The organism is uncultured Gimesia sp., assembly GCF_963976445.1.
Taxonomy (GTDB): Bacteria; Planctomycetota; Planctomycetia; order Planctomycetales; family Planctomycetaceae; genus Gimesia.
The window spans coordinates 57,672-115,342 of sequence record NZ_CAXBKP010000009.1 but is presented as its reverse complement, the minus strand read 5'-3'; the positions used below and the strand labels follow the sequence as shown (position 1 = coordinate 115,342).

Sequence of the window (57,671 nt, the reverse complement as noted above, 5' to 3'; positions counted from 1 at the left end):
AACTGCGTTTCTGTGATCAAAGATCAATCTCGTTCCCACCCTGGTTTACGATACAGAAAGCCGATTTGCTGGAGAAGCATGGAAGGTCGCGCGTTATTAAATGAGATTAATGATCAGCGTACCAGCAGAATCAGCAGATTGCAAGTTTTTGTTGAATGTACAGCGCCAAAACCGGCTGATTGCAACGATTTTCGTGTGAACGACTTATTCGCCTTCAATCCGCAAGGCGGTAATTTTGACGGGCTCTGCATCCGCCAGAAAGCTCAGATAACATTCTTTGCCCGATTGCTGTGCAGGCTGCGTACAGGTCAGCACGCGATGTCTGCCGATGCTGATCACAAATCGGTTCCCTGTACCCACAAAGCGAATCCGAACCAATTTTGACTTTGGATTCTCTTTCAGTTTCAGTTGGACACGTTTCAGTTCTTTGGTCGCGTCCTTTAACTCTGCAGACACACTGATCGAGTCATGTTGAAAGTGCACTGAACTCGTCACTAGCACGGTTTCCGGATGTGCCGGGTCTCGAGTCAACAACTGCAATTCAAACGCGGGAATCCGCTGCTCCACTTCCACGGAAAAACTGACACTGATTTTCTGATAAGGTCGCACAAAAGTCGCTGTAGAAATCTGATCCGGACTGGATTCCATTCCCTCATCGGTAAACTTCCAGCCTTTGCTTTTCCAGAGCAAACGATAAAACGGGTTTTGCCAACTCGTCGATTCTAACTCGCCTTTATTAATGGTGCCGACATCGGGTAGTAAAGCTTGCCGATTCGCCGCCTGTGTCAGCACGATCTCCGTCTGTGGCGTTGCCTGTGTCAGCGATGTATCGGGAATCTCTTGATCAGAAAGCGATTCATCAAGTTGAACACCGGAAGTAACAGATTGCGGAACTGGTGAGGCTGGTTTGTTTTCGGTCTTTGCAGATATCGTCTCTGGTATGGTCTCCGGTATGGTCTCCGGTATGGTCTCCGGGCGCGTTCGAACCGATTCCCGACTTTGAATCTTATAGATCAACAAACCAGATACCAGCGTGATAAAAATGACCAGACCGACTCCGGGTTTGATTCGTTTGAGATTGCGCGTCTTATCTTCCAGCTCATCTGGCATCATTTAAACTACCCCGTCTTACCGTGACGATTCACACAATTCCCGAAACCGAGCACCCAGTGCACGTTCCAGGTAAAACGATTCTATTCCAAACTGCCCCTTGAGTGATTCATACTGCCCGACGAGCTCGTGCAAATCACGGACGCTCAATTCCGACTGCCGTTTGACCGCCTTGATCAATAAATTCTTAGGAGTATGTTCCGTATCGATGAATTCTATAACCTGCGCGCGATATCCGCAAATTTCCAGTGCCAGTGACCGCAAGGCATCGGTTACCAAAGCCGCTGTTTTTTCTTTTAGAATCCCATGCTGCAGCAGTCCTTCCAGCGGTTTACTTGTGATCTGCTGAAAGATTTCATGCTGACAACAGGGAACCGCCATGATCACCGACGCTTCGGATTGAATCGCAGACGCCAGGGCGGCATCGGTGGCAGTATCACAGGCGTGTAGTGAAATCGAAAGATCACATTTTTGTAGAGACACATCAAACTGAGAAATATCGCCAGTCTGAAACGAAAGTCCCCGGCACTGCAACTGGTCCGCGATACTCTGACAATGCTCAACCACCGTTCGCTTCAGATCGAGTCCTGTAATCTGTACCTCGCGCTGCAACACTTCCGTAAAGAAATAGTGCGTCGCAAACGTTAGATAACTTTTACCACACCCGAAATCAACAATCTGTAATTCCCCCGTCTTAGGCAGACCGGGAACAATATCGTTAATGAATTCCAGATATCGATTGATTTGACGAAACTTACGGTACTGCGCCGATTTTACTTTGCCGGCCTCCGACATCACCCCGATCGCTTCCAGAAACGCGCAAGGAGTCCCTTCGGGAATCAGATACTGCTTGCTACGGTTATGCGACTCTGCCTGCAGAGGCTTGGCTTTGGTGGGCGCATGCGTTTTGAGACGAACGGTTCCCTGTTTTGTTTTTTGAAAATGAGAGTCGGCTACCTGCGTATAAAGGTATCCTTCCCGAAAATGATCCGCCCATAATTCTACGATGCGCTGCACAGCTTCAGCAGGCAGCAGATTCTCATGAACTTCCTGCTGCCCTTTGGAAAGGGCGATCTGAAAATGAAGGGTGTCTTTGAGGATCACAGGACGCACCATCACCTTTTTCCAGGCAGACGTACGCTTTTCAATTGGTTTACTCAAAACCAACTGAATGTAAGTCCCCTCGCTGAGTGTCTGCATGACCTCAGCAGGTAAACTGGTCTCAAGGTGTGAGGGTTGAGGTTTCATCGAGTGAGATCGGATCCTGTAAAAGGCTGAGAGTTTCTCGTTTGCGATAAATAGACTGTGCCAGACCGGTCAGTATCGGAATCGCAATGATCTGACAACCGACGATGATCAGATACAGCATGCCCGACGTCTCTCCCGGCAGAAGCGTCAAATATTTCCCCAGCAACAGTTGTAATACTAAGATGCTGGCAACAAAAGCAGAGGCCGGCAGTGGCTGATGTTCCACACTCCGGTTTCGGACGGCAATCTGAAAGCAAGCCAGACAAAACGCCGCCAGGAAGCCGACGGTCACAACCTGCTGCCATCCCAGATACAAACCAATCAGAATTAACAGGCAACTTGTTCCCGATTGAAACAGAGAGCTCGGTTTCTCTCTTTGAACCACGAGCGGCCAGCTATACAAGAAGCCCACAATCCCGCCATAAAACAATCCCCACCATAGTGTGATCAACGACGCACTCTGAAAGCCCCAGTGAAGTGAACCATGATAATGCAACTCTTTCAATATACTATCACCGGCAGACGGCTCGCTTGCCACCGCAATCATCGCAGGCACCGGATGGAGTTCCGGCAAAAAGACGCCTGCCGAAAAGCCAATCAGAAAACACCACATCAACAAGCGTAAGGGAATCTTCTGGAGATCAAAGTGAATATATGCAGCTGCCAGAATCACAACGAACAAATAATTATAGTAGAGATCAAGGGCAATCAAATCCCAGGTATTTCCCTCCAGACTCTGGTAAGCGCCCCAAAACTTATTCGGAATCCGGTAAGGCAGAAACCGACCGCCTGAATGAACGAGCGAGAAATACAATAGTAGAAAAAAACAACCGACGATCGCTTCGACAATCGGATACCGCATTGAGATCGGCGCCTGGCAGGTTCGACATTTCCCGCGAAGCAAGAGCCAACCTACAATCGGTAGATTATCACGTGTTCGAATGGGAGTCTCACAGATCGGACATCGCGACTTGGGTTTGGAAATGTTCAACCCCAGCGGCATGCGATAGATGACCACATTTAAAAAACTGCCAATTACTGATCCCATCACAAAGCACCAGACTGCAGTAAAAACCTCCAAGACCCACAAGTTGAGACTTGAGGAATACACTAACATCGGTTGCATGGTTCAGTGTCTATCTATGTGTTTTAACTGTTTCACAATACTGTGTTCTTGTTACCTGATCGACACGCCACTGCTTCACAATTGAAGAAGCGTTAGTCGGACGCGCTATTCATTAAAAACGCGCAATTCAACGCGTCATTGACTTCATCAAAAATTAAAGAATTCCAGCATTTTGCACAATTCCCCCATTCCGGAACTCTGGAAAAATGCGGAGCACAATTCAAACCAGACTAATTCGAAACATCATAATTAGATCCGAATCGAAAATACATACACCATCTTACGTAACTGGTACCCCCCTTTTCTGAAAGTGGGACGAGTTGCCGCTTTCTCCGAATCCTCGGTCAACACAATCAATTACATCTACCGATAATTTATACATATCAATATTAAGAAAATGAGGACCTCGACTCCTTCGGATACGAATCAACTCTCTCAAAATTCCATCTAATCGTATGTGAAAGAGTCTCTCAAGAAGTAAGCAGCATTCAGACTCGTCAGAGTCTGAAACTCAAACCTGATCAGATGCAGAGTTCACTCTTCATTTTGACAGGGGAGGCTTCTTACTTCCTACTGAACACAGAGAGACCATCCAGAATCTTGCCCGGAAACTCAAACGCTCACTGTCGTTTCCTGCAATAATCAATCTACAACTTGTCGATATTGGAAAGAATACAGAAATGAATTCAAGGATGATGCCCCACCTTTGGATTAAATGTTCAACATTAATCGTATTCACAACCGTCCTGCATGCTGCCTGCGATGTTCAAGCAGCACCAGGACCTCGATTGCTCGTTCCGGAAATCAGCGATCAACCGACTAAAATACGACAGGTCACCACCACTAAAACAGAAGTGGAAAAACCACTGGTTGCCCGCAAACCGGTATTGAGCATTGAAGCCCAAAAGCCGGATCTCGTCGCAGACGACGCGACTAGCAAGAAATCGAAGACAGACACCGTTCCCGAACCCAAACCGTTCCCGGGAATTGCCAAAAAAACAACGCCTTCCATGGAAAAGCCAAAAGCACCGGAAGTCCCCAAAATTGTCGATCCGCTTGACAAACTGGTTGATGAAGCCATTGAAGTGTCGCATCGCAGAATGCTGCACACCAACGTACATACTCCCTGGCAGATCGCCCATGGCATTCTGGCCCTCCGCTGGGAATACGCACTGTATCAAGACAAGAAACGGATCAGAGCCATCGACTGGGTCTCAACCGGCCCCAGCTTCCGTGGCCGCCCCTGGTTCATTACCACAGACAAAGGTGGTAAAGGACACCCCTTTACCGAACCCTATGCCTTTGAAGGACACCCTAATCAGTTCCTCGCTTTTTATGGTATGGCCGGCATCCCCCTGGATCATAAATTTAACACGGGCGAAAAAACGATCACCATCGCTGACATGATTCGTAATGCCAAAGCAGAAGTGAATACCGAAGAAGAAATTACCTGGACACTCTGGGCATTTTCACGCTATCTATCTTGGAACACAGAATGGACCAGCAACAGAAGCGAAGAGTGGAGCATTGAAAAGCTGGTTCAAGTCCAGATGCAGTCAGAGCCCACCAAGTCGGCCTGTGGCGGAACACATGGCTTGTTCGCCTTAGCGAGTGCAGTCAACAGCTATGCCAAAGATCAAAAGCAACTTCGCGGCACCTGGCTGGAAGCCAGTATGCGAGTGCGTCAATATATTGAGTCTGCCCGGTCGATGCAGAACCGTGACGGTTCTTTCTCGTCGAAGTATTTTGAAGGTCCAGAATATGCCAGCGATGTCAACAAACGGGTTTCAACAACCGGACACACTCTGGAATTCATCATGGAAGCCTTGCCTCAGAAACGTTTGAATGAGCCCTGGGTCAGAAGTGCGGTCGCTCGGATTGCCAATGACCTGATTCAATACAAGACTCAGCCTCTGGAACCAGGTGGCATGTATCATGCGATTGACTCTCTGGTCATCTACCGCGAACGCACTCGCCCGACCTATGCCGAAGAGCTGGAGGAGTTCGCAAAGCAGAAAGACTTTGATCAACCAGAACCGTCAGAACCGATTGTTGGTTACTCAAAGCGATTTCTGGAACAACAGCAAAACACAGCGCAAAATAATCAGGGACAGCCACAATATCGCAATAGTAATCAATCCAGCCAGCCTCCCACACGACAGGCACGCCGTCGCCGGTTCTCACGCTTCCGCTAAGACAGACTGACCAGATACTTATTCTGTTTCGGTCTCAGGCGAATCGACGTTCGTGTCTTTGATATTCCGAACGGAAGGCACCCAGGTCCGCTGATCATCAACCGTCTCACGGATCGACTCCAACGTCGGCGGTTGGTTATTTCCATAATCAACATGGCTGGAACGTTTTCGGGGCCGCGGCTTGTACTCGCAAGTCTCGGCTTCTTTCTTTTTCCACCAATGCCACATGCGGAGTGTCTCTTGTTGCGTTTCGGGCGGCTTATCGCGCAATAGCCACAGCACTAACAGTAGTACCGTGATCACGCCAATCGCGACGATCATGGGCCTGCCCGGTGGTTCACCACTGCTGACCACAACAAACACGCAGGCAAACAATCCCCCGACCAGTGTAAACACTGTCGCCAACCAGGCCGCCGCCTGATCTCCCGAACTATGAGGGGATCGCCCTGCTGTCATCTGTAGGCTCTCCGATGTACTACACCTGATTTGAGATATGACTTGCCGTTCTTAGAACAGCCAGGAAATGCTGAGTATCATATCAGGATAGCAAATTTTTTACGTACATCAAAATATATTTCTGTTTCGCTTACAGGAAAATATCCAGATACAACACGAAGAGCATCAACCCCAACACGAAAATCATGCCGACATAGGTAGCCGCAGCCAGAACCTGTTCGTTGGGTCGTTTTCTGGTAATTCCTTCCCAGCACAGAAATACCATATGGCCGCCATCCAATACAGGAATCGGCAGGAAGTTCAACACGGCCAGATTCACGCTGAGAAAACCGAGGAATAACAACAGTTCGGAATACCCTTGATGTGCGACCTCATATGCCACTGATGCAATTTTTACCGGACCGCTCAATTCCAGAGGAGAAACACGTCCCGTAAAGAGGCTCTTCAAAGTCAGGTAAATATCTTTCGCAGAGTTGGTCGTGTAAGCGACTCCCATTCCCAGTGCCTGTCCCATATCGCTCGCCTGCTTCGTTTCCCGCAGCAGTTCCATTTTGATTCCCCGTACGGGAAGAGACCACTGTTCTCCCGCTACCTGTTTCGGATTCACCCAGGGAATCATTTTGACCTCGCGCAACTGTCGTTTATTGCTGACAGTCAATTCCACAGGCCAGCCCGGACGCATCTGAATTTGCCAGAACGCATTGGCCCAGTTCACATTTTTGTCATCGAATTCATAGCTGACTTCAGGCATGTCTCCCCAGTCAGCAGAGGTTTGATTTTCCGGCAGCATGATCTTGATTTTTTTGATCCGCTCATCCGGCTTAATTCCCGCTTTGTCAGCTGGGCTTCCCTCTTCTACTTTGAGTACCGTTGGAATCACATGGAAGGCTATCCCCAGTGAACCTACTGATAGAGGCGTATTCGGATAAATCGGATGTTCCAGCCAGGCTGGATTGTCCAGTGGAACCACATTCAAATTGACTTCGGTCGGATTCGCCGCATCCTGTTGTCGTTTGACAACCATCGCAACGGTTTCCCCCGCTTTGTCTGCAAAATAATTTGGCAGGCGTAAAGGGTTTAATGCTTTCCCCACATCTTGAGCATCAATATGCGTAATCTTGTCGCCCACTTTCAAACCAGCGCGTGCCGCTGGTGAACCATCCTGGATCGATTCAATCTGCCCGATATCCATCCAGAGCCCCAGGCTGTGGAAGGGATTATTTCCCACTGTGATTTCCACGATTTCCGTAGCAGGCGTCCCCTTGCGATTGACCCCCGTTTTTAACGTCTGATTGCTTTTGGCAGCAAACGATCGTTGTAACTGGGCATAATTCTCGATTGGTTCGCCGTTGATGGTTCGGAATGTGTCTCCCTGCAAAAAACTTGGTTCCGCTTTGGCAGCCGCTGTTCCTTTGCTGGTGACGCTGGCGCCGGGATCCTGATACGAGGGAATCTTCAGACTGTTGGCAGGAATCAGACCAATTTGAGGCCGTGTGCCTGTGCGGTCCGGCGTGATGGAAACTTCAAATTTCTCACCATTCAGATGAGTTCCTTCCATCGTGATATCACCCTCACTGAAAGCACTGCTGCGGATGATATCCATATAAGAAGTGGCTTCTTCGCCATCAATTTTTTCGATCACATCACCAGGTTGAATTCCCGCCTGCCAGGCTGGCATTCCCGGAATTGCTGCCCCGACCACACTGGGCATTGAAGCCACTCCCATGCGGAACGCAAGCGCAAAGAACAACATCCCCGTGATGATATTCATAATCACACCCGCCGAAATAATACCCATTCGCTGATACACGGGCTTCGCGGAATACGAACGGGGATCGAGGGCAATTTCTTCACTGGTCAGCTGGCTGGGATCGACATCATCCTGCCCCAGCATTTTGACGTATCCACCAAAGGGGATGATCGACAATGCATACTCGGTCTCGCCGTATTTGAAGCTGTAAATAATTGGCCCGAAACCAATACTAAACCGTTCGACTTTAACATTGCACCACTTGGCAACGGCAAAATGCCCTAGTTCGTGAAAGAAAATGACCAGCCCCAGCCCTAATGCTACCAGGGCGATGTTGGTAATTTTGCCAACGAGGGTTCCTAACAATAAACCGGACAACACTACTTCCACTTTTTTATCTCCTTGCGAGCCCAGCCATCCAGAAGAAACAGTTCTTCCAGATCAGGGTCAGGATCGAATTGATGTGATTCTAATACTTGTTGACAGGATGTCGCGATATCGCAAAAACGAAATTCACCCGCCAAAAATCGCTCAACAGCAGCTTCATTCGCCGCATTCAACACCGCACCGCACGTTCCCCCTTTTTCTGCAACTTCAAATCCGAGTCGCAACGCAGGGAACGCTTCCAGGTCAGGTGGTTCAAAGGTTAGTCCAAAAGCCTGGCTCCAGTCCATCGGAGTATTCAGGCCCGCTTTTCTATCAGGATACGTAAGTGCGTACTGAATGGGAAGCCTCATATCGGGAGGCGAGAGCTGTGCCACCACCGATCCATCCACAAATTCCACCATCGAATGCACGATTGACTGCGGATGGACGACCACCGAAATTTGTTCAGCAGACAAATTAAACAGCCATTTGGCTTCAATAATTTCCAACGCTTTATTCATCATCGTGGCAGAATCGATGGTAATTTTCGGCCCCATCTCCCAGGTAGGGTGGGCCAGGGCACTTTCTGGGGTGACATGTTCCAGTTCTGAAAGTGTCGCACCGCGAAATGGTCCCCCACTGGCGGTCAAAATCACACGTTTCACTTCCTGAGGTCGTCCTGCCTGCAATGCCTGAAATATTGCATTATGTTCACTATCCACAGGCAATAAGGTCGCATTATTACGTGCCGCCAGGTCCATAATGAGTGGCCCTGCAACGACTAACGTCTCTTTGTTGGCAATGCCGACCGTTTTACCAGCTTCAATCGCAGCCCAGGCTCCTTTCAAGCCGGCAGCTCCGACAATCCCACAAATCACGATATCCACCTCATCGGACGACGCCACACGTTCGATCTGGTCCTCTCCAAACAGGAGTTCCGTGGAATCGGAAAAAGCATCAGTACTCACGGTCGACTTCAACGCCGCATTACTCAGCACAGACCAGCGAGGCTGAAACTGCTGAGACTGCTGCGCAAGTAGATCCCAGCTGTTATGTGCGGTAATCGCAGTGAGCTGCATTTCCTCGGGATGGGCGGCAATCACATCAAGTGTACTGGTACCAATCGAACCCGTAGACCCGAGAACGGCTATTCGCTTCATTCGACCCTGTTTTCTCATCCTCAGTCGGTATAATTGACTGTGTTATCGATACTTTAAGAGCGGAAAAAAGACATGTCTCGGTTCAGTTTTTTGCCCTAACCACCAACGAATCCGCATTTTAGGCGTAATAATTAAACATGGCAAGAGGCATTCCCGCTACAGCAGGTCCTTTTCCAGGCAGGTTTTATTCAGAACAGGGATTTCTCTAGAAACCTTTGATTGACCCCTTTGCTGAAACGACATACATTAACAATAAAGCTAAGGTGCATTCTGTGTTTAGATTCTCAGACACGGTTTTTATCAACAACCCAATCATATGAACCTATGACCCCCGGCCATTTCAAACGAATTGGTCAACATAGCGTATTCCTCTGAAAAGATTATTCCACATGCCGAACACGGATCCGAATCAGCCAAATCAAAAAGAACGTCCGACACCACCTGAGAAGTCTCCCAAAGGTGATGGTCGCCGCGCTGAACCCAAGGGGCCCAAGAGCAATGCGCTCTGGTACCTGATTGTAGGCGGGTTAGTTCTGGTTATCACGCTTTCGATTTTCTCGAACAATACGCGTGGTGACAAAATCAAATTCGGAGACTTCATCAAAGGCCTCAATGACGGGAAATTTAACAAGACCAACGTTCACGAACTGAAATTCGGCACCGACTACATCGTCTTCCAAGATCAGCCCAAACCGGAAACACCGGAAAAAAGCACGCTGCCAGAAACAACCAAGAAATATTACATCCCGGTCTGGGGGATTCCCTCAGAAACCCGCGCGCAGCTGCAATCGAAACTGGAATCGAAAGATATCGTCGTTGATTCAGAAAGCCGCCCTTCCGAATGGGAATCACTAATAGCCGTTTTGTTCTTCCCGATTGTGCTGTTGATTTTTGTGATTTATCTGTTTCGCCGAATGGGTGGCGCAGGTTCGCCGATGTCATTCGGTCGCAGTCGAGGGAAGATGTATGCTCAGGAAGATATCGAGGTCACCTTTAATGATGTGGCAGGCATCGATGAAGCAGTCGAAGAGTTACGTGAAATCGTTGAATTTTTGAAAACACCTGCGAAATATCAGGCACTCGGCGGTCGAATCCCCAAAGGGGTTTTGCTCGTCGGTCCTCCGGGAACCGGTAAAACCATGCTCGCCAAAGCGGTTGCCGGCGAAGCGGGAGTCCCCTTTTACGGACTGTCTGGTTCTGACTTTGTGGAAATGTTTGTCGGCGTGGGTGCCGCCCGTGTACGAGATATGTTCCAGCAGGCCGCCCAGAAATCGCCAGCGATTATCTTCATCGACGAACTGGATGCACTCGGAAAAACGCGTGGCAGCGGCATGCCCGGCGGACACGATGAACGCGAACAGACACTCAACGCTTTACTGGTGGAAATGGACGGATTCGGTTCCGATCAGAGTGTCATTGTGATGGGCGCCACGAACCGTCCGGAGACATTAGACCCAGCGTTAATGCGTCCCGGCCGATTCGACCGTCACGTCCTCGTCGACCGACCCGATGTCCGTGGCCGCGAAGCCATTCTCAAGGTACACAGCGCCAAAGTAAAAATGGATGAAACGGTCAACCTGCAACACATCGCCAAGATCACACCCGGCTTCGTGGGCGCCGATCTGGCCAATCTGATCAATGAAGCGGCTCTGCTCGCCGCGCGAAATAATAAAGACGCCGTCTCTATGCACGAATGCGAAGAGGGCGTCGAACGTGTCGTCGCGGGTCTGGAAAAATCAACCCGTCTGATTCATGAAGATGAAAAAAGCCGCGTCGCCTATCACGAATGTGGTCACGCCCTGGTGGCTTGTTCGTTACCCAACGTTGACCCCGTTCATAAAATCTCCATCGTCCCCCGCGGTCTGGGCGCACTTGGTTACACGCTACAGCGTCCTGAAGAAGAAAAACAACTGGTCACACAAAGCGAGCTGGAAAGCCGGATCTGTGTGCTACTGGGTGGTATCGCTGCGGAAGACATCATTTACCAGGAAACATCAACCGGTGCCCAGAACGATTTACAGCGGGCCACTGATCTGGCACGGCGCATGGTCACTGAGTTCGGGATGAGCGAGAAATTAGGCCGCGTGCATTACAGCGAAACCAGACGCTCCCCATTCCTGGGTGACTCCCAAACTTCGGGAGAAGGCGTTCATAGCGAAAATACGCTGCGGGAAATTGACTTGGAAATCAGACGCATCATTGATCAATGCTCAAAAACCGCTTACGAAATTCTGGATGAACGCCGCGAACTGCTGGAGCATCTCACACGAGATTTACTCGAATGCGAAGTCATGGACATGCATCAGTTACAGGCTATATTGAAAGAGCATCAACGGGGCCCACAGATCAAACCGGGTACTTATAAAGAAAACACTCCCGAAAGCAAAACCGGTGATCAGGAAAAAGAAAAACCCGCGTCCGAAAATGATCAGCCAGCCGATGGAACGGGCGCATGAGCACACTCAAGAGTATCTGCGTCTTTTGTGGTTCAAAATCGGGAAGTGACCAGCAGTACCAGCAGGCTGCCATTGAACTTGGTCGCCTGATGGCACAACGTAGTATCACACTCGTGTATGGTGGTGGCAGCGTCGGTTTGATGGGCGTCATTGCCGACGCCGTACTCGAATCCGGGGGGCAGGTCATCGGCGTCATTCCCAGACAGTTGGCAACCCGGGAACTGATTCATCCCGGCGTCAAAGAAATGCATATCGTCGAAGATATGCACACCCGCAAAGCAAAAATGTCTGAATGCTCAGACGCCTTCATCGCCATGCCGGGCGGCTTCGGCACACTCGAAGAACTGTTTGAAGTCGTCTCCTGGGTGCAGTTGGGAATTTATTCCAAACCGATCGGCCTGCTGAATACAACCGGCTTTTATGATCCGCTCTTGAATATGGTCGAACATTGCATTGAGTCGGAGTTTATCAAACCCAAATACCGGGACTTGATTATCGCCGACGACAACCCATCTACATTGATTGAACATCTCGAGCGTCACAAATTGCCAACCATCGAAAAAGTTCTGGACCCCGAACAGATTTAATCAGCGAATTCCTGAGTCAGACTTATCTGGCATTTCCCAAGGCAATCGCGGTCGCCGTCGCAAATTCGCGGCTATGGGAAATTGTAATCAGAATTTCCTCAATGCCCATTTCTCCGGCATGCAGTTCGACTCCACCAGAAATCACAATCGTTGGCTTGCCGCTTTTTAAATTGATGACTTCGATATCTTTCCAGCCAATCCCCTTAATGAAGCCCGTGCCCAACGTCTTCATCACCGCTTCTTTGGCAGCCCAGCGACCGGCATAATGCTGCTCTTTATTTTTCTTGGTGCCGCAATACTCGTTTTCAGTCTCGGTAAACACCCGATTCAGAAACGTATCCCCATGCCGCTCAATCATTTGACCGATCCGTGAGATTTCGATGATATCTGTTCCCAATCCGACTATCACTGATATTTACCTTGTCTCTGATCGCATGTATAATGAATGTGATTTGAAATCTTTCTCTGATTTCTGAAACAGAATCATTTCCAGCGGGGTATTTACCTCTAGAGCGGCTTGAACAAAACCAGTTCAACTCCAGTTGTTCTGTGACGAGATCAAATCGCTCTTAAAAACGCTACATTGAACCCGATTTCGGGTTTAATACGAAAATGGTGTTTTAAACAAAATCAGCGCCCATCATTAAATATGAGTTGAGAGGGGAGTTCAAGGTCGAATGCAACGCTTCTATTATCTAATCGCGGGATTCCTGTCCGTCTGCCTGTTTACGTCTTCGGTATTCGCCGAATCGACAGATGACCTGATCGGAAAAAAAGTAGACAATTTCAGCCTCAAAGATTTTCGAGGCAAAACCGTTCAACTGCATGACCAGCAAGACAAAACATTGACCGTCATCGCCTTTCTGGGAACCGAATGCCCGCTGGCCAAACTGTACGGCGATCGTTTACAGAAACTGTCCGATGCATATGCTAAGCAAGGCGTCGCCTTTTATGCCGTCATGTCCAACCAGCAGGACTCGCTGACTGAAATCGCCGCTTATGCACGCAAACACGGAATCCAATTCCCGGTTCTCAAAGACGCCGGCAACCATCTCGCCGATCAAATGGGTGCGAAACGAACCCCCGAAGTGTTTGTCCTTGATCAGGAACAAATAATCCGCTATCACGGTCGCGTCGATGACCAGTATGGCGTTGGTTATCTTAGAGATGAACCTAACCGGGAAGATCTGAAAGTCGCCATTACCGAGCTACTCGCAAAGAAACCTGTCAGCGTTGCTTCCACAAAACCGGTCGGCTGTTTCATCGGTCGCATCCGCAAGCCCGATACCAATAGCACGGTCACCTATTCCAATCAGATCTCCCGCCTGCTTCAGAAGCATTGTGTCGAATGTCATCGTAAAGGTGAAATTGCCCCGTTCGAATTAGCAGAATATCAGGAAGTCGCTGGCTGGGCCGAAACCATCGCTGAAGTCGTCCGCGATCAACGCATGCCTCCCTGGCATGCCAACCCGGCTCACGGCAAATTTGCGAATGACCGCAGTCTGACCAAAGCAGAAAAAGAACTCATCTATCAGTGGGTGGAAAACGGGGCTCCTGAAGGAGACCCCAAAGACCTGCCCGCACAGCAAACGTATGTCACCGGTTGGAAGCTACCCCAGAAACCAGATGCTGTTTTTTATATGGATGACAAACCCTTCACCGTTCCCGCGCAAGCTGGAAAACGGGGTGTCAAATATCAATATTTCACAGTCGACCCTGGCTTTACAGAAGACAAATGGATCACCGGCGCTGAAGCGCTGCCCGGCAACCGGGCCGTCGTGCACCATATTCTGATTTTCGCCCGCCCGCCTCAAGGAAAAAAAGTCCGTGTATTCGGCGAAGGCGATCAATTCCTGGTCGGTTACGTTCCCGGCTCACGCGAAGTCATGATGCATCCGGGGATGGCCAAAAAAATTCCCGCCGGTTCCAAGCTGGTATTTCAGATACATTACACCCCCATCGGCACTGAGCAACAGGACCGCAGTAAAGTCGGCCTGGTCTTCACCGAAGAATCGAAAGTCACTCATCAAGTCGTAACGGCACAGGTCATCAATGAAGACTTTGTCCGCCGTCGGTTTAAGATCGCTGCCAATGATGACAATTTCAAGATTGAAGCAACTTCCCCCCCCAATGATCGCAAGGCGCTGCTGTTGAGCTATATGCCCCACATGCACCTGCGAGGGAAATCGTTCCGTTATGAACTGAGAAAAACTCCGGATCAGCCAGGGGAAATCTTAATTGACATCCCTGCCTTCGATTTCAACTGGCAGACTGCCTACGGCATCGAAAAACCGATCCCCATCGAAATCGGCGACTACATTCACTGTGTCGCACACTACGATAACTCCGACAGCAACCTTTCAAATCCCAATCCGAATGAATCTGTCCCCTGGGGCGATCAGACCTGGCACGAAATGATGATCGGTTATTTCAACGTCGCCATCCCCAAAGAAGAAGCAACGGCAGAAAACCAGTTCAAAACCGTCGCCTTCCGACTCGTCCGCCGACGCGATAAAAATTCGAACGGCAAACTGGAACAGGCCGAAGTCCCACTTACGGAACTTCCCCTCTTCTTCCAGGCCGACCAGAATAAGGACGCCATCGTCACCGTCGACGAACTTGCCACCCTGATCGAAAAAAATCGTGGCAAGAAAAAAGAGTAGCGGCTCCTTTCACCTGCTCGTTTCAAGACAAAGCCACTGTCAGTGCGTCTCAGCAAGCTGACAGTGGCTTTCATTATATCTACGGTTAACCCCTTTTCTGACAGGGTTTGCCATGATTCCTCTGGTTCAGCGAACCACAGCTGCTCCTGCGCTAACCTGAAACAAATGGATAATTACATAAATACAATTTGACCATCCATTTGGACAGGCGTATCATTGTAAATGAGAGCGTCCGGACCGCGTTTTCCGCATCATCAGAGTCTACAAAAGACTTTTCTCCCTACCTGAAATCATCGACAAATCGAGCTATGACAAAGTTTGACCCTTATCAAAGATGGCTTGGAATTCCACCTCAAGATCAACCTCCGCATTTTTACCGACTGTTGGGACTGGAGCTGTTTGAAGAAAATCCCGAAGTGATCAAGGCAGCCGCCGATAATGCCACTGCGTTCATCCAGCAAAATGCCTTTGGTGAAGAATTACAGCAGTCGCAAAGGCTGCTGAAAGATATCAAGAAAGTCGCCGCCTATTTATTGTCTCCCCCTCACAAAGCCAAGTATGACACAAAGCTGAAAGCGAAACTGGGAATCGCGCTTCCCGAAACATCCTCATCAGAAACAGACACACAACACATTAAAAGTAAACAGAGTCCAAAGCCAACACCGTCTACACCGTCTACACCTCTCTCGACAATCCAGACTGAATCACCGTCTGTTATCTCCTCACTAGAACAACCCCAGCAGGTATCCAAATTAAAACTGGCAGGATTCGAGATCAGCTATCCGTGGGCCGCTGTAGGAACCGTTGGTTTCTTAGCAGTCGCAATCCTGCTCGGTACGCAATTTATGAGAGGCGACTCTCAGGAGCAAGCCAGCGTCGCTTCACCGTCTCCAACACCTGACCTGTCAGCAAAGAGCCAGCCCCCGAAACACCAGGCCACACACAATCAGGCACTGGCAGCCAAAGCGAACAAGTCTGTTCCGAACAATGCAAAACAGCCAGAACAACCCAAGCCGATTCCGGTGAAACCTAAACCAGCTCTACCTCCACCAGCTAAAGAATTTGTCGGACAGTTCACAGTACGCGCAGATGCCTTCAACAAAAACCCGGGGAAACAACTTGCGAACGTGACAGTCGATGTGCTCTATCAACCGGGCCTCAAAAAAGAGGGACGGATTAAACTGGGAACATTCAAAACGAATGCCACCGGCCAGGGAGAATTAAAAGTCAATCTGACACCGAAGCAGCAAACCGGAAAATTTCTAGTCAAGCTGACCAGAGAAAACAAATCCTGGGAACGGAATCTGGATAACTTCCCGAATGAACTGACTCAGAGTCTACAAATTTCGGTTAAAGCTGAACCAGAATACTTAAACCCGAAATGGATGGAGCAACGTCTTACTGAAGTCAGTATCAATGATCTAATCGCCGAGTATCGAAAAGTAAATGACCCGGTCATTCAAACCATGGCTTCCGCATTGGATTTGTCCCAGCATATTCTAGAAGATCACCCCGAAGCCCTGCGCGAGCAGTTACAGTTACGGCTCTTTAATACTCAGGACCCCGCGCTGGCGGGTTTTCAGATCCTACCAAATCAGAAAATACAGTTCCGATCCGAATGGCCCACATTTTATCAGGCAGGTGGGCCATTGATCCGAACGATCAGCAATGCAACAGGATTCTATAATTGTCTGGCATTAACCCCTGACGGGAAATACGCTGTCACAGGGAAAAATGACCGATTATTAAGAATCTGGGATCTCTCAACCGGCAATTTAATACGGAGACTCAAGGGACATACCAAGAACCCAACTTGCGTTGCGGTCACTCCTGATGGAAAACGCGTTGTGTCCGGTTCGTCTGATAAAACACTCAAAGTCTGGGATTTCGAAACAGGAAAATTAATTCAAACTCTCAAGGGACACCCTGCGACGGTTTCTTGCCTGGCAGTGTCTCCCGATGGAAAACGCGTTATTTCAGGAGATTCTGACAAGAGCTTAAATCTCTGGGACCTGGAAACAGGAGAACTCATTCGAACCACCAGTAGACACAAACGGGGCGTCTCTTCTGTCGCGATTTCACCAGACGGGAAGATCATTTTTTCTTCATCATCTGGAAGGCTCATACTGAGCGACTATGACACCGGAAAAGTAATTCGAGAGCTTAAATCTAGCAATGGTGTATTCCATGATTTTGCAGTGACACCTGATGGAAAACTTCTCATTACAGGCGGTAGTCAACCTAAAGTATGGGACCTTAAGACCGGTAGGCCGATTCTGAATCTGGAATGTAAAAAATTAGAAAGTCTTGCCTGCCTTGCAGTTTCTCCAAATCGAACGCAGCTCATTGCCGGAATGTACCCCCAGACCCTGATGGTGTACGACATGGCAACGGGGAAACAAATCCGAAAATTCAAAGGACATGCCGATAGAATCAACAGTATTACTTTTTTACCTGATGGGAATCATTTCGTTTCAAGCTCGCTAGACACGACTCTGAAATTATGGAACCTGGAAAAAAGTAATCCAGTCCCATTCCCTGAATTTCACAGCAGTCAAGTCAATCGTGTCGCCATCTCACCCAACGGGAAACAGGCCCTTTCAGGCTCAAGTAACGACTTAATAAAGGTGTGGGATCTACAGAGTGGTAAATTGCAAAGAAAGATCGAAGAAACTTTTCATCACAATAATTGGATTTCTTATTTACCAGATGAACGATTTGCGATCTCAGGCTCTGGCTCTCTTTTCATGGGCTGGGATCTAACGACGGGAACAATGACCCAAAAATTTGACACTGAGCAACCTTTTTCTAACTTAACTGTCTCACCTGATGGATCGCGTGGAATTACCGAAACGAAAGATAAGCGGACGAATTGGCATAAAATCTATGTCTGGGATCTTACCAACCGCAAACGACTCCACCTCCTGGAAGGCCATGAAAAACGAATTACCTGCATGGCTGTGTCAGCAGATGGCAGTCAGCTCTTCTCAGGAAGTGACAATGAATTAAAGGTCTGGGATCTGGATCGAGGACGATTACTCCACACCTATCAAGACCAGATCGGCGCGATACGTTGTCTTGCATTATCACTCGACGGGAAATACGCCTTGACCAGCGCCTATGGTGACAAACAATGTGCGATTCAAGTCTGGAATCTGAAGAATCAAAAACGAGTTCACTTACTCAAGGGCCATACTCACGGAATCCAATGCCTGGCAGTGTCACCCGATGGTACTTTGGTAGCCTCATATGCACCAGATCACACAATCCGACTTTGGGATCTAATTAAAGGCGAACTGCTTGCGACCTATCATATCGACGATACTGCCACGGATCTTGCCATTGGTCCCGACAACAGAACCGTACTTGTCGGCAGCGCTTCAGGCTCCATTCATAAACTCAAAATCAAAATGCCGGGAGAAACCCCTGAATTGCAACAAGCCATTCCACTTTTGGCAAATCAAACGACCAATACTTCGAAATCGCAAGCACAACAGGCATCCTTAGCAAAAGCACTGGATAAGAAAATCAAAATCACGAATTCCCTGGAGATGCACTTCGCCTTGATCCCTGCAGGGAAATTCATGATGGGTAGCGGCAAATCCGCAGCAAAAATCGCCCAACAGTTCGACACCAATCCATCCTATTTCGAAAAGGAGCACCCTCAGCACGAAGTCCAAATCGAGAAACCTTTTTATATGGGAATGCATGAGGTCACAATCGATGATTTTAAACAATTCGTAAAAATGACCGGCTATAAAACAGAACTGGAACGCAGTGGAAGAGGTGGTGCAGGCTGGGATGAAGTACCACAAAAATTCAGGACCGGGATTATAGAATTCAACTGGGTAAAAACCGGCTGGTTGAAAAATGACTTCCATCCGGTCGTCAACGTCAGCTGGAACGATGCCGTCAGTTTTTGCGAATGGCTCAGCCGAAGAGAGAAAGCAAAATATCGCTTACCAACGGAAGCAGAATGGGAATACGCCTGTCGTGCCGGGACCACGAGTCTGTTTCACTATGGCAATGCCCCGGAAGCGATGACAGAGTTTGGGAATATCTGGGATGGATCCGCTAATCAGCAATTCCAAGAGAACTATGGTGATCTAAAGGGAATCTCAGCGGAGGATGGTTTTGCATTTACCTCTCCGGTAGGCAGTTTCAAAGCGAATCCCTGGTCCCTGTATGATATGCATGGTAATGTGAGAGAATGGTGTAGCGATTGGCTCGATGATGACTACTATCAGACCTTCAAAGGCGAAATCGCCACCGATCCCCAAGGCCCCAATGCCGGTTCCGCGCGCGTTTTACGCAGTGGCTGTTGGTCTTTCTTCCCTCAGCACGCACGGGCGGCATCCCGCTCCAAACTCACCCCCTCAAACTACGCGCATAATGTCGGGTTTCGTGTGGTTCTCGAAATTGAATAACAAAGCCACCCACTTGCTCGCAGCCTAGTTCACAGACTAGTTCGCAGCCTTAACCTTCTTTTTCTGTTTACCACTGCCCCGCTGTTTCTTTTTCTGCTTGCGGCCTGGAGATTGATCATGTGGCGCATCAGGAGCATTTTTCTCAGGGAACCACCGTGCAAGCTGCTGTTTCACAGTCTTGTAATTCGGATCGTCCGCCAGATTTTTCCATTCCATCGGATCCTGCGAATGGTCATACAGCTCTTCGCTGCCATCTTTATAGCGAATCAAACGATACTGATTGCTGCGGATCGCATGATTCATTCGGCCATGCGTCGTTAGCGCCGGTCGTTCCCATGTCTTCGTGGGTTCCTTCAACAAAGGCACCAGACTGACGCCATCCAGATGTTTTCCGATCGGCAGCACACACAGTTCACACAGCGTCGGGTAGATGTTCATAAAATCAACCGCTTGCTTACAATGGGAACCCGCTTTCGTGACGCCGGGTACAACCATCATCAACGGTGCACGCGTCGCTTCTTCCCAAAGCGAAAACTTGCGCCAATGATGTTTCTCACCCAGATGCCAGCCATGATCGCCCCACAAAACCACGATTGTATTGTCTGCATACGGGCTGGCATCCAAAGCATCCAGTACACGCCCCACCTGCACATCCGCAAAAGCAATGCTGGCCAGATATCCCTGCACTGAATGACGCCAGTTATCCGTTTTGAGAATCTTTGCGTGATCTCCTTCCGGCTTCGCCATTCGCACGCCGGCCTTGGGAATATCATCCAGATCATTTTCCAGCACCTTGGGTAACTGAATTTTGTCGAGCGGATACATGTCATAATACTTGCGAGGCACCTGCCAGGGCATATGCGGTCGATAAATACCACACGCCAGGAAAAACGGTTTCGCATGTTTCTTGCCGAGATAATTAATGGCGTAGTTGGCCATCTTATAATCGCTCATCTCCCGGTCTTCCACATCCAGTACGCCCCAGATGATCGAGCCTGCGCGGCTATGGGGATCTTTCAATACAGCGGGCGTCGGCTTGGGATCGCCTGTCTGCTTCAGATAATCGTCCCACGAATCAGGATCGTTATAGCGACCGTGAAAGATCTTTCCGGATCCCACTGACTGATAACCATGTCTGCTAAAATGCTGAGGCAGCGTCACCACATCCGGCATCACCGGTCGCCAGGGTTGTGGATTCAAATAGACGCCGGAATTCGAAGGGCGAATCCCGGTCATCAAAGCAGCCCGCGAAGGATTGCAAGCCGGCGCAGCACAATGGGCGTTCGTAAACAACACGCCCCGCGATGCCAATCGATCAATATTCGGCGTCTTACAATCAGGGTGCCCGCCCAGACAACTGATCCAGTCATTCAAATCATCGACGGCAATAAACAACACATTCGGCTGCTTCGTCTCCGCGGCAAATGTGCTTGCCACATCAGCAAATACGATGAACGCCAACAACAAGATCGAAACGAGCGAGCGACTCATAAAGGTTCCCCTGTAATCGTGGTAGAGGTTTGACTTCAGAACAGGCGATTATACCCGTTCAAAGCAGCCACACGATAAGCTTCTGCCATCGTGGGATAATTGAACGTCGTATTGATGAAATACAATAGCGTATTCGCCGAGCCGGGCTGAGACATGATTGCCTGACCAATGTGAATAATTTCTGAAGCGTTTGGCCCAAAGCAATGAATCCCCAGAATTTCCAGAGTCTCGCGATGAAATAACAACTTCAGCATCCCCGTTGGGCAATTCATAATCTGCGCGCGAGCCAGATGCTTAAACATCGAATGGCCGACTTCGTAGGGAATTTTCGCTTCCGTTAATTCGCGTTCGGTCTTGCCCAGAGAACTGATTTCAGGGCTGGTATAAATGCCCGTTGGAATATCACGAATTAAAGCCCGCTCGCATTCCCCATTATCCAGATGACTGGCGGCATAGCGTCCCTGCACGTAAGCAGCACTTGCCAGTGATGGAAAACCGATGATATCTCCTACAGCATAGATATGCGGTTGCGAGGTCTGGAAATCGTCATTCACTTCGAGCTGACCACGAGAATCGGGCTGAATCTCTAACGTTTCCAGACCCAGGTTTTCTGAGTTTCCAGATCGCCCCGCTGCAAACAGCAGGATATCGGTTTTCAACTTCTTACCGGATTTAAGAGAGATGATCACACCGTCATCAGTTCCCTCGATCGATTCATAATATTCACAATGCCTCAGTAAAACACCACTTTCGCGCATATGATAACTTAACGCATCACTGATTTCATCATCCAGAAAGTCGAGCAGGGAATTGCGGGTATTGACCAGGTTTACCTTCATACCCATCGTTCGCAGCATGGATGCGTATTCACAGCCAATGACCCCAGCACCATAAACGCTGATCGATCGCGGCGTGAAATCCAGATCCAGAATCGTATCGCTGCAGAAAATACGGGGATGATCGAAATCAATATCAGCGGGACGATAAGGACGCGACCCAGTGGCAATCACCGCGTGGTCAAACGTGACTTCTTCTGTCAGACCATTGGGTGTGTCGATGTGTATTCGATGCGGGTCTAAAAACCGAGCCTCTCCTTCAACGAGTTCAACGCCATTTCGCTCATAAAAGGTACGTCGCATTCCCACCTGCTTCTGAATCACGGAAGCAGCGGTCTTCCGCAATTCAGGAAATTCCAGATCCAAAATCATTCCAGAACGCCCCATTTGGCGCAAGTGGGAATTGATTTCGGACATCCGCAAAATCGAATACCGCAGCGCTTTACTGGGAATGGTCCCTTTGTGCGTGCAACTACCGCCGATCTCGTAGAACTTCTCGATGGAAATCACCGATTTGCCCTGCTTAATGGCTTGCATCGCTGCCCCTTCTCCACCAGGGCCGGTCCCAATCACAGCCACATTAAAATGTGATCCTGACATCCTTGAAATTTCCTTGATAACTTGCACGACATACCGCTGAAATGAGCAACCACTTTTCAGCAATGATACGATGAGCAGAATGGTGTCTATAATAATTGAGGAATCGAGTGTTAACTTACCACCAATCGGGTGGCGCAAACAAGTCTTTTACTTTCATCGTAAAATCAGGCAGCACGTCACCACCAACGATTTTTCCATTAATGTCGATTACCTGACTCCCGGTCCCAGGCAGATATTCGAGTACTTCGCGTGTCTCTGGGTCAATCACCCAAATCAGTTCGACGCCCCAACTCACATACTCGGTGACATGCTCTTTCATCAACTGACGTCGGCCTTTGGTCGATGCGACTTCGATAATCGCAGCAGGTTTTCGTTCGGTGATCGCTTTATCGGTCTCTTCAAACCGCTTACCTGTTTTGAAGAGACTGACTGCAGGAAAACGGATCGTATCCGGGTTCCGTTTCACGATCAGCCCCAGCTCAAAACAGGCGTATCCCTGATCGACTTTGTGAAAATAGACGGATAGCATCTTCGAAACATTCAACACAATCGTGCCATGTTCGACATCGAGCTCATCGAGTGCAATGACTTTCCCCTCGCTCAGTTCCATCCAGCGGCCCCCTTCCGGCAGATCAATCCGGGCATCCAAAAACTGTTCCGCAGTATAAGTTTGCGATTCTGACATCCATTTTTCCCATCAGGTTGCGCTTATGTTTATTGAGAATTTCGCCCCGTCGCAGGTTTCACACGCTCACCTTTCAATTTTCCTTTAAACATCATAGCATACAGGCGGCTCTCTCGTCAGTCTTACCTGAAGTTTCACAACAATCCCATACGATTTACCGTCATGAAAATTCGTCCCTTTCAACCGCCGGATTTGAACACTCTAAAAGACATCACTGTCGAAGCCTTTCAGGGCGTTTCCATTGATGAAGGCATCGAACGCGAATTTGGCATCATCAACGGACACGACTGGAAATGGCGCAAAGCCGGCCATCTGGAAGCCGATGCCAAACGCGAACCAGAGGGGATTTTTATTGCAGAAGTCGAAGACAAAATCGTAGGCTATATCTCGACCTGGCACGACCCGGAAGCGGGCATCGGCTATATTCCCAACATGGCGTTTATTCCCGAATGCCGGGGGCAGGGCATGGGCCGCAAATTGCTGGAATATGCACTTGACCACTTTCGTCGGCTCAATCTTTCCCTTGCGAAAATCGAAACGCTCGAACAAAATGCGATTGGCAATCACCTTTACACTTCACTGGGGTTCAAAGAAATTGTGAAACAGGTGCATTTCGTCGCACCTCTGAAACCATCAGCCACGGATGAGGGACAGTAATTCCACAGATCTTTTGAACCATCAAAGAGAACGCGATGCAAATCACCATTATTGGCGCACAAGGACAACTGGGACAGGACCTGATGTCAAGTCTCGCTGCAGACGGACATCAACTCACCGGCCTGACCCATCAGCAGGTTTCCATTGAAGACGCCACCAGCATCGCAGCGGCCCTTGATCAAAGTTCTCCCGAACTGGTCATCAATACTGCAGCCTATAACAAAGTCGATCAGGCTGAATCAGAACCAGAAATCGCGTTCGTAATCAATGCACTGGGACCGCGCTTACTGGCTCAGTATTGTCATCAGCACAACCGCCGCCTGCTACATGTGAGTACCGACTACGTGTTTGGCCTGGAAGGTCTCCGCGAGCCCGCCTACAAAGAAACTGACGCGCCAGGCCCGATCAGCGTCTACGGACAGAGCAAACTGGCGGGAGAATATTTCGTCCGGTCGATCTGCCCTCAACACTATGTCGTGCGCACATGTGGCCTGTATGGAAAAGCCGGCAAAACTCGCAATGGGAACTTTGTCGAAACCATGTTGCGCCTCGGCAAGGAACGTGATGAACTCTCCCTGATCAACGATCAGCATTGCACGCCAACATCCACACGTGATTTGTCGACCGCCATCTCGCGGCTGATCACCACAGACCAGTTCGGCCTGTATCATGCCACTAGTTCGGGGCAGACGACCTGGTGTGAATTCGCACAAACCATCTTTGAATTAACGGGGATCAATGTGCAAACAAAACCCATCCCAACGGAAGAATATCAGGCGGCTGCCGAACGGCCCCGGTATAGTCTGCTTGACTGCTCAAAACTGGAAAAAGTCACCGGCTATGCATTCCCTCACTGGAAACAGGCTTTATCAACGTATCTGGAATCGACCGAATGAAATATCAATAAGCCAACTACTTAAAACAACTTATGTCGATTTACGTCCCCGGGAAATGTGCTGCCCCTACACTACCGGATCTAGCGATTTTCACTGCGATACCAGTTTTTTGCCCTTCGCTGGCTGGCTTTCACACTTCAGGCGGATGAAACCATTGCAGCACCGATTTTGGTTTGATACACTCCCTCTTCGCTGTTGTGTCGATTTACCGAAGTCTCGACAGATTCAAGGCTTCAATCGTTGACATTCAACACAAAAAACAGCATAAAGAGTGCTTATCGCTCCCGTTACATCAACGGTCGATAAAGCCAGGAGAGATGGCAGAGAGGCCGAATGCGCCGGTTTGCTAAACCGGTGAGCCGTGTAAACGGTTCCACGGGTTCGAATCCCGTTCTCTCCGTTTTCAGTCGTTGTAATCGTTTCCCATCAGGGCGGTTGCAACGACTTTTTTTATGGGCACCGTCCACCCAGACCAGAAACAGGCCTACGCAACAAATCTGCACCGCAGACTGATCAAATTCAACTTGACGCCAACCCGACGTTCGCCATGATTCACCCCGTTGTGTGTCGCGCGCGTGGGCACTACTGGTTCAGTTGAAGAACCGGAACCACTGAAAAAATCAGCATTATAAAAGGCCCTCGTTTCAGCCACATTTGAAGTAAACCAGCCTCGAAAAGTGATGCGGGTCGACACACACCACCACACAGCCGCCCCCCTGCCAACCAAGCCCACCACAACACCAACACACATCTGCACTCCCTCGCCAAACAAATCGTTTTGCTTTCCCTTGACCGACCCACGCACATCCTGAAAATAGTCAACAATCAATCGGACAGTTGAATGCGCCCAATAATACAAACCAACGGGTAGGCCCGAAACCAATTCAGGCCGCGCGCAGCGAGCAGGAAAATGAGAGATCGACCAACCAAACCAGTTCACAATTTCACTCCAGAAAAAAGTAGGGTGCGGCCCTATGTGGCCGCCCGCCTGGCGACGTTCCCTTTAAAACAAAAGTGCGAAGGGAACGACATCAAACTGAGCATGCGCCTCACTCATGACGGGCCGAACACAGCCAGCAGGAATTCTCAGAGAAAACAAACAAACCAGCATCAGATCATCCCTAAAAATAACATTCTCTGTGGCACTGTTAGCTTGCCAACAGTGATCGAGCAATCGAAAACCCACCCCACCATGAGCGGCACGTCGCCAGCCGCCGTTTCAAAACCAGTAGGTATTCCAAAGCCCCAAAGCCAGACAAATCCTACCAGATATCACCCGCACTACCCCAGATGAACACACCGCACCACGTGTGATTCAATCTCACCCGAATCAAAAACCTTCATCGAAAATCATTCTGTTACTTCACCGATCTCTTTTATAAAATAGAAGAATGCCGTGATCTGATTTCCTTCGGGCTCTGACCACTTTATTGAGTTCTTTTCTCCCATTGCTTATGCACATAAGCAATGGGAGAATGATAGTCGAAGCGGATGGTACTTTTATTACAGTCATCGGGAAAACGTCAAATGCCTGGTATCAGAAAGCGGTGAAACCATGATAGCGATCCATAATTTCAAAAAGCTGATTGGCAAGAAGGTTAGTCGTTTTCTAATTGTTGTTTGGCCACCATTCGGGGAGGCCAAAATGTTAGATGTTGACATATCGATTGGCTTGATCGTTGATGAGCATGAAGGTGTATTTCACATTCAAATCGACAAAGATGACTGCTGGACACCGATCGTTTCCGAAACATGTTTTGACGAAATCTTCGAATGGTGCAAATTTCAGCAACGCATTGATGATTGGATGAAATGTCAGATTGATGGCCCTCTGCAAAACGAAGTTTTTGATGCGACTCATGAAAGCATTTTTGGCAACATTGTATCCGAGGAAATTTTGGATATTGAATGTATTACTCTGAAGTCAAAGTTTAATCCATTTGCCATTAAAATTTGTTTTCGAGATGACTCTATTCTTGTGTCACCTATAAGTGATGGGACTACAATCGAGACTTCTTTGTTCAACAAAACAAATAGTTTGGGAGTGTTTCGCAGCCTGGGTGATATTGAGTTTATTCCACTGAAGGACGCAGAGAAACGTATTTAGTACTCCATTGCTGCCCAGCTAAAGCCCTTCACACCGCTGTTGGTGTTCTCTCAGCCATTGGTGAAACATCTTTATGCTGGAATTCTTTAAGGCTCAGGAACCTATAATTTCAAATTTCCCGGCCATCTCATAGCACCATTATTCATCAACCGCTTCCTGATCCGAATCACTCTTTTTATTGTTTCCGCGGGGGCGATGTAATCCGTAGAGGGCTCTCTGGAAAACGGGGGTCAAGAACGCACCAATGACGGCAGCAAATAGGATCACTCCTAAAATCGCGTAGAGTGTCACAAACAGTTTTCCCCCGGTGGTGACCGGACGATCGACGGGGCCGTTTCCGGTGACGACCAGAGAGGCGTTCAGGCAGGCATCCATCCAGTCCAGCTCTTCCAGGTAATGAAAGCCGACGGCTCCCGCGCCCAGTGCAATGCCGTCAACCAGCACAGCACCGCCCAGAAAGAGTGCTATCCGATAGAGAAAACGGAGACGCGGCGAATGAATGTGGCGGGGCGATTTCAACATTGTTTCCTACTTCCATGCATTTGATGTGGTTCGTCGTCTTGAAACGGATTCAAACGTCCGGACAATCAGTGGTGCAACTGATCTACTCTCACCGTTTCTTGATCGATGTTTTCCAACTCAGTATCGAATTGCACAGCTATGATTTCAGTTTTTCCTACTTCTGGCAAGAGCAGAGACCTCGGATCAATGTAAAAGCGGGAAACCTGATTTTTCACAGGCTTCCAGGTGCGGCCATTTTCGGGAATTGATATACTAACCAGCAACCCGCTCTACTCCCCCAGTCTATGAAGCCAATAACCAAGATGGAAAACTCGGCACAAAATCAAGATGACGATTCCCCAGTGAATCCCCCGCAGCAGCCCGGAATTCGCGCAGATCTCGATGAATGTCTCAACTACGCCTCCTGGCAGAACTCAGTCCCGTTCCTGAAATCGCTGGAAGTTCACAATCGCTCGGCGGAAACGCTCACCGACCTCGTGCTCAGCATGCACACCGAACCCGAATTTGCCCGTCCGAAACAATGGCGATTCGAACGTATTAAGCCTGGTACCAGCATCAAGGTCAACGACCTGCTGGTCGATCTCGATCCGTCCTATTTGAATGGTCTGAATGAAGCAGAACGCGGGCAGGTCTGTTTTTCTCTACATCAAGGCGATACAAAGCTCGAAGAACGAATCGATGATGTCCGCATTTTAGCCCGCGATGAATGGGGGGGATTCAACGCGATGGCAGACTTATTGGCTGCTTTCGTGATGCCGAATGACCCGGCGATCGCCCGAATTCTCAAAGCAGCCAGCGAGATCCTGGTCCAACACGGGCATGCTTCAGCGCTTGATGGATATCAACAACAGGATCCCGCCCGTGCTTTCATGCAGGGAGCAGCGATCTGGTCGGCAGTTGCCGCGGAAGGGCTCACCTATACCAATCCTCCGAAAAGTTTCGAAACAGTCGGACAAAAAACCCGCAGACCTTCCCTAATTTTAAAAGACGGATTGGCGACCTGTCTCGACTCCAGCCTGCTGTTTGCAGCGGCTCTCGAGGCGATCGGCCTGAATCCGGTGCTGATTCTGGTCGACGGTCACTGCTTTGCCGGCTTCTGGGTCATCGAACACACGTTCAATAATCTAATTGAGACGGACTCCGCGGAAGTACGTAAAGGGCTGGCAGCCAGAGAACTGATCACGTTTGAAACAACGCTGATTACAAATCGTCCGCCATCCCCCTTTGAAGCTGCAATGGCAGCAGCAAAGCTGAGAACGCTGGAATCGGCCGCAGACGAGTTTATCGCAGCCATTGATATCAATCGCGCCCGCATGGCACAGATCAGGCCTCTCGCATCGCACGCAGATTCTCAGTTGAAAGAAGTCCCCCCATCCGCAGGTCACTTCGCGATTCCCCTGCCGAGCATGCCCGCACCAGGCGCACTCGCAATTGATCCCCCTGAAGAAAAACCAAAAACACCGGAGGGTCGAATCGAACGCTGGCAACGAAAGCTGCTCGACCTTTCGCTGCGAAATCGACTGTTGAACTTTCGCTCAACCAAGCAGACGGTCCCGTTCTTTTGTCCGAATGTGCCTTTACTTGAAGACCGTATCGCAAATCAGTCTTCGATCCGCGTGATTTCTCTACCCGAACAAAACCCGTTGGGTGAGCGAGATGCCAAACTACACTTCCAGAAAACAGGTCAGGATATCCACACCGAGTTTGCACTCACTGCGTTAGAACGAAATGAGATTACTTCACCACTGACCAGGCTCGAACTCGATACCCGTTTGACCAATCTGTATCGCACTGCAAAGAACGATCTTGCAGAAGGGGGAACTAACACACTGTTTCTGGCGGTCGGTTTCCTCAAATGGAAACGGTTACCGGAAGATACACGCTCGTATCGTGCTCCGTTGTTGTTGATTCCCATTAAGCTCACACGCAAAAGCGTTTTGTCACAGTTCCATCTGCGTCATCACGAAGATGATGTCCGCTTCAATGCCACATTGATTCAACTGCTCAAGAAAGACTTTGATCGCGATATTTCTCAGTTCGAAACGGATCTTCCCCAGGATGAGAGCGGCGTTGATGTCCCTCTGGTTCTAGACCAGATGCGCAGAGCGGTCCGCGATATACCCGGTTTTGAAGTGATTGATGAAATCGCTTTGTCAACGTTTTCGTTCTCGAAATACCTGATGTGGAAGGATCTGGTCGATCGCACGGAACTTCTGGAAGAAAACCGGGTTGTGCATCATTTAATCCGGGATCCTGATAAGCCTTTCGAATCCAACACCACGACAGCAATTCCTGCGGCGCAGGACATTGATCGTAATTACGTTCCCGCACAACTGATTCACCCGCTCGCGGCAGACTCATCCCAGTTAGCAGCCATTATGGCCGCCGCCGAAGGGCACGATTTTGTGCTGATCGGTCCGCCGGGAACGGGGAAAAGCCAAACCATCTCGAACATGATCGCGCAATGTCTGGCAAACGGAAAGACGGTCCTGTTTGTCGCTGAAAAGACAGCAGCCCTCGATGTCGTCTATCGGCGTCTCTGCCAGAATGGTCTCGGCGATGTTTGCCTCGAGTTACACTCCCATAGTGCAGAGCGGAGTCAGTTTTATTCGCAGTTGCAGAAATCCTGGAAGTCGACTGAAAAAACCGATGCGCGTGAGTGGATCAAGGTGAATGAGCGCCTGAAAATCAAGCGTGATGAACTGAATCAATATGTCGTCGCCTTGCACGCAGTTGACTCCACAGGCTGGTCAGTCTTTCGAGGCATGGGCGTCGCTGTTAAGTATTACAATCTGGATGCACCGCTCCTGGATTGGGACGATGCCATTCAAATTGACGAACAGAAATTTGAAACGCTCGAAAACCTCATCGATGAAATTGAACTCACGTTTCGTGCCATTACCCCTAACCCGGCTCTGAAATCCATTACCACAACAAGCTGGTCTGCCTCGTGGGAATCAAATCTGCTGCGTACCGTCGAATCAGTGATTCCCACCGTGTCGGCTCTGGAAGCGCCACTCCGAAATTTTGTCAACGGAATCGGCTTGGAAGAGACAGACGATTATTCTCTAAAAATGTATAAACACTTGCGAATCCTCGCAGGCACGCTGCAAGAAGCAGCCCGGGAAAAACTGCGGATCATTTTTGACAAAGACTTTTCCAGTCTGGCTGATCAGGTAAGCAGGCTGAAGAAAGAAATCACCGCGTATCAAGTTGCACAGTCAGCAATCAACGCAACCTATGAGTCGGAATCGATCAATCGAATCCCCGTCGATGATCTCGATTTTCAGTGGCGGCAGGCGGCAGCTTCGTTCTGGCCAATCTCATTCTTTGCAAAACGCAAAGTACAGAAATTGTTACAAAGCTATGCTGTGTCGGGAGTGTCTGATCCGGAAAAAGATCTGCCACAAATTCGGCTGATGCAAAAATATCTCACCAACATCGCAAATAATCCGCTCGCCAACCGCACTCCGCACTGGAACGGCTTGCAAACCGATGTCGGGGAATTGACGTCATTTCTGCAGCGGGCCGAACAGATCCGAAAAACGATTGTCGAATTTGGCCAAGTAACCAACTCACTCAAAGTGGTTTCCTCGAAACTGGCGCCGGTGATCATCGACGATTCCACAGACCACCCGCTACTGGCTGATGCCCAGGCCTTTTTAGCCGCCAATGATGCGTTTATTCAAGCATGTACCGAGTTCCGTGAAATTGCAGGAGGCAACCTGTTCAATAATGAGGAACCCCGTCTCATCAGTTCGACACTGGCGACTCTGGAATCGATCAAGGCGAATCGAACGGAACTGAAACGCTGGGTGTCCTGGTCGGCAATCAAGCAACAAGCCTTTGGTAATGGCTTAGGTCTGTTCGTGGAAGCATTAGAGGCACAGCAGATCAAACCAGAGGGACTGCGAACGACTTTCGAAGTCTCTTTTGTTCGCTGGTGGTTGCCTAAAGCCATTGACCGGAACGATACACTGCGGCAGTTCCAACGCTTTAAACATGAAGATACCATCGAAGATTTCTGCAGACTGGATCAACTGGCGCGGACCGAGTCGGCCACTCAGGTGCGCAATCAGGTCGCTCATGATTTGCCGAAACCCGATCAAGTGCCGCGAAAATCCGAACTGGGACTGCTACGACACCAAATGGGTCTCAAACGCCCCAGCAAAGCAATCCGTGAAGTCATCTCGGGCATGCCGGAAACATTCGCCAAACTGGCGCCCTGTTTATTGATGTCCCCCTTATCCATCGCGCAATATCTACCCCCCGAACAGGCTCTGTTTGATGTGGTCATTTTTGACGAAGCATCACAGATCACAACCTGGGACGCGATCGGCGCCATCGCACGCGGGCGGCAGACCATCATCGTGGGTGACCCCAAGCAGTTACCGCCTACCAATTTCTTCGGCAGAGCCGATGGCGACGAAGAAAACGAGGAACTGGAAGACTACGACCGCGACCTGGAAAGCATTCTCGATGAAGCAACCGCATCTGGCTTGCCACTCCTGCAGTTAAACTGGCATTACCGCAGCCAACATGAGTCACTCATCTCATTCTCAAACTGGAATTACTACGAAAACAAACTGATCACCTTTCCTTCCGCAGTCACTGAAGACCGTGCCGTTTCGCTCAAACACCTGCCGGAAGCGATTTATGACCGGGGCAAAAGTCGCACCAATCAAATTGAGGCAGAAACACTCGTTGCCGATGCAGTCGAAAGAATGAAATCCTGGCTCACGCTTGCCGAAGACGACCGTCCGACTTTGGGAGTCATTACTTTCAACAGTCAGCAACAGACATTGATTCAGGATTTATTCGACCAGTCTTTGCGGGAAGCCCCCGAGCTGGAATGGTTTTTTGATGATGCGCGAATCGAACCCACGGTTGTCAAAAATCTGGAGAACGTTCAAGGGGACGAACGCGATGTCATGCTGTTCTCGATCACCAATGGCCCTGATGAAGCCCGTCGTGCGATCGGGCATGTGTCACTCAATTTTGGCGCCTTGAATCGCCAGGGAGGCGAACGGCGTCTGAATGTCGCCGTCACCCGCGCCAGACAGGAATTGATCGTGTATGTTTCGTTTCTGCCGGATCAACTTAAAGCAGAACGCACCACGTATCAAGGTGTGCGCGACCTCAAAGCATTTTTAGAATACGCGCAAAAAGGAAAGTCTGTTCGCGGCACAAACCCCGTCGAAGCGGAACATGAATTTGAGTCTCCCTTTGAAGAGGCGGTTGCATCCGCTTTGATGGCGAAAGGCTGGCAAATTGTTCCCCAGGTCGGCGTATCGGCGTTTCGAGTTGATCTGGGAATCGTCCATCCCGACAAACCAGGATCGTTTCTGGCGGGAATCGAATGCGACGGGGCCGCCTATCATCGCGTTGCCACTGCCCGCGATCGCGATAAAATCCGCGAGCAGGTTCTCCGTAAACTCGACTGGGAAATTCTGCGCGTCTGGTCTCCGGACTGGTGGTACGATTCACAAGGCGCACTCGAAACAATCGATCTCATACTGCAGGAATTTCTGGAGAACAGTCGTCGTGAACAGGCCGCGCTGGTTGATCATGAACCAGCGATATTGATTGATGAACCAGACAACGCGGAATCGGTATCAGACAATCCGGAAACGAATCCGTGAATACGTCTGCTTCCCAGAAACAGCCGCCAAGCGAATTGTTTTCAAGAGATAATTACGCCGGATGTGCGCCGGGAGTACCTGCTTCCACAACAAATGCGGCACGTGGTGTCACATGACCACCTGGCTTCGTCACATCATCAACCACCATGTACTCACTCGTCCATTTCTCGGGAGTTAAGGTGCAGCGTACATAACCACGCTCAGAATTCTGGAACTGCACACCGGGGTTATTCGATAGCAATTCGGCATGCCCTTTTCGCTTCTGCTGACCATTCCCACCGCTGGAAATGGATGTCCCGACAAATTCCGTCGCGATCACAGGCGTCTCCGTCTTCCGATCATCCACACGCAGATGATTCACCCAGTTCGAGTGAATGTCACCTGTCAACACCACCGGATTGGGAACGCGGCGATCCGCCAGAAACTGCATCAGCCCCATGCGTTCATAAGCACAGCCCGGCCACTGGTCCATTGAATACGCTAACGGGCCCTCTTTCTGAGGAAAGCCGACCATCCCCATCATCACCTGTTGCGCCAGAACATTCCAAGTGCTGTCGGAATCAATCATCTTCGACTGCAGCCAATGACGCTGACGATTCCCTAACAGTGAATTTTTATTCGACAGTGCCGCATCGTTGATCGGTGACTTCTTATCCCCATTCGGCTGATCGGTACGGTACTGCCGGGTATCCAGCACGAAGAAATCTGCCAATCGACCAAAAGCAGCCTGACGATAGATTTGCATATGCGGCCCGCGTGGCAATGAACGTGGGCGGAGCGGCATCATTTCGTAATACACCTGATACGCATTCGCACGACGCAGCAGATACGCGACCGGATCCACGTGCGACTCTTCGGAAATATCTCCCGCACAGTTGTTATCAAATTCATGATCGTCCCATGTCAGAAACCACGGACATTTTGCATGCATTTGATGTAATAAAGGATCGGAACGGTACTGAGAATAACGCACGCGATAATCGCCCAACGATTCAATCTCGGGACCCAGATGTGTCCGAACTTTTCCATTGCGCCCGGACGCATATTCGTAAATGTAATCCCCTAAGTGGAATACAAGATCGACATCGTCGCGGGCCATCTGCTCATACGCCGTGAATAATCCCTGTTCAAAGTTCTGACAGGAAGCAAACGCAAACTTCAGCTGTTCGGGCATCGCTGATGCAACAGGCATGGTTCGGGTACGCCCCACGGGGCTCACAGCATCGCCCGCCTGAAAACGATACCAGTACCAGCGGTCAGGCTGCAGTCCGGGCACTTCCACGTGCACGGTATGCCCTAACTGTGGTGTGGCCTGCACGGTTCCAGAAGCAACTGGTTTTTGAAAACCTTCGTCGTCTGCGACTTCCCAGCGGACTTCAACCGCCTGCGGCCCCATTCCGCCGTTGGGATTCAGAGGCTCCGGAGCCAGTCGCGTCCATAAAATCACACTGCTCGAATCTGGATCGCCCGACGCGACGCCCAGCGTAAACGGATCACTCTTAAAGACAGGCGAACGATCAGCCCATGCTGCCCGCGTTAGAAATGGCAGAGACGATAACGCTGCCCCATAGGACAGAAATAACCGCCGACTGACGCCATTTTCTGATTTGATTGCCGCTTGAAGTTGCTTGTAATTGAACATTGTTGCTCTACCTGTTCTGAATAAGATCGGCGGGAAGGATCATTCGGGAATGTATGTGGGTTTGTGCTGCACGAATCGTATGTCGGCGGATGCATACAGGACAGCTTGATTAATTCTAAAGTACCAGTAGACCACAGGCAACGAAAGATAAATTCAAAAGGGCCTGCTTTGTTGACTTTTAACGCGAACTTCATGAACCGGTGGTCGCGCCAAGAGTCATGCCGCCCTTATTTGACTTCCGCACTCTCCAGCCCTGCATTTAATTCCAGCACTTTTCCAATGATCCGTTCTTCCACATCAGGCTTATAAGGACGGCTCGCTTCATAGCCCCCTTCCAGCAGGACCCGCTTACTGGGAATGTAACCAGAATAAACATTCGAATAACCGGCGACCCAAATCGCAGGCCCTTCCTGCTCAAACAGTTCCTGCTTGATACGGAGTGCATAATCGACAACGACTTCTGTTCCCAGCGCGACAATCGTCAGGTCATTCCCGAATTGAATCACCTGCACGGGATAATCCCAGGGTTCCCGTTTCTTTTCTGGCAGATATTCGAGTTCAACCGTGCCATAAGCCGTCTTGAGCGGTCCATGCAAAACATGCTGATGCAATAACGTGCGTTGATTGACTTCCAGAGCGGCTTCTATCGCCGTCGCCAGTGCGCGGCCGTGCTTGTGTGCATAATGCAGTTCACTCCGCGGATATGGATTCTGATCGCCGCCACACCCCATCATGAACAGCGCCGTCACGCCAGGATGATCCTTTTCAAAATACTCTTGCGCAAACCCGGCATAGTCGCCCAGCCACTTGCGAAAGCCCATCGTAGTATTATGGCAGGCATAACCAAACATGACCGCTTTCAATTCTCCCTTAGGGTCGTCCACGCGAAGCACAGGTACCTGATGATCCACCCGCCCGTTGGGATTCGGATGATTACGATATCCGGTCGCAGTCGGCGTACGACGATTCATGGCAACCGAACAGCGAGCCGCCGACCAGCTCAGATTTGCGGGTTGCATTTCTTCAATGGCCTCACCGATTGTCTTGACTAGCGTCGGCACCAGCGTGTCATAATATTCTTTTGCATCATCACGACCATACGCGGGGCCACAATGTGTATGCGAGGCATTCATCAATAACGCCTGCGGAGGCAAATTGTATTTTTCCTGAACCTGTTTTGAAACGTCGGCTCGCAGCCGGTCAATCACGCCGATCAAATCGAGAGTCACAAATACAACCCGGTTGCCCTCTTGATCTTCGATCGCCAGTGCTTTGCCATACAGATCTTGCTCGGTCCCTTCCGCCGGCTCCTTGCGGCCTGCATAGCCAGCCATCCGCAGAGGTTTCGCAGGCGTGATCTTCGCCGACGCGACCCCCGCTTTCCATTCGACAGACTCCGCCTTGGCAGTTTCGGCTGCTTCTGTGTGAAAAGTGAGACTGAAAATAAACAGCAGACAAAGCGAGAATCGAATCATGCGGGTGGACCTTTTTGATTACAGGAATGTAATGGTGCAATCAGAATCGAGTCTAATCGCGGAGAGACTCAGCACCTTGATCGTACCCGGCCCAAACGCAGTGATCAACAGTTTTCCCCAATATCAGCCCCTGAAGGGGTGAACACGACCACATCGGACTACAACTGGCCCGTGAATCCCGCTATTATAATTCCTGAAGATCAGCTTTCCTCATCTGGAAATCACAAACGCAGTCATACCGGAGACCACAACAATGAAACATATTTTTCTGGCCGTTTTTTTACTGTTATCACTGGCCGCAGCGCCGATCAAAACACCCGAACCCGACCAGCGGCTCGCTGTCTGGCCTGATCGCCCCCTGTTGGACAAAAGTGATGATGAAGTCTCCTACAGTAACATTATCCGCATTACCAAAGTCAAACGGCCCGCCATCGAATTCTACAAATCCAAAAACGCCAAACCGAATGCCCCCGCGGTCGTGATTTTCCCAGGCGGCGGCTATAACGTGTTGGCCTATGATCTGGAAGGCACCGAAATTGCCGAGTGGTTGAACTCCATTGGCATTCACGCTGTCGTTGTCAAATATACGGTTCCCGGCAATCAGCGCGAGGAAGCCCTCAAAGATGCGCAACGTGCCCTGGGCCTTGTCCGCAGTAAAGCCAAAGACTGGGGCATCAATCCCGAACAGATTGGGGTCCTCGGTTTCTCCGCCGGCGGTCACCTGGCAGCAAATCTCTCGACCAACTATCAGAAACGGAATTACGAATCCATCGACGACGCCGACAAACTAAGCTGTCGTCCCGATTTCACCGTGCTGATTTATCCCGCCTATATCTACCAGAAAGAAGACAAACGACAGTCGGCTCCCGAAATCAAAGTCAACGCCCAAACGCCGCCCGCCTTCATCGTGCAGACGCTGGATGACCGGCGTCTCGTTGACAGCGCGTTCAACTACACGCGTGATTTGAAAGACGCGAAAGTCGACGGCGAGCTTCATCTCTACGCAAAAGGAGGACACGGCTACGGAATGCGTCCTTCTGACAACCCGATTTCCGGCTGGCCGAAATTATGCGGAGACTGGCTGAAACGAACCACCGGAAAGTAACATCACATTCGCTTCGATTTTCTCGCCTGATTCTGATTGAATCGAAGCGCAGTCGGCTGCACAATAGAAACGGTATCTTCTATTCCCGCTAAAAATACAGGAGCCATCATGCATACCGCTGCTCTCCACCAACGACGTCATTTTTTGAACACCGTTTTTCAAGGCTGCGTAGCAGGTTCACTGTTTCCCTCTGTTGCTGCGGTACTCGCCGAGGAACGACCACAGTCTTCCCGCAGCATTCCCGCTGTTCCCGGTAAGCTCTCCATCCACCTGAGAAAACGGACCGCCGAAGCGCCTGGGAAAGCAATCAACGAAGCAACAGAATGGAACGCATCCGAAACCGCCATTATCATCTGCGACATGTGGGCCGACCATCCCTGCAAACTGGCGGCTCAGCGGGTAGATCGGATGGCACCGAAGATGAATCAGGTGATCTCAAAGGCCCGTGATCAGGGCGTCGCCATCATCCATGCTCCCAGTGGCGGAATCGAATTGTACGAAGACACGCCGTTTCGCAAACGCATCAAAGAGGCCAAGCCGTCCAAGCCCCCCGCACCAATTCAAGGCTGGTGTTATCTGAACCCCGAAAAAGAGCCACCTCTTCCTGTCGACGATACCGTACAACGTTCCACAGAATCCACTCTGCGAGGCTGTGATGACCCGATCGCGGATTACAAAAAGAATACCGACCGCCACGAACATCCGGCGATTAAGATGGTCGGCTACGATGTCGTTAGTGCCAACGGACAGGAGATCTATAACTTTCTGGAGCAGGAACAGCGCAAGAACATTGTACTGATGGGCGTGCATACCAACATGTGCGTTCTGGGCCGCCCGTTTGGAATTCGTCAGATGACCTATCTGGGAAAGAACGTGGTCCTGTGCCGAGACTTGACCGACGCGCTCTACGATCCCCGTGATCGTCCCTTTGTCAGTCATACCCGGGGCACCGAAATGATCATCGAACACATCGAACGCTACTGGTGTCCTTCGATTCTCGGCCGTGATCTCACCAAAATCATTCCGGGAACGAATAATCCTGTGACGTAGATCAAAGGGTGTCTCTCAGCTGCTTGACCTGAGAGACACCACCAAAGATCACTTCACCAGATCAAAATTCACCTTGTTTTCCTCATTGACTTTGATGATGGCTTTCAGGCCAGATTTTTTGACATCGTTGTATCTGACGGGAATCAGTGAGATCGTTCCCATCCCGGATGCATCTTTGGGATCCGGCTTTGTCGCAAAGATGGTCACTTTATTCTCACCCACCGGGGCACCATCGCCTTGAATTGTCGTGGTGACTTCCACAATCTCTCCCCCTTTGATGGTTCCTGAAGCGGAACGACCTGAGGTTGGATGAAACACGATCGTCCCTTCATCTAACGGTTTTCCATTCCATATCACAGACCCGTTTACAGAAGCCACTTTGGGTGCATCGTCGATGCCTCCTCCACAACCGCAGATCAACAAACTCAACATCAGAAATACGACATTCTTTATCTCGCGCGAATACACTGACATGTTGCTCCTCTCAAATTTCATACTGGATCTCATTCAGACATCTTACAGCAAACCGTTTAACCGCCGAATCCGTCCACCGGATTCCCGTCAGCTTTGTCTCCCAGATTCCGGTAAAGATTACCATCGATGTTTTCACTCAGAAAATGCACACTGCCATCTGCCAATGTGAAGAAGGCGCCCCCTTCATGTCGGCTGCGAAAACCGATCGTAGCATTCGCATCACCTCGACTGAGTGTGCCAGCAATCAATTCCTCATTCCGGTAATTGATCGGATGCGCCATCGTGCCCCAGCTTTGATAACCCCAGTCCTGCCAAATACAAAGAGGACCTACCACTTCACCGATCATAATCGTATTCGTCGTCCCGTCAGTCACATGGCTGATTCTGGCAGAGTAACCGCTGCGGCTGAACATGCCTCGTACATCCCTTACTTTAGGAACACTACCGAATTGACCATAACTCGCACCAGAAGTTCCGGGTGTGGTCGCGGTACTGTTGGGGTGGCCGCCAGCTGAGATCGCATAATCCGTCTGACCACGCTGCTCACCACCCGCATCGTCAGCCCCCGTATCGGTATCCTGAATCATGGGGTCGGAGGGACACTCAACAACTTTGAGCCGTTCCTTTTTAAGTGCGAGATTCGTTCCATGCATGCCGTCGGTACTGAAATTCATTTGATTGTAAAGCGGGGCCTGATCAACATAAGGCAGGATGCGTACGGTCCAGCTGTGTCGAATCCGCCAGGTCTGCGGGGCGGGGGTGCCACTGTCCCCAGCAGCACAACAGGTCTGCTGCAGTGGAAATTGACTGAACGTTTCGTGATAATTATGAAAGGCTAAACCGAGCTGCTTCATATTATTCTTACAAGAACTCTTCCGGGCTGCTTCCCGTGCCTGCTGAACGGCGGGCAGTAGCAGAGCAATCAGAATCGCAATAATGGCAATCACCACCAATAACTCAATTAATGTAAAACCACGTTTCCGTGAGCGCTGTTTAACCATGATCCCGATCCTTTGAAAAAATGAAGAAGAATTTCTATCGATAACAAAACTTTTTAAGTTGAGAGAAACACCCTCACGCGAGTATTTCATTGAGAATTCACATTTGATTGCAAGAATGGAAAACGACGATTCACACTAAGAATTCAGTGATAAATCCGATCTGATCACTGTGGAAGCCTGCGCCAACGGATACGTTAGTCTATTAATATACATAAGATTAATTAAAAGTTTACTGATATGTTCGCGAAATTGTCAAATGTTTTCTGATTCGAATTGAAAACTGGGGCAATTCCGCCTGATTGGAGCAAGGAATCAATGCAGACACTCGACCCTTTTTTCGATCAACAGTGGTCTGAAGCCCTGGAATCCAGCCTTGGAACGATCGACGAAGTCAGAGAAATCCAGTCCGAGAACCGTCCCGCAATCAAAGTGTTCTACTTTGAAGATCTCCCTGAAACGGGAACACTGACCGCAGTGACTTGTGGTCTCTCCTGTGCTTCTCACCCCGACTGGAAACACGGCAAGCCCGAACTAATCGTTTCGCTGGATACGACAGACAGAAGCTGGGGAATGGCGGTCGGCTATTTTGCGTCCGCGTTCTTCAATGAGAAACGCTTTTCCTACGGCGACCTGTTTCAACTGGACGATCCCTTTTCCAGTGAAAGTGAAATGAACGCCTTTTTTGTTTTCGCGCCTTCATTTCTGGATCAGGAGCAGGCCACATTTCAGCTACCTGACCGCACGATTCATCTGACGGGCATGTATCCCCTCTATAATGCAGAGATCGAACTTTACCAGCGAATCGGCTTAAAAGAATTCTGGCACGCAGACGGGTTTGAGCTCTATAACCCCAACAGGATGAAAATCAGAGTTGACTGAGAAGCTCTTGCAATGCGCAAATTAATTGCTCAAAGTATGAATCAAAGGTTCCTGACACCTTTTTCTATCCCAGGTGTAATATTTAGGATTGATGACTCACGTTATACTGGTCTCTCAATTAAAGCTGACAAAATGGCAGCAGCAATTGGGTATCCACCAGAGCCGAATGCTTCAGAAGGAGCGCATCAAAGGTATGAAATAAAAAGACTAAAATATTTAAAAGCTTATAATGCACTACTCTTCATTCGATTGATGCAGGTTCAAGATGCACTACCCGGACGTGGTCCTAAAGGAAGTGGGGCTGGGGTACGTGCTAGGCCCGCTCGGCGGAGGGGTTTAAGCATCCCGAGAAGGCATTCATACCCCACCAAGATCACAGATAACAAGGTCATAGATAGCTTTCGTAATAGGAAAGCTCACCGATCGATTGTTGCAAGAGCAACGTGGACAAACCATGACAACAAACACCTCAAGGCTAGGACATTAGAAGAGGCACGAGACTTCAGTATGGGACCTCGTGGCGCAGCTCAATATTTACCTAATGTGAATAATAAAGCATTAGAAAAGTTGGCAACAATTAAAGGTCATGTGAAAGTGCAAGAGGGTAATACGATATATTTCTACTACAAATTTCAAAAAAATATCGGATATGATGGTGGGGTTGCAACGAAATGGATTCGAGCAGAGATTTCTTCAGGGACTCTCCACGGTCATCCAATGCGTTATGAAAGATTACCAAAGGAAGTACGGGACTCGTACAGAGGCATAGATTTATGAAAGGGTTACTTAATGGATAGAAGTGAATTACAAAAGTGTGAAATACCATCGAATGATAAGTGGGTGGTGACACAGAATCATATTTTGACGATTACTGCTGAGGAAGCGAGACATGTAACGGGTTTTGATGAAGGCTTTAAAATCTGGGATTTATATTTTTTACAAGACATGTTTCACGCCGTTTCTACAGATGAAATGTATGTGATTGATGTTGGTTGGTATCCAGAGGGTTCACCTGAGGGACATTATTCTTTAGTTTTAATTGAAAGAAACCCGAAGGAAAATATTTATAATTGGGATAAACCACTTGTTGAATTTGATACCCGGTCTCTTGATCAACTACTCTCAAAAATAAGAGACCTGATGTCTGACGAACAGAAAATAGGGGCAGGAATAAATGGCACTTTATAATTCGGACAGAAAAAGACAGAAAAAGGTGTCAGGAACCTTTTTGTTGACTTTCCAGTTCCATCGTGTTAAAATCAGTGATTATGGGTAGACCAAAACGCGCGGCTCAAGCTGGATTCATTTATCATGTTCTCAATCGGGCGAATGCTCGGATGACGATTTTCGAGAGCGATGAAGACTATGCCGCATTTGAGCGCATCTTGTCTGAAGCGGTCGAACGATTTGAAATACGATTGCTCAGCTATTGTATCATGCCCAACCATTGGCATCTGGTCGTCTATCCCAGTGAAGACGGTCAACTATCGCGTTTTACAGGCTGGCTCACTCTAACACATACCCAACGCTGGCACGCACATCGGCAGAGCACCGGCTCTGGTCATGTCTATCAGGGTCGTTTTAAATCGTTTCCGATCCAGAACGATGAACACTTCCATACTGTGTGCCGTTATGTCGAGCGAAATGCGTTAACGGCCAATCTGGTCAAGCGGGCCGAAGACTGGCGATGGGGCAGCCTCTACCACTGGAAACAGGGCACGACCGAACCACAGCCTCTGTTGTCTCCGTGGCCACAGAGGCGGAAACCGGGCTGGGCCGCACATGTCAACCAGCGGCTGACCGACCGCGAACTAAAAGCGCTGACACGCAGTATCCAGCGCGGCGCTCCGTTTGGCAACGACGCCTGGACCACTCAAACCGTCAAACAACTCGACCTGGAAAGCACAATCAAACCAAGAGGCAGGCCCCGAAAACCAGAATAAGGTTCCTGACAATTTTTTTCTGTTCCTGCCCCCTGATTACCCACTTAGAAACAACAGGCAAGTAATAGCAGATATAGATGCTGTTACTTCTTTTCGACCAGTTTCGGAGAAACTTTGATCACGCCCAGGTCATTTTTACCAGGCTTGATCTTGATTTTAATGCTGCCTCGTTTCCATTCTTCCTTTGCCTCAACATACCCAATCGATTCATGCCATATCCGAAACTCACAATCACCCACGGGCAAATTCTTAATCGTAAAGGCCCCGGTTTCGTCTGTTGAAGTGAAGTAAGGGTGAGCGAGGACCATCAGATATGCTGTTTCCCAGGGATGCATATCGCATTTGATTTGGAATGGCAATCTTTCATGGGTTTGGAAACGAAACGTTCTCTGGTTGTTTATTTCTTTTGGCAGCTTATCAGGAAAATAATTTTTGAATGGGAAGAGGTGAATGCGATGCGCATGGGGGTCTTTATTAATGCAGATGAGCTGCTGGCGTTCGTACCAGAGTCCTGATACATGCGGCTCATAAGTCGAATTTTGATGAGAAAGAAAGACTGTTTTCGGCAATTCGTCATAACTGGAATGAATTTTAAAGTTCTGTGATTTTTCCTCTCGCAAAAAGATACAGATATTTTTGATTCCGCCATTTTCCCCAATGACGAAAGACTGGTCTTTCAAGCGTTTCAGTTTTTGGGAGTCAGGCGGTTTTCCGGTGTAGATAAATTGCCCCGATAGATCCCCCCACTCAGTGGCCTCTAGTGGCTGCACTAGGAACAAAAGCAGGCCGAATAGAGATAGGTACTTTGTGAATTGTTTTTTATAGCCATTCAAAGTGATGCTCTCCCTGTGTGATTCACTTTTCACTTCAGAATCAAATGACCTGACGTACTCGTGCATACAACGGTAACTACCAACTGCTCTCGACGAAAGCAGTCAATGAAATCGCGATTCATTATATACTACTTGCTGAATCGTGTCGAATATTTAGTTTGAGTTGCTCGTGGAAACAATAAAGGGGCCAGGTCGACGTGGGTTTCGAAAATCAAAAACGGGGCATTGTGCTGGTAGAAGTTGATGGTAAGATCGATGGCGTCGAAGTGTCAGCGTTTGATCTAAGTCTCAAGTGGTCAGTCCCTTTTTCCACTCATCTCTGTATCAGCATTTGCCCCCAATAGCTCTCCCACTAACCGGCCGCTGGTAATTGCCCAGGCGATGTGCAGGCCGTGTCCCCACAGAACTTGCCCTCCCATACCGTTACAGCCGATCGCGTACAGTCCGGGAATCGGGCTTCCATTTTCATTCAAAGCCTGCAGACTCTCATTGATGGCCACGCCCCCCTCAGTGGTTGTGAAATATGCTTTTGCCGGGCCCAGTAATACCCAACGTTTACCGGTCAGTGTATTGGTATCTGCCGTACGGCCGAACGGATCAGTTTGATGACCGGCGGCATACTCGTTGAATTGCGCCACGGCTTCGCGCAGATCGGCGACATTCAGATTACGCTGTTGCGCGATTTCTTCCAGTGTGCCTGCTATGCTGACATCAGGCCGCAGCTTGAGATAATCATCCACATAAGCGTACGCAATCTTGGGTGCCGTCGAAATAAAATGCGGCCACGCGCTGTAATGAGCGGCGATCCGTTCATCCAATAAAATATAAGCGGCTTTCCCCGGCTGTTCCGAAATCGCAATTTCTCGCTCGGGGGAATCTGTTTCGTTACAGAACCGTTGGCCTTCTGTGTTAATCAATATCGCCCCGTCGTCAAACAGGGAATTTTCCGGATGCTGCCAGGTCAGTAACAACCGCTTGATGCGACAGTTAATCAACGCTTGTGGGAGCAAGGGAACCAATCGCCCCATCACTTTTGCCAGGAACCCACTCGTCGGCAGAAACTGTTCAAAGGGATCGCCGGGAGGCGGCACAAACCGCAGTTCGGGGCCATAGGTGATGTCCATATTCAACAATTGCGCACCAACGTTTTCCGCCAGCAGATGACCGTCGCCGCACGCTTTGGGATTCACGCCTTCAATCGATGTAAACTGATCGCCTTTAAACCGCCCGATAATTTCCGGCGCGTTGGCGTAATCTCCCGCCGCCAGTACAACGCCCCGCTTCGCATTGATCGTTTTCCGTTCGCCCTCGATCTGTGCAACTACGCCTGTCACTCGTTGCCCCTCAGACACCAGTTCCACCACGGGCGCATCACAGACAATCGTTCCCTTGTATTTCAATATTTGAGATTGAAATGCAGCGATATACGCTTTTGCGTTGGGCACAATATTATGCATCCGCGGCACTCGGTTGGGTGGCTCGGGATTCGGGCCATGAAAATAAAGACTCATGCCACGCAGCCATTCCAGTGTCTCGGCAGTCTGTCCCAGAAAAAAACGGCGGAGTTCATTGTTGCTATGTGATTCAATCTCCGGCGTTGCAAACTGGCCCGCATCTGTTTCATGATCGTCGGCGTTGTCACTGATTCCGGCTGCCTGCTGCAGGCTCGTCCCATTCGCCGTAAAGGAACCAATGGCCATTCCTGTCGTGCCCCCCAGTTGAGGCTGTTTTTCCAGAACCAACACGCGCGCCCCAAACTCCAGCGCCCGCGCCGCCGCTGCCAGTCCACTCCCGCCGCCGCCGACAATAATCACGTCATACTCAGATAACACACTGTTCACTCTCTGTTGAAGATCAGTACGGATCAAATCAAGCGACCATGGTAGCAGAACCACGGGTCACATCAATCGGGCAAACTGGAGTGATTAACACTATTCAAGCTATACACAGTAAAAAGGTGGTGTCTGCCGCTTCCAGGTGCCGAAAGATTGTTAAGATTGTTGACTTAAACGTATCAACCAAGTATGATCTATTCTTGTTCACTAAACCTTGCCTGAACGCGTACGACTACTCCTGCCAAATAGAATTTGTCGGCCATGCGTAATAAAATCACCCTGACTTTTGCTGCTTGTTGGTTTCTCGCGATCTCGTTCTACCCATTGGAACCAGCCTGGAGCGCAAAGAAACCGGCGAGAAAGTCAGCTCAGACCAAGATGGATCCGAAGCAGCGGGCATTTTTTGAAAATAAAATTCGCCCTGTGCTCGTCAAAAAATGTTATTCCTGCCACTCCTCTAAATCAGAGGAACTGGGGGGCAAACTGCGGATGGATACTCGCGATGGCATGCGCGTCGGTGGCGAATCAGGCCCGGCCTTTGTTGAAGGTCGACCTAATGAAAGCCTGTTGATTCAAGCCTTACGTTATGATGATCTGGAAATGCCGCCTGATGAACCACTGCCCGAAGCGGTCATCACTGACTTTGTAACGTGGGTCAAAATGGGCGTGCCCGATCCACGCATGGATCATCCGCTGATTGCCATAAAACCAACTGAAGAAGGGGCGACTTCGAAACCGGAACTCTGGTCGTTTCAACCGGTCAGAAATCCGGAACTTCCCGCCGTTCAAGATCAAAGCTGGAGTTATGATCCCCTCGATCGCTTTATTCTCTCACGGATCGAAGCGGCTGAGTTAGCGCCCACACATGATGCCTCGCCGGCCAGACTGGTGCGACGTTTGTATCATGATCTGATTGGCCTTCCTCCGACAGCAGAACAGGTCGAAGCATTTCTGTCCGACTATCAACGCCGTCAACAACAGGCGGTCACTCATCTGGTCGATGAATTACTGGCGTCTCCTCATTTCGGCGAACGCTGGGGACGGCACTGGCTGGATGTCGCACGCTACGGCGAATCAAACGGCAACGATGGTCTGGGCCGCAATCCAACCTTCCCCCATGCCTGGCGGTATCGTGATTATGTCATTCAGGCATTAAATAATGACGTTCCCTACGATCGTTTTCTCACCGAACAGATTGCCGGCGATCTATTAGCCGCAGATGCTCCCGAAGAACGAGATCGTCTTCTGGTCGCAACCGGATTCCTGGCCATCGGCTCGAAACCGGCGAAAGCGATGAACGTGAATTTCGATATGGATGTCGTCAACGATCAGATCAATGTCGTCAGTACCACTGTCATGGGGCTGAGTGTCGCCTGTGCCCGTTGTCACGATCACAAGCACGATCCCATTCCCACCGCAGATTATTATGCAATGGCTGGAATATTCCTGAGTACGGAAACGATGTGGGGTTACGCCGCCAATCAACCATTGACAGCGCCGGAAACGCCCCTGCATATTCTGAAATCAAAGCACCACTACGTTCCGTCGCTAGACAGCGGCGCGAAGCCGAATGTCGATAAACATACTCTCTCCAGAAAAAAGAAACCGAAAAACATCTACCCTGCTGGTACTCCACTGGCGATGGGGGTCCGTGAAAAGAAAAAACTGGTCGACTGCAAAATTAATATCAAAGGGGAATCCAAGAAACTGGGCCCCAGCGTCCCCCGCGGTTTCTTGTCGGCCTGTAACATCTCGCAAACACCAAAGATCGATGCCAAACAAAGTGGCCGTCTGCAACTGGCACAGTGGCTGATCTCTGCAGATCACCCGCAGACCTCTCGCGTGATGGTCAACCGGATCTGGATGCATCTGTTTGGCCAGGCACTGGTCCGCACCCCCGACGATTTTGGCGTCTACGGCGAACGCCCCACTCATCCAGAATTACTCGATCACCTGGCCACGCACTTCCGTACCGAAGGCTGGTCAATGAAACAATTGATTCGCAAGATTGTGCTCAGCCACACGTATCAACTCAGCAGTTTCTGCGACGAACTGATCTTGGATGCGGACCCGGAAAACAAGCTCCTCTGTCGACATAACCGTCGACGACTGGATGCCGAATCGTTGCGAGACAGCATCCTCGCCGCCAATGGTCAACTTAACAGAGAACCCGGCCTGGGTTCGTCAATCGCGAATGTGGATGAGATGGTCAATAAAGCAGGCAACCTGCATCTTCCCCATCAGCACCGTAGCATTTACCTGTGCCTGCTACGTCATTCTGAACCGCCGGAACTGTCTGCCTTTGACCTGCCCGATTCTACGAAACCGGTTGGCAAGCGGAATGAAACCACGCTGCCCACACAAAGTCTGTTTCTCATTAACAGTGATTTCCTAGTTGAACAGTCACAGTTATTTGCAAAGGACATTTTGTCGAATCCGAAATTGGATGACACAGGACGCGTCCATTTGGTTTATCGGCGGGCTTTGAATCGCGCACCGGAGTCATCCGAACTGGAGCGTGCTCTGGCGTTGATTCAAGATGTCGACAATGCACTGAAAACAGAAATTTCCCAGGACGAAATTCGTCGTATCACAGTCTGGGCCACGCTCTGCCAGGCGCTGTTGAACACCAATGAGTTTAGGTACGTTGATTAACGACCAGATTTAGAAATAAAGAATCTCCCAAAGGAACACGCTCATGCTCGGAATGTCGCGACGGGAAATGTTAAAATCAGCCTCTTGTGGCTTCGGCTACCTGGCCATGTCCGCCTTGTGCGGCAAGAACACTCTCGCTGGCGGTTCCTCTGCGATTCACGATCTGAATGCCCGGTCTCCTCAACTGCCGGCCCGCGCCAAACGCGTCATCTTCCTCTGCATGAGCGGCGGTCCCGCCCAACTCGACACCTTCGATTTTAAACCGCAAACCGGTAAGAAGAAACACGCCGGTTCTGCTTTCAAGTTCGCGCAACACGGCGAAAGTGGTCTCTGGATCTCAGAGCTGCTCCCCGAAACCGCAAAACACGCAGACAAACTCTGCGTACTGAATGGCATGCATGCGGACATCACCAACCACGCGCAATCATTCCTGCAACTGCATACCGGCGACCGCCTGCGTCCCCGACCCAGTCTGGGTTCCTGGGTCCTTTACGGTTTGGGTACGGAAAACCAGAATGTCCCCGGGTTCATCAGTCTCTATCCCTCGAAGCCGTCCGTCTATTCCAGTGCCTTACTCCCCCCCGTTTATGAGGGGACACCAATTGGCCTCAATACCACCAACATGTCAACCGCAACGATCAACAACGTCAAAAGTGATCACATACCCGCTGCAGTCAAACGACGACAACTCGATTTCGTGCAGGCAATGAACCGCGAACACGCCATCCGCCGCCCCGATGATGTCCGTCTGGATGCCGTCATTCAATCGATGGAACTTGGTTTCCGCATGCAGATGGCGGCTCCCGAACTGCTCGACCTCAACCAGGAAACAAAATCGACTCTCGAACGCTATCGCGTAGGTCAGGGTAAAACCGTCGGCACTTGTAAAAATTCCGACTTCGGACGCCAATGCCTGCTAGCCCGCCGCTTTGCCGAAGCGGGCGTACGGTTCATTGAAGTCAATCATGGCAGCTGGGATCAGCACAGTAATCACCGTGCCGACCTGACAGCGAACTGTGAATCGACAGACGCCCCGATCGCTGCCCTGCTGGAAGATCTGGAACAACGCGGCTTGCTCGATGAAACACTGGTCGTCTGGGGGGGCGAATTCGGTCGTCCTGGTCTCGTGCCAGAAGCCAAGAAAGACGGTACCGGCCATAACGCCCGCGGCTTCACCTTCTGGATGGCGGGGGGCGGAATCAAACGCGGTCTGGCTTACGGAAAAACCGATCCCACCGGTGCCCGCGCGATCGAAGGCAAAGTACATTTCCGCGATTTGCACGCAACGATTCTGCACCAACTGGGCCTGCAGCATGACAAGCTCACGTTCCATCAAGGTGAACGAGAATTCCGCCTGACCGGCACCGAAGGCGGCAAGGTTGTACACGACATCATTGCCTGATCAAGGCGTTTCGTACACAATGGTGAGTTGTTCGTTCATGGATCACATTGATTGATCCGGGATTCCACTGATTGATTCAACTCACGTTGGCTAAAATATGATGTTACACAATCCCAGACGCTGGTTACTGCTCTTCGTTCTGTTTCTGTTCGTCCCACTCACTCATTCAGAGGCGGCGGAACGACCGAACTTCCTGATCATTTTTACTGACGATCAGGGCATCAACGACGTCGGCTGTTATGGAAGTGAAATTCCGACGCCGCATATTGATCAACTGGCAAAAGAAGGGCTGCTGTTTCGGCAATACTATTCGGCCTCCGCAATCTGTACGCCATCTCGCTTTGGGATCTTAACAGGTCGCAATCCGAGTCGCTCGCAGGACCAGCTGCTGGGCGCGTTGATGTTTATGAGCGAGGTGGATCGAACTCGGGGCATTCAACCGGGCGAAACGACCATCGCTGAAGTTCTCAACCGGAACGGATACCAGACGGCATTGATCGGAAAATGGCACTTGGGTCACGGTGCGAAATCATTCTTGCCGACCTCCCACGGCTTCGATCTATTCCGAGGACACACGGGAGGCTGCATTGATTACTTCACGATGACGTATGGCAATCTTCCGGACTGGTATCACAACCAGCAGTATGTTTCCGAAAATGGGTATGCGACCGATTTAATTACCGAAGAAGCAGAACATTTTCTGAAAGATCAACGGACAGCAAATAAACCGTTCTTTCTATTCCTGTCATATAATGCTCCACATTTTGGTAAGGGCTGGTCTCCCGGAAATCAGAGTCCAGTCAATATCATGCAGGCACGAGGATCTGATTTGAAGCGGGTAGGGGACATCAAAGACAAAGTCCGCCGTGAGTTCGCTGCCATGACCGTCGCGTTGGATGATGGCATCGGACGCGTCATGTCGACTCTCAAGAATAACGGACTGGATAAGAATACGCTGGTCATTTTCATGACGGACCACGGCGGCACCTACGTGTACGGTGGTAGTAATCACCCATTTCGCGGCGCCAAAGCGACTCTGTTTGAAGGCGGGATTCGTGTTCCTTGCATCATGCGCTGGCCTGGAAAAATCAAAGCAGCGACGGAAACGAGTGAAGTCACTTGGGCTCTTGATCTGTTCCCAACGATCTGTCAATTTGCTAATGTCGAAACCAGCGGGCTGACTCTGGATGGACAGGATATTTCCGGCTTGCTCACCAGACAAACGCCTGTCGAAAACAGAGAACTGTTCTGGCAATTGGGGCCGCACAAAGAATTAAAACGGGGCCGCTGGACTGCGTTGCGTCAAGGAGACTGGAAATATATCCAGAACGAAGCAGGCGAAGAATTTCTCTTCGACCTCAAGACCGATCCTTATGAGAAGCAGAACCAGATGCAGCACAAAACAGAAAAACTGGCAGAACTTCAGAAACGTCGGGATGAGATCGCGGATCATTTATCACCTTAGACTTCTGTAGAAAAACAACCTACGCGACAATTTCAACTTAGAGCAAAGATAATCCCCTTATGTCTCAGCACGTCAAAAAGAGTTTCGGTTTCCTGAAAACAACCGCCATCGGGGGGCTAATCTTTCTGCTCCCCTTAATTGTCATCGGTGCTCTGGTTGGACAGGTTGTACCCATCGTCCTGACCGTGGCGGAAGTGCTCTCTGATTCGGAAGTGCTCTCTGATTATATATCCGATAACACTCCGGCTAGCATCGGGCTGCTGATTGCGCTCTCGATTGGCATCGTCCTCCTAATGTGCTTTGCCGCCGGTTTGATCGCCCGCTGGTCGATTGGCAAAAAACTATCGCGATTTATTGAGAAAAATCTGATTCTGCTGTTTCCCCGTTTCGCGATTTATCGGGAGCAACTCAAAGGCAGCATCGGCGGCGATCATAACAAACCGGAAATGATTCCGGTCCTCGTCCGTTTTGATGATGTCACCCGCATCGCTTTTCAAGCAGAACAAACCAATGGTCCCCTGATCTCGATTTACCTGCCCGGCTCTCCCGATCCCTGGTCAGGTTGTGTGATTTTCATGACTCCTGATCGAGTCAATGTTTTAAACATCCCTTTTTCTGAAGCGCTCGGCATCTGCGAACGCATGGGCCGCGAATCGCTGCATTTTCTGGATCAGCAACCACCGCTTACACAAAAATAATCGAAGTTTCGGTTTCGCCGGGTCACCACGTCGTGTAGGATAAAACCATCGAAATCCCGAATATTCCCGCCTGATAAAATCCATCATGGAGACCCAGCCATGCCCGTGCATCTGCCCGCTCAGAACCGTCGTCAGTTCCTGTTCACATTAGGCGCAGGTTTCATCACCTATAGTACGGGCGCGTTTGCCAGTGAAAACCAGTCTGACGATCTTGTCTATCTGTTAAACGACACGCACATCGGCGAAAAGCATCCCACAAATTCCCCCATCCCCAGCCATTTGCGACAGGTCGTCAGCGAACTGGTCAACCTCGAACAGAAGCCAGCCTGTGTGTTGATTAATGGTGACCTGGCTTTGAAAGACGGACAGGCCGGCGATTACCGCCACTTCGCCAAACTAATTCGCCCGCTGCGTGAAGCCAAGATCGACACACACCTGACGCTGGGCAATCATGACGAGCGCGATGTCTTTTACAGCGTGATGCAGGAAGAACAACCAGAAACGCCGCCGGTTAAATCGAAGCACATCTCTGTGATACAGACAAAACACGCGAATTTCTTTCTGCTCGATTCGCTGCACAAAACGATGGTCACACAAGGAACGCTGGGCAAAGAACAGCGTACCTGGCTGACCAATGCACTCGACGCACACGCTGATAAGCCTGCGATTATTGTCACGCATCACAATCCGCGACTGGGCGGCGATCCGAATCATTTTCCGGGTGGCTTAACCGACTCGATTGAACTGTGGGAGATCCTGGCTCCGCGTAAACAGGTCAAAGCCTATATTCACGGTCATATCCATGATCGCGGCAACGCCGAACACAAAGGCATTCATATTCTCAACATGCCGGCCACGTCTTATGTGGCAAACCCCAAATTCTCCACGACCGGCTGGACTGTCGCGAAGCTCGGCCCCGATAGTATGACTCTGACGACGCGTACCACGAATGCTGACCATGCCTGGAATCAGCAAACGAAAACACTGACCTGGCGCTAACTTCAATCGGACTATTTCTGCCGTGGGAGTTTTAATTGCATTTGCTGCTTGCCTCGGACCACCGTCACTTGAGTGGCTTGTCCGGGCTGCAGTGCATTCACCCCATAAGCCAGCAAGTCCGTCTCGCGGGCCAGATCGGTTTTTCCATCAAACCCGATAATGATATCGCCAATTTGAAAACCGGAACGTCGGGCCGTCGCGTGCAATCCGTATTTGCCCAAGCCCCGAATATGCAGCGCCATCGGTGCGTCTTCCGCTAAACTCGCCTGCTTACGTTGTTCGGCGGTCGCCGGTTCCAAAACGGCGCCGCCGAGCACCATCCGACGCAACGGCCAACTGCTCACCCGCCAGGAAAGATCATCATTCCGCTTCCAGCCTTGAGGCAACAAGACCGTCAGATCAAGCCGTTTTCCATTCCGTTCGACATTTGCTGTCAGTTTGTCCTGTTCCCCTGCGTGATGCAACACCCACTGCACATCGGCAATCGAGAGCAAAGGCTGTCCAGACAAAGACAAAATTTGATCCCCCGGCTGAAAACCGGCCCGGGAAGCAATGGAATTCTCCTGGATTTCTTTCACCGTTGCTTTCTGCGTCGGGTCCAGAATCAGCCCCAGAATTTTCGGATGCGGATACTGAAACAGAATTCGTTCCGGCAGTGGTTTCTGCTGACGGAGATAAAAATCACGCTGTGCATCGCCGACCTGATGACAGTGAATACAACTTTTGACGATCTCTTTTTTCTCGTTGATCTTCGAACGGTATTTTCCTGCCAGCAGAGGATACTTTTCCGGTGAGGCTACATCGGGCTGCTTGCCCTGTTTATTTTTCAGTGATGCTTTGACAGCATTATAGTTGGCATGTAATTCCAAAGAACCCTGCATCGCCTGCGCCAGCCCTTCGATTGAAACATCTTCTGACCAGAGCGTATGATGCGAACGTGTGCCGAAACGACCATAGACTGTGCGGTCTGCATTCAGCATGAAAACCGCGAACGATTGATCGTAATCATACTGAAATAGAGACAGGTCCAGTCCGTTGGTCGAAATCAGTCGCACACGCACAAACTGATCCATCAGCGGCTTAAGCTGCTGATCCTTCTCCATCAGTTCTTCGTCCAGCTTCACACACTCTTCGCAGGGAATACAGCGTAATACAACCAATAGCGGTTGCTTTGTTTTCTCAGCCTGGGCAAACCCTTTCTGCAGATCGTTGTAAATCCAATACCCGCCCGCTTCGACTTTCTCGCGATCCTGCCGAACTTTTTCTTCACGTGTTTGTGCTAAGGAAATCGAGGTCGTCGTCAGTAAAACTAAAATACAGACACAAATACAGACACAAACGTTCTTCAGCATCGCTCCGTCTCCTGTCACCGGCGGGTTAAAGGGAATAAGTCACGTCTACTTTCGGCATTATTCATTTACTGCAACTGGTTCGTGCCACCATTTTCTTTTTGATGAATGACAACCGGCCAACCCGGGAACTCGTTGGAAGCTTTGCCATCGGTCGGATCAATCAGGAAACGATAGGAATGCAGCGTATAGGTTTTCTCTTTGGGATCCACCAAGACCAGACCAAAGCCGCTCCCTTTCTGATGTGCTAAATCGTAGCGGTTCTTTTCCGTACCTGGCTCCGGATTTCCAACGGCATAGACATAAACTTTGTTGCCAAAGCCATCCAGATATTCTCCCGTGTTGGGCAAACCATGCTGCGGACGATTTTTGTGAGGCATACCGACTTCATCAGGTCGCCACCAGCGGGGATAACCGGCTGAAATCGCTGGCGTGCAGAAAGACCAGCTCCCGTCACGCTGTGCGTCGGCACCATATTGTGAAAGTGTCGTCAGATGTTGATCGCCATTGATATGCAGAGGCATCCCTTTGCGGAGAATGCGAACCGTTCGATTGCGGGCCGTCTGAGGCCAGCCCCCAGCGTCGAGGTCTGCTTTCAGATAACCATTATAGCCGCCATGATGTGTGGCAACTCCGGAAAAAACGGTTTGACTGAGTAAGACCTTGATACTGTGTCCCCGCCAGTCGTCACACCAGTGTTCGAGGAATTTTTCCTGACGCGCACCCAGTAAGTCGAGGCCCGGTTTATCCAGTTTGGATGCATCAAAGTTGGGATCTGTCACGTGGTCTGCTCTGCCGCTCCCCGTATCAACGTGTTCCGGTCCACTCTTAAACTGCCGGTCTCCCAGAATCGCAAAGCCCACGTCTCCGTAAACCATATCGCCATAATACACACTGATGTCCTGCTTAGAGGGAGCAGGGTCATAAAAATCAGGATGGTGGGCGGCACACGTTTTGTGAACGACATTCACCATCCGCGCCGGTTCTCGATAACCGCCTGTCGATGAAGTCGTTCCCTCTTTCATCTTCATGCCACCCTCTCCCCAGATATTTCCCTGGAAGACATCGTGGTCATCGGGAATACAGACCGTAGGTCGATCGCGCATCGCTTCCCCGAACGCCCAGCCATGCATGTAGAATTTACGGAGGTAATTCAAAATCGCAGGTTCAGCAGGATCACGAATCAAACCGAAGCCGCCATGATCTTCGTATAATTGATCGCCGGAGAAATACAGTAGATCGGGATCCACTTTGAGAAGATTATTCGCCACCGGTTCATAAGGAAATCCATAATCTTTCTGACAGGTCAACGCCCCCAACTTCAACGGACGTCCTGATGGATTAGAACGAATGATGCCCGTTCTCTCATTCGTGGTTTCTGTCCCATCGGTATGTTTTTCTTTGTAGACCAGCTTGAACGGGGTAGTCTCCTTTTCGTTCCAGTTCGGAACCCGAAACGTCGCGGTCCAGGCATCGGTGTCGAGTGCCGCGGTACCCAGCGATTTCCAGGCGTCCCCCTGCTGAATCAGCAGTTCAACGTCTTTGTTATCTTGCTCGCCCAGCGGTCCAGTCAGCGCGCTGATTTTCATCACGAACCCTTCATCGCTGCGGGAATCACTGAGGGTATACTGGGACCACAAAATCGGACCGAACTTATGCTCCGGCGATACCTTGAATGCCGCGCCGTCAACCGACCAGTCACTGAAGCGATACCGTGCCCCGATTTTGCGTTTGAATCGAGGATCGAAGTTGCTGACCAGTGCCACATTTCCCAACACCGCCTGCGGAGGGAACTTTTGAGTCAATGTTCCCAGAGGTTTATCAGATTCCGATTGAGTCACGAGCAAGGTGAGAGAATATTTTTCGCCATCCGGTCTGCCGACGACCGTCAGAACACAGTCTTGCATGTCCACTGGCTGTTTAAGTTTCTGTTCTTTATTTCCCAGTACCAGTTTATCGTTCACAATGCCAGCTTTGATACCGCTTTTGGCAAAACAGTTACTGCGGTATTCGTTGAGATCACTTTTGACTCCCACACGAAAACCGACGCCGCCATCCTGCTGTTTGACTTCGACCTGACTCACACGTACCGACATTGTAAAAGGCGCATTCACATTAGTCAGTTGATGTGTGACAAGTTGAATATTGCGGCTACCTGCGGTGGACTGACATTCGGCGGCGCCATCAACGATCCGCCAGTCTTCCATCGGATTGGCCCAGAATTCTTCGCCCAGCCAGACCCGATCATGGGTTTTATTCCAATGACCGATGACGGGAGAGTGACTCTTCTGCTCTGTCGCCTGAAGCGTCTCCGTTTTTTTCAGGCCGAAGAACGTGGTTCCCAGGGCAAACAGTTTCAAAGCCATCCGGCGGGTAAGCGATTGCATTTGATATTCTCCGATTGAACACAGACAGCCGAAAGCATCGGCGGTGTCAGCATGATAGAAATAAGACCAGAACAGCCATTATTAAGGGCGCAGTGGGCTTTGTCCAGCGTGGTTCGCTGAATGGAACCGCTGTTTAAAGTTGTTTAGAAACCTGAACTCTGCTCAGGGTGCTTTCACTGTCAGTTCTTCAGTCACACTCGCAGGCTGTGTGACTTTCACTTTTGTATCCCCGGCCAGTTTGATCAGTTCTGGCAAATCATACACTTTTAATGCCCCATGCACCGTGTTGATCAACTGGTTCTGTGTTTCCGGCGTTTTCACTACTTCGCCCCAGGAGGGAATCATCTGGCTCAGGTTGACCTTTGAAAACAGATCCGGCTCCAGCGCCGCCGCATGCAGCGCGGGAATCGCCGTTTCACCAATCGCCGTCAGCACAACTGGTTCTGGTTTGGCCTTCGATTGAGTTTCCGAAAGAAATCTTGTCGCCAGCAGAATGTCTTCCGCCCGCAGTTTGACCATCGAATCTCCCAGCAGATACGCCAGCGCCCATTCATGATAATTGGGACCGAGCAAACCGTGCGACCAGCCGATCTTCCGATTGTTCTTGCGCGAGGTTTCACCGATGCAGCGGATATCAATCGCCAACACCACGTCTCCCTGTTTGACCCGCTGTTCGATGGCAGCTCCTTCTCCCGCATCAACCTGTTTCCCACCGCCGTGCAGATACAGGACCAGTTCTCCCGTCCGTTGTTCCGGCTGAAACAACAGAGCCGGCAGAGGCACGCCATGACCGGGCGTGATGATTAGTTTCGTGATCTGATAACCGGGGCGTTGAAGGGTGACTACCTCCTTAAATTCCGGCCGCAATAACTCAGCAAGTTTTTTGACTCCGCTGACTTCCCGTACCTGATCACGCAGCGTTTTCAGGTCTCCACTATTCCACAACTCAGCCCGTTCTTTCGCCAGTTGTTGATTCAGACCATCATTGATTTCAAACAGCGAACGCTCGCCGGCGTCGAGTAGAATCTGTCCCGATTGAGAACACTGTAGTTCTTCATCCGTAAAGACCGGTAGATCGCCTTCCACAATCGCATTTTCTTTGTGGAGCAGCCAACGGTTCATCCAGCGAGCCGAACCTTCACGCAACTGAATCGTGAATCCATGAGGTGCGTCGGCTTCAATGATATCGACCCGCTCGGCGTATCCCATGCGTGTATAAAAGCGTTTGGCTTCGCGGAACAGTTCCCACGTCCCATCGATTTTGAACGTGCTATCATGTGTACCAGCACAAATCAGCGTCGGCTTGGGTGCCCGCATCAATGTGTAATCGGCAATGTCCATCCCATAAGCCAGCTGACCGAAAATAACCTGCTCGCCATCCTGAGGCCCGTTAAAGTCGACTAGATAACGATACATGGTCGAATAACAAACGGGCGCCGCACTCTGCACCCGATCATCAAGCGCCATGATATAGCTGGTCAGTGTTCCGCCACCCGAGT

Annotated in this window: 41 protein-coding genes and 1 tRNA gene (1 of these 42 only partly in view); 21 read left to right on the top strand and 21 right to left on the bottom strand. The window is 50.0% G+C overall.

Annotated elements, in window-relative coordinates; translation table 11 throughout:
- Window positions 1-204: 204 nt before the first annotated feature.
- From AAC022_RS12205 to AAC022_RS12195, 3 genes are read right to left on the bottom strand one after another with little or no spacing between them, the layout of a single operon-like run.
- A complete protein-coding gene (locus tag AAC022_RS12205; protein ID WP_339731240.1) occupies window positions 205-1,113 on the bottom strand; it encodes a hypothetical protein in 909 nt (302 codons plus the stop codon).
- Between the two features lie 15 nt (window positions 1,114-1,128).
- A complete protein-coding gene (locus tag AAC022_RS12200) occupies window positions 1,129-2,358 on the bottom strand; it encodes an SAM-dependent methyltransferase (protein WP_339731238.1) in 1,230 nt (409 codons plus the stop codon).
- Window positions 2,333-3,406 carry a prepilin peptidase gene (locus AAC022_RS12195; RefSeq protein ID WP_339731236.1) on the bottom strand — a complete coding sequence of 358 codons (1,074 nt, stop codon included), beginning with the start codon at window positions 3,404-3,406 and terminating at the stop codon, window positions 2,333-2,335. Before AAC022_RS12195 ends, AAC022_RS12200 begins: the two co-directional genes overlap by 26 nt.
- A gap of 770 nt (window positions 3,407-4,176) precedes the next feature.
- On the opposite strand from AAC022_RS12195, the gene AAC022_RS12190 reads away from it, so the two are divergent.
- Entirely contained in the window at window positions 4,177-5,679 is a 1,503-nt protein-coding gene (locus AAC022_RS12190) for a hypothetical protein (RefSeq protein WP_339731235.1), read from the top strand.
- Window positions 5,680-5,697: 18 nt separating this feature from the next.
- Here AAC022_RS12190 and AAC022_RS12185 read toward each other — a convergent pair whose 3' ends face one another.
- From AAC022_RS12185 to AAC022_RS12175, 3 genes are all read right to left on the bottom strand, one after another.
- On the bottom strand, window positions 5,698-6,135 hold the full coding sequence (locus AAC022_RS12185) for a hypothetical protein (protein WP_339731234.1): 438 nt from the start codon (window positions 6,133-6,135) through the stop codon (window positions 5,698-5,700).
- 130 nt (window positions 6,136-6,265) lie between these two features.
- A complete protein-coding gene (locus tag AAC022_RS12180; RefSeq protein WP_339731232.1) occupies window positions 6,266-8,275 on the bottom strand; it encodes a site-2 protease family protein in 2,010 nt (669 codons plus the stop codon).
- Window positions 8,266-9,411: a 1-deoxy-D-xylulose-5-phosphate reductoisomerase gene (locus AAC022_RS12175; protein ID WP_339731231.1), complete on the bottom strand. Its 1,146-nt coding sequence runs from the start codon at window positions 9,409-9,411 to the stop codon at window positions 8,266-8,268. The genes AAC022_RS12180 and AAC022_RS12175 overlap by 10 nt, the downstream gene beginning before the upstream one ends.
- Window positions 9,412-9,800: 389 nt before the next feature.
- Between AAC022_RS12175 and ftsH the strand changes: the two genes are divergently transcribed.
- Both ftsH and AAC022_RS12165 read left to right on the top strand, forming a co-directional pair.
- The gene (ftsH, locus tag AAC022_RS12170) at window positions 9,801-11,867 is read left to right on the top strand and encodes an ATP-dependent zinc metalloprotease FtsH (protein ID WP_339731228.1); all 2,067 of its coding nucleotides are present in this window, start codon (window positions 9,801-9,803) and stop codon (window positions 11,865-11,867) included.
- Window positions 11,864-12,454, top strand: a complete 591-nt coding sequence (locus tag AAC022_RS12165) for a TIGR00730 family Rossman fold protein (RefSeq protein ID WP_339731226.1) — start codon at window positions 11,864-11,866, stop codon at window positions 12,452-12,454. The genes ftsH and AAC022_RS12165 overlap by 4 nt, the downstream gene beginning before the upstream one ends.
- Window positions 12,455-12,476: 22 nt before the next feature.
- Here AAC022_RS12165 and acpS read toward each other — a convergent pair whose 3' ends face one another.
- Window positions 12,477-12,863, bottom strand: coding sequence for a holo-ACP synthase (gene acpS, locus AAC022_RS12160; protein ID WP_339731223.1), 387 nt, complete (start codon window positions 12,861-12,863; stop codon window positions 12,477-12,479).
- Window positions 12,864-13,131: 268 nt separating this feature from the next.
- On the opposite strand from acpS, the gene AAC022_RS12155 reads away from it, so the two are divergent.
- Together AAC022_RS12155 and AAC022_RS12150 are read left to right on the top strand one after the other, a co-directional pair.
- On the top strand, window positions 13,132-15,117 hold the full coding sequence (locus AAC022_RS12155) for a thioredoxin family protein (protein ID WP_339731220.1): 1,986 nt from the start codon (window positions 13,132-13,134) through the stop codon (window positions 15,115-15,117).
- Window positions 15,118-15,425: 308 nt separating this feature from the next.
- Window positions 15,426-19,544: an SUMF1/EgtB/PvdO family nonheme iron enzyme gene (locus AAC022_RS12150; protein ID WP_339731219.1), complete on the top strand. Its 4,119-nt coding sequence runs from the start codon at window positions 15,426-15,428 to the stop codon at window positions 19,542-19,544.
- 36 nt (window positions 19,545-19,580) lie between these two features.
- On the opposite strand, the gene AAC022_RS12145 is transcribed toward AAC022_RS12150, so the two are convergent.
- The 3 genes from AAC022_RS12145 to AAC022_RS12135 form a co-directional block, all read right to left on the bottom strand.
- On the bottom strand, window positions 19,581-21,035 hold the full coding sequence (locus tag AAC022_RS12145; protein WP_339731218.1) for a sulfatase: 1,455 nt from the start codon (window positions 21,033-21,035) through the stop codon (window positions 19,581-19,583).
- Window positions 21,036-21,070: 35 nt separating this feature from the next.
- Window positions 21,071-22,471 (bottom strand): Si-specific NAD(P)(+) transhydrogenase, encoded by a 1,401-nt coding sequence (sthA, locus tag AAC022_RS12140; protein WP_339731217.1) that lies wholly within the window; start codon window positions 22,469-22,471, stop codon window positions 21,071-21,073.
- A 115-nt stretch (window positions 22,472-22,586) separates the two neighbouring features.
- A complete protein-coding gene (locus AAC022_RS12135; protein WP_339731215.1) occupies window positions 22,587-23,156 on the bottom strand; it encodes a Uma2 family endonuclease in 570 nt (189 codons plus the stop codon).
- A 162-nt stretch (window positions 23,157-23,318) separates the two neighbouring features.
- Here AAC022_RS12135 and AAC022_RS12130 point away from each other — a divergent pair, with 162 nt between their 5' ends.
- From AAC022_RS12130 to AAC022_RS12120, 3 genes are all read left to right on the top strand, one after another.
- On the top strand, window positions 23,319-23,813 hold the full coding sequence (locus tag AAC022_RS12130; RefSeq protein ID WP_339731213.1) for a GNAT family N-acetyltransferase: 495 nt from the start codon (window positions 23,319-23,321) through the stop codon (window positions 23,811-23,813).
- 35 nt (window positions 23,814-23,848) lie between these two features.
- Window positions 23,849-24,709, top strand: a complete 861-nt coding sequence (rfbD, locus tag AAC022_RS12125) for a dTDP-4-dehydrorhamnose reductase (protein ID WP_339731212.1) — start codon at window positions 23,849-23,851, stop codon at window positions 24,707-24,709.
- Between the two features lie 311 nt (window positions 24,710-25,020).
- A tRNA-Ser gene (locus AAC022_RS12120) sits at window positions 25,021-25,109 on the top strand.
- Between the two features lie 84 nt (window positions 25,110-25,193).
- Here AAC022_RS12120 and AAC022_RS12115 read toward each other — a convergent pair.
- On the bottom strand, window positions 25,194-25,649 hold the full coding sequence (locus AAC022_RS12115) for a hypothetical protein (protein ID WP_339731211.1): 456 nt from the start codon (window positions 25,647-25,649) through the stop codon (window positions 25,194-25,196).
- Between the two features lie 615 nt (window positions 25,650-26,264).
- Between AAC022_RS12115 and AAC022_RS12110 the strand changes: the two genes are divergently transcribed.
- A complete protein-coding gene (locus tag AAC022_RS12110) occupies window positions 26,265-26,816 on the top strand; it encodes a hypothetical protein (protein ID WP_339731209.1) in 552 nt (183 codons plus the stop codon).
- Window positions 26,817-26,954: 138 nt separating this feature from the next.
- Here AAC022_RS12110 and AAC022_RS12105 read toward each other — a convergent pair whose 3' ends face one another.
- Window positions 26,955-27,338, bottom strand: a complete 384-nt coding sequence (locus AAC022_RS12105) for a potassium channel family protein (protein ID WP_339731208.1) — start codon at window positions 27,336-27,338, stop codon at window positions 26,955-26,957.
- Window positions 27,339-27,640: 302 nt separating this feature from the next.
- On the opposite strand from AAC022_RS12105, the gene AAC022_RS12100 reads away from it, so the two are divergent.
- On the top strand, window positions 27,641-32,980 hold the full coding sequence (locus tag AAC022_RS12100; protein ID WP_339731206.1) for a DUF4011 domain-containing protein: 5,340 nt from the start codon (window positions 27,641-27,643) through the stop codon (window positions 32,978-32,980).
- Between the two features lie 52 nt (window positions 32,981-33,032).
- On the opposite strand, the gene AAC022_RS12095 is transcribed toward AAC022_RS12100, so the two are convergent.
- Together AAC022_RS12095 and AAC022_RS12090 are read right to left on the bottom strand one after the other, a co-directional pair.
- Complete coding sequence (locus tag AAC022_RS12095; RefSeq protein ID WP_339731205.1) at window positions 33,033-34,622, bottom strand: alkaline phosphatase D family protein; 1,590 nt, start codon at window positions 34,620-34,622, stop codon at window positions 33,033-33,035.
- A 227-nt stretch (window positions 34,623-34,849) separates the two neighbouring features.
- Window positions 34,850-36,097 (bottom strand): neutral/alkaline non-lysosomal ceramidase N-terminal domain-containing protein, encoded by a 1,248-nt coding sequence (locus AAC022_RS12090; RefSeq protein ID WP_339731204.1) that lies wholly within the window; start codon window positions 36,095-36,097, stop codon window positions 34,850-34,852.
- Between the two features lie 253 nt (window positions 36,098-36,350).
- On the opposite strand from AAC022_RS12090, the gene AAC022_RS12085 reads away from it, so the two are divergent.
- Both AAC022_RS12085 and AAC022_RS12080 read left to right on the top strand, forming a co-directional pair.
- Complete coding sequence (locus tag AAC022_RS12085) at window positions 36,351-37,202, top strand: alpha/beta hydrolase (RefSeq protein WP_339731203.1); 852 nt, start codon at window positions 36,351-36,353, stop codon at window positions 37,200-37,202.
- A gap of 108 nt (window positions 37,203-37,310) precedes the next feature.
- Entirely contained in the window at window positions 37,311-38,252 is a 942-nt protein-coding gene (locus AAC022_RS12080; protein WP_339731202.1) for an isochorismatase family protein, read from the top strand.
- Window positions 38,253-38,300: 48 nt separating this feature from the next.
- Here the strand turns inward: AAC022_RS12080 and AAC022_RS12075 are convergent, their stop codons facing one another.
- Together AAC022_RS12075 and AAC022_RS12070 are read right to left on the bottom strand one after the other, a co-directional pair.
- Entirely contained in the window at window positions 38,301-38,726 is a 426-nt protein-coding gene (locus tag AAC022_RS12075; RefSeq protein ID WP_339731200.1) for a hypothetical protein, read from the bottom strand.
- A gap of 56 nt (window positions 38,727-38,782) precedes the next feature.
- Window positions 38,783-39,727, bottom strand: coding sequence for a DUF1559 domain-containing protein (locus tag AAC022_RS12070; RefSeq protein WP_339731198.1), 945 nt, complete (start codon window positions 39,725-39,727; stop codon window positions 38,783-38,785).
- Between the two features lie 315 nt (window positions 39,728-40,042).
- On the opposite strand from AAC022_RS12070, the gene AAC022_RS12065 reads away from it, so the two are divergent.
- From AAC022_RS12065 to AAC022_RS12050, 4 genes are all read left to right on the top strand, one after another.
- Window positions 40,043-40,606, top strand: a complete 564-nt coding sequence (locus AAC022_RS12065) for a suppressor of fused domain protein (RefSeq protein WP_339731197.1) — start codon at window positions 40,043-40,045, stop codon at window positions 40,604-40,606.
- Between the two features lie 12 nt (window positions 40,607-40,618).
- A complete protein-coding gene (locus AAC022_RS12060; protein WP_339731195.1) occupies window positions 40,619-41,383 on the top strand; it encodes a hypothetical protein in 765 nt (254 codons plus the stop codon).
- Window positions 41,384-41,395: 12 nt separating this feature from the next.
- Window positions 41,396-41,794: a hypothetical protein gene (locus AAC022_RS12055; RefSeq protein ID WP_339731194.1), complete on the top strand. Its 399-nt coding sequence runs from the start codon at window positions 41,396-41,398 to the stop codon at window positions 41,792-41,794.
- 80 nt (window positions 41,795-41,874) lie between these two features.
- On the top strand, window positions 41,875-42,549 hold the full coding sequence (locus AAC022_RS12050) for a transposase (protein WP_339731192.1): 675 nt from the start codon (window positions 41,875-41,877) through the stop codon (window positions 42,547-42,549).
- Window positions 42,550-42,632: 83 nt separating this feature from the next.
- Here AAC022_RS12050 and AAC022_RS12045 read toward each other — a convergent pair whose 3' ends face one another.
- Both AAC022_RS12045 and AAC022_RS12040 read right to left on the bottom strand, forming a co-directional pair.
- Window positions 42,633-43,382 (bottom strand): hypothetical protein, encoded by a 750-nt coding sequence (locus AAC022_RS12045; RefSeq protein WP_339731190.1) that lies wholly within the window; start codon window positions 43,380-43,382, stop codon window positions 42,633-42,635.
- A 296-nt stretch (window positions 43,383-43,678) separates the two neighbouring features.
- Entirely contained in the window at window positions 43,679-45,214 is a 1,536-nt protein-coding gene (locus AAC022_RS12040) for an FAD-dependent oxidoreductase (protein ID WP_339731189.1), read from the bottom strand.
- A gap of 264 nt (window positions 45,215-45,478) precedes the next feature.
- On the opposite strand from AAC022_RS12040, the gene AAC022_RS12035 reads away from it, so the two are divergent.
- The 5 genes from AAC022_RS12035 (at window position 45,479) to AAC022_RS12015 (ending at window position 52,436) form a co-directional block, all read left to right on the top strand.
- Entirely contained in the window at window positions 45,479-47,872 is a 2,394-nt protein-coding gene (locus tag AAC022_RS12035) for a PSD1 and planctomycete cytochrome C domain-containing protein (protein WP_339731187.1), read from the top strand.
- A gap of 43 nt (window positions 47,873-47,915) precedes the next feature.
- Window positions 47,916-49,274, top strand: coding sequence for a DUF1501 domain-containing protein (locus tag AAC022_RS12030; protein WP_339731186.1), 1,359 nt, complete (start codon window positions 47,916-47,918; stop codon window positions 49,272-49,274).
- Between the two features lie 97 nt (window positions 49,275-49,371).
- Window positions 49,372-50,739 (top strand): sulfatase-like hydrolase/transferase, encoded by a 1,368-nt coding sequence (locus tag AAC022_RS12025; protein ID WP_339731185.1) that lies wholly within the window; start codon window positions 49,372-49,374, stop codon window positions 50,737-50,739.
- A 59-nt stretch (window positions 50,740-50,798) separates the two neighbouring features.
- Window positions 50,799-51,437: a DUF502 domain-containing protein gene (locus tag AAC022_RS12020; RefSeq protein ID WP_339731184.1), complete on the top strand. Its 639-nt coding sequence runs from the start codon at window positions 50,799-50,801 to the stop codon at window positions 51,435-51,437.
- 99 nt (window positions 51,438-51,536) lie between these two features.
- Window positions 51,537-52,436, top strand: coding sequence for a metallophosphoesterase (locus AAC022_RS12015; protein WP_339731183.1), 900 nt, complete (start codon window positions 51,537-51,539; stop codon window positions 52,434-52,436).
- An 11-nt stretch (window positions 52,437-52,447) separates the two neighbouring features.
- Here AAC022_RS12015 and AAC022_RS12010 read toward each other — a convergent pair whose 3' ends face one another.
- From AAC022_RS12010 to AAC022_RS12000, 3 genes are all read right to left on the bottom strand, one after another.
- Complete coding sequence (locus tag AAC022_RS12010) at window positions 52,448-53,788, bottom strand: Trx7/PDZ domain-containing (seleno)protein (protein WP_339731182.1); 1,341 nt, start codon at window positions 53,786-53,788, stop codon at window positions 52,448-52,450.
- Window positions 53,789-53,853: 65 nt separating this feature from the next.
- Window positions 53,854-56,172 (bottom strand): alkaline phosphatase D family protein, encoded by a 2,319-nt coding sequence (locus AAC022_RS12005; RefSeq protein WP_339731180.1) that lies wholly within the window; start codon window positions 56,170-56,172, stop codon window positions 53,854-53,856.
- A gap of 162 nt (window positions 56,173-56,334) precedes the next feature.
- Window positions 56,335-57,671, bottom strand: the 3' portion of a protein-coding gene (locus AAC022_RS12000; protein WP_339731179.1) for a prolyl oligopeptidase family serine peptidase. Its footprint extends 769 nt past the window's final position; 1,337 of the gene's 2,106 nt are visible here — the last part of the coding sequence; its start codon lies off the right edge, out of view; it ends in the stop codon at window positions 56,335-56,337.

Bases quoted from the DNA above. Each gene is read 5' to 3' on its own strand.
- AAC022_RS12025 (WP_339731185.1), top strand. From the start codon at position 49,372: ATGATGTTACACAATCCCAGACGCTGGTTACTGCTCTTCGTTCTGTTT.
- AAC022_RS12075 (WP_339731200.1), bottom strand. From the start codon at position 38,726: ATGTCAGTGTATTCGCGCGAGATAAAGAATGTCGTATTTCTGATGTTG.
- AAC022_RS12005 (WP_339731180.1), bottom strand. From the start codon at position 56,172: ATGCAATCGCTTACCCGCCGGATGGCTTTGAAACTGTTTGCCCTGGGA.
- AAC022_RS12050 (WP_339731192.1), top strand. From the start codon at position 41,875: ATGGGTAGACCAAAACGCGCGGCTCAAGCTGGATTCATTTATCATGTT.
- sthA (WP_339731217.1), bottom strand. From the start codon at position 22,471: ATGTCAGGATCACATTTTAATGTGGCTGTGATTGGGACCGGCCCTGGT.
- AAC022_RS12195 (WP_339731236.1), bottom strand. From the start codon at position 3,406: ATGGGATCAGTAATTGGCAGTTTTTTAAATGTGGTCATCTATCGCATG.
- AAC022_RS12105 (WP_339731208.1), bottom strand. From the start codon at position 27,338: ATGTTGAAATCGCCCCGCCACATTCATTCGCCGCGTCTCCGTTTTCTC.
- AAC022_RS12055 (WP_339731194.1), top strand. From the start codon at position 41,396: ATGGATAGAAGTGAATTACAAAAGTGTGAAATACCATCGAATGATAAG.
- AAC022_RS12020 (WP_339731184.1), top strand. From the start codon at position 50,799: ATGTCTCAGCACGTCAAAAAGAGTTTCGGTTTCCTGAAAACAACCGCC.
- AAC022_RS12035 (WP_339731187.1), top strand. From the start codon at position 45,479: ATGCGTAATAAAATCACCCTGACTTTTGCTGCTTGTTGGTTTCTCGCG.
- AAC022_RS12145 (WP_339731218.1), bottom strand. From the start codon at position 21,035: ATGAGTCGCTCGCTCGTTTCGATCTTGTTGTTGGCGTTCATCGTATTT.
- AAC022_RS12060 (WP_339731195.1), top strand. From the start codon at position 40,619: ATGCGCAAATTAATTGCTCAAAGTATGAATCAAAGGTTCCTGACACCT.
- AAC022_RS12095 (WP_339731205.1), bottom strand. From the start codon at position 34,622: ATGTTCAATTACAAGCAACTTCAAGCGGCAATCAAATCAGAAAATGGC.
- AAC022_RS12015 (WP_339731183.1), top strand. From the start codon at position 51,537: ATGCCCGTGCATCTGCCCGCTCAGAACCGTCGTCAGTTCCTGTTCACA.
- AAC022_RS12090 (WP_339731204.1), bottom strand. From the start codon at position 36,097: ATGATTCGATTCTCGCTTTGTCTGCTGTTTATTTTCAGTCTCACTTTT.
- AAC022_RS12155 (WP_339731220.1), top strand. From the start codon at position 13,132: ATGCAACGCTTCTATTATCTAATCGCGGGATTCCTGTCCGTCTGCCTG.
- AAC022_RS12085 (WP_339731203.1), top strand. From the start codon at position 36,351: ATGAAACATATTTTTCTGGCCGTTTTTTTACTGTTATCACTGGCCGCA.
- AAC022_RS12080 (WP_339731202.1), top strand. From the start codon at position 37,311: ATGCATACCGCTGCTCTCCACCAACGACGTCATTTTTTGAACACCGTT.
- AAC022_RS12030 (WP_339731186.1), top strand. From the start codon at position 47,916: ATGCTCGGAATGTCGCGACGGGAAATGTTAAAATCAGCCTCTTGTGGC.
- AAC022_RS12070 (WP_339731198.1), bottom strand. From the start codon at position 39,727: ATGGTTAAACAGCGCTCACGGAAACGTGGTTTTACATTAATTGAGTTA.
- AAC022_RS12130 (WP_339731213.1), top strand. From the start codon at position 23,319: ATGAAAATTCGTCCCTTTCAACCGCCGGATTTGAACACTCTAAAAGAC.
- AAC022_RS12165 (WP_339731226.1), top strand. From the start codon at position 11,864: ATGAGCACACTCAAGAGTATCTGCGTCTTTTGTGGTTCAAAATCGGGA.
- AAC022_RS12185 (WP_339731234.1), bottom strand. From the start codon at position 6,135: ATGACAGCAGGGCGATCCCCTCATAGTTCGGGAGATCAGGCGGCGGCC.
- AAC022_RS12190 (WP_339731235.1), top strand. From the start codon at position 4,177: ATGATGCCCCACCTTTGGATTAAATGTTCAACATTAATCGTATTCACA.
- AAC022_RS12175 (WP_339731231.1), bottom strand. From the start codon at position 9,411: ATGAAGCGAATAGCCGTTCTCGGGTCTACGGGTTCGATTGGTACCAGT.
- AAC022_RS12100 (WP_339731206.1), top strand. From the start codon at position 27,641: ATGGAAAACTCGGCACAAAATCAAGATGACGATTCCCCAGTGAATCCC.
- rfbD (WP_339731212.1), top strand. From the start codon at position 23,849: ATGCAAATCACCATTATTGGCGCACAAGGACAACTGGGACAGGACCTG.
- AAC022_RS12150 (WP_339731219.1), top strand. From the start codon at position 15,426: ATGACAAAGTTTGACCCTTATCAAAGATGGCTTGGAATTCCACCTCAA.
- AAC022_RS12065 (WP_339731197.1), top strand. From the start codon at position 40,043: ATGCAGACACTCGACCCTTTTTTCGATCAACAGTGGTCTGAAGCCCTG.
- ftsH (WP_339731228.1), top strand. From the start codon at position 9,801: ATGCCGAACACGGATCCGAATCAGCCAAATCAAAAAGAACGTCCGACA.
- AAC022_RS12205 (WP_339731240.1), bottom strand. From the start codon at position 1,113: ATGATGCCAGATGAGCTGGAAGATAAGACGCGCAATCTCAAACGAATC.
- AAC022_RS12200 (WP_339731238.1), bottom strand. From the start codon at position 2,358: ATGAAACCTCAACCCTCACACCTTGAGACCAGTTTACCTGCTGAGGTC.
- AAC022_RS12110 (WP_339731209.1), top strand. From the start codon at position 26,265: ATGATAGCGATCCATAATTTCAAAAAGCTGATTGGCAAGAAGGTTAGT.
- AAC022_RS12135 (WP_339731215.1), bottom strand. From the start codon at position 23,156: ATGTCAGAATCGCAAACTTATACTGCGGAACAGTTTTTGGATGCCCGG.
- AAC022_RS12010 (WP_339731182.1), bottom strand. From the start codon at position 53,788: ATGCTGAAGAACGTTTGTGTCTGTATTTGTGTCTGTATTTTAGTTTTA.